The organism is Vibrio sp. MOR3, from assembly GCF_001557775.1.
Lineage (GTDB): Bacteria > Pseudomonadota > Gammaproteobacteria > Enterobacterales > Vibrionaceae > Vibrio > Vibrio jasicida.
On sequence record NZ_LNRD01000022.1, the window covers coordinates 1 to 54,991 of the forward strand.

General features: G+C 45.6%; 53 protein-coding genes, 1 tRNA gene, 1 rRNA gene, 1 pseudogene and 1 riboswitch. Of the genes and pseudogenes, 38 read left to right on the plus strand and 18 right to left on the minus strand.

The window, feature by feature from the left end:
* The first annotated feature begins 137 nt into the window (after nucleotides 1-137).
* Together rrf and ATB76_RS24810 are read left to right on the plus strand one after the other, a co-directional pair.
* Nucleotides 138-254 (plus strand): 5S ribosomal RNA (gene rrf / locus ATB76_RS24805).
* Between the two features lie 90 nt (nucleotides 255-344).
* Nucleotides 345-435: transfer RNA gene (locus ATB76_RS24810), tRNA-Ser, on the plus strand.
* Between the two features lie 718 nt (nucleotides 436-1,153).
* Here ATB76_RS24810 and ATB76_RS24815 read toward each other — a convergent pair.
* The 4 genes from ATB76_RS24815 to hemC are packed head-to-tail and all read right to left on the minus strand — an operon-like array spanning nucleotide 1,154 to nucleotide 5,233.
* Nucleotides 1,154-2,335 (minus strand): heme biosynthesis HemY N-terminal domain-containing protein, encoded by a 1,182-nt coding sequence (locus ATB76_RS24815; protein WP_045464515.1) that lies wholly within the window; start codon nucleotides 2,333-2,335, stop codon nucleotides 1,154-1,156.
* Nucleotides 2,335-3,546: a uroporphyrinogen-III C-methyltransferase gene (locus ATB76_RS24820; protein ID WP_038872495.1), complete on the minus strand. Its 1,212-nt coding sequence runs from the start codon at nucleotides 3,544-3,546 to the stop codon at nucleotides 2,335-2,337. Before ATB76_RS24820 ends, ATB76_RS24815 begins: the two co-directional genes overlap by 1 nt.
* A 17-nt stretch (nucleotides 3,547-3,563) precedes the next feature.
* Nucleotides 3,564-4,292, minus strand: a complete 729-nt coding sequence (locus ATB76_RS24825; RefSeq protein ID WP_042603116.1) for a uroporphyrinogen-III synthase — start codon at nucleotides 4,290-4,292, stop codon at nucleotides 3,564-3,566.
* A 2-nt stretch (nucleotides 4,293-4,294) separates the two neighbouring features.
* Nucleotides 4,295-5,233, minus strand: a complete 939-nt coding sequence (gene hemC, locus ATB76_RS24830) for a hydroxymethylbilane synthase (RefSeq protein WP_038872501.1) — start codon at nucleotides 5,231-5,233, stop codon at nucleotides 4,295-4,297.
* A 347-nt stretch (nucleotides 5,234-5,580) separates the two neighbouring features.
* On the opposite strand from hemC, the gene ATB76_RS24835 reads away from it, so the two are divergent.
* Complete coding sequence (locus ATB76_RS24835) at nucleotides 5,581-8,109, plus strand: class I adenylate cyclase (protein ID WP_038881543.1); 2,529 nt, start codon at nucleotides 5,581-5,583, stop codon at nucleotides 8,107-8,109.
* A 75-nt stretch (nucleotides 8,110-8,184) separates the two neighbouring features.
* Here the strand turns inward: ATB76_RS24835 and cyaY are convergent, their stop codons facing one another.
* Nucleotides 8,185-8,499, minus strand: a complete 315-nt coding sequence (gene cyaY, locus ATB76_RS24840) for an iron donor protein CyaY (RefSeq protein ID WP_038872506.1) — start codon at nucleotides 8,497-8,499, stop codon at nucleotides 8,185-8,187.
* Between cyaY and ATB76_RS27605 the strand changes: the two are divergent.
* The 7 genes and pseudogenes from ATB76_RS27605 (at nucleotide 8,479) to ATB76_RS24875 (ending at nucleotide 15,832) form a co-directional block, all read left to right on the plus strand.
* Nucleotides 8,479-8,690 (plus strand): annotated as a pseudogene (locus ATB76_RS27605) (lipoprotein). The gene cyaY and the pseudogene ATB76_RS27605 overlap by 21 nt on opposite strands.
* A 61-nt stretch (nucleotides 8,691-8,751) precedes the next feature.
* The gene (lysA, locus tag ATB76_RS24850; RefSeq protein WP_061036254.1) at nucleotides 8,752-10,005 is read left to right on the plus strand and encodes a diaminopimelate decarboxylase; all 1,254 of its coding nucleotides are present in this window, start codon (nucleotides 8,752-8,754) and stop codon (nucleotides 10,003-10,005) included.
* Nucleotides 10,006-10,015: 10 nt separating this feature from the next.
* Nucleotides 10,016-10,846: a diaminopimelate epimerase gene (dapF, locus tag ATB76_RS24855; protein ID WP_038872510.1), complete on the plus strand. Its 831-nt coding sequence runs from the start codon at nucleotides 10,016-10,018 to the stop codon at nucleotides 10,844-10,846.
* The gene (locus tag ATB76_RS24860; protein ID WP_038881540.1) at nucleotides 10,840-11,571 is read left to right on the plus strand and encodes a DUF484 family protein; all 732 of its coding nucleotides are present in this window, start codon (nucleotides 10,840-10,842) and stop codon (nucleotides 11,569-11,571) included. Before dapF ends, ATB76_RS24860 begins: the two co-directional genes overlap by 7 nt.
* Entirely contained in the window at nucleotides 11,537-12,478 is a 942-nt protein-coding gene (gene xerC, locus ATB76_RS24865) for a tyrosine recombinase XerC (RefSeq protein WP_061036255.1), read from the plus strand. Before ATB76_RS24860 ends, xerC begins: the two co-directional genes overlap by 35 nt.
* 12 nt (nucleotides 12,479-12,490) lie before the next feature.
* Nucleotides 12,491-13,207, plus strand: coding sequence for a 5-amino-6-(5-phospho-D-ribitylamino)uracil phosphatase YigB (yigB, locus tag ATB76_RS24870; RefSeq protein WP_061036256.1), 717 nt, complete (start codon nucleotides 12,491-12,493; stop codon nucleotides 13,205-13,207).
* A 138-nt stretch (nucleotides 13,208-13,345) separates the two neighbouring features.
* Nucleotides 13,346-15,832, plus strand: a complete 2,487-nt coding sequence (locus ATB76_RS24875; RefSeq protein WP_061036257.1) for an EAL domain-containing protein — start codon at nucleotides 13,346-13,348, stop codon at nucleotides 15,830-15,832.
* Nucleotides 15,833-15,942: 110 nt separating this feature from the next.
* Here ATB76_RS24875 and ATB76_RS24880 read toward each other — a convergent pair whose 3' ends face one another.
* Together ATB76_RS24880 and ATB76_RS24885 are read right to left on the minus strand one after the other, a co-directional pair.
* Nucleotides 15,943-16,539: a tRNA-uridine aminocarboxypropyltransferase gene (locus tag ATB76_RS24880; protein WP_038881532.1), complete on the minus strand. Its 597-nt coding sequence runs from the start codon at nucleotides 16,537-16,539 to the stop codon at nucleotides 15,943-15,945.
* Nucleotides 16,539-18,089, minus strand: coding sequence for a hypothetical protein (locus tag ATB76_RS24885; protein ID WP_061036258.1), 1,551 nt, complete (start codon nucleotides 18,087-18,089; stop codon nucleotides 16,539-16,541). Before ATB76_RS24885 ends, ATB76_RS24880 begins: the two co-directional genes overlap by 1 nt.
* A gap of 41 nt (nucleotides 18,090-18,130) precedes the next feature.
* Here ATB76_RS24885 and ATB76_RS24890 point away from each other — a divergent pair, with 41 nt between their 5' ends.
* Nucleotides 18,131-18,601, plus strand: a complete 471-nt coding sequence (locus ATB76_RS24890; protein WP_039977277.1) for an EVE domain-containing protein — start codon at nucleotides 18,131-18,133, stop codon at nucleotides 18,599-18,601.
* Between the two features lie 69 nt (nucleotides 18,602-18,670).
* Here ATB76_RS24890 and ATB76_RS24895 read toward each other — a convergent pair whose 3' ends face one another.
* Together ATB76_RS24895 and ATB76_RS24900 are read right to left on the minus strand one after the other, a co-directional pair.
* Complete coding sequence (locus tag ATB76_RS24895; protein ID WP_061036259.1) at nucleotides 18,671-19,495, minus strand: Cof-type HAD-IIB family hydrolase; 825 nt, start codon at nucleotides 19,493-19,495, stop codon at nucleotides 18,671-18,673.
* 171 nt (nucleotides 19,496-19,666) lie between these two features.
* Nucleotides 19,667-20,656: an alpha/beta fold hydrolase gene (locus ATB76_RS24900; RefSeq protein WP_009705166.1), complete on the minus strand. Its 990-nt coding sequence runs from the start codon at nucleotides 20,654-20,656 to the stop codon at nucleotides 19,667-19,669.
* A 65-nt stretch (nucleotides 20,657-20,721) separates the two neighbouring features.
* On the opposite strand from ATB76_RS24900, the gene rhtB reads away from it, so the two are divergent.
* From rhtB to arsJ, 6 genes are all read left to right on the plus strand, one after another.
* Entirely contained in the window at nucleotides 20,722-21,336 is a 615-nt protein-coding gene (gene rhtB, locus ATB76_RS24905) for a homoserine/homoserine lactone efflux protein (protein ID WP_005452019.1), read from the plus strand.
* Between the two features lie 28 nt (nucleotides 21,337-21,364).
* On the plus strand, nucleotides 21,365-22,588 hold the full coding sequence (locus ATB76_RS24910; RefSeq protein WP_038872529.1) for an EAL and HDOD domain-containing protein: 1,224 nt from the start codon (nucleotides 21,365-21,367) through the stop codon (nucleotides 22,586-22,588).
* A 102-nt stretch (nucleotides 22,589-22,690) separates the two neighbouring features.
* Nucleotides 22,691-23,026 (plus strand): metalloregulator ArsR/SmtB family transcription factor, encoded by a 336-nt coding sequence (locus ATB76_RS24915; RefSeq protein WP_061036260.1) that lies wholly within the window; start codon nucleotides 22,691-22,693, stop codon nucleotides 23,024-23,026.
* A gap of 27 nt (nucleotides 23,027-23,053) precedes the next feature.
* Nucleotides 23,054-24,055, plus strand: a complete 1,002-nt coding sequence (locus tag ATB76_RS24920) for an ArsJ-associated glyceraldehyde-3-phosphate dehydrogenase (RefSeq protein WP_039977274.1) — start codon at nucleotides 23,054-23,056, stop codon at nucleotides 24,053-24,055.
* Nucleotides 24,056-24,066: 11 nt separating this feature from the next.
* Nucleotides 24,067-24,561, plus strand: a complete 495-nt coding sequence (locus ATB76_RS24925; RefSeq protein WP_061036261.1) for a cyclin-dependent kinase inhibitor 3 family protein — start codon at nucleotides 24,067-24,069, stop codon at nucleotides 24,559-24,561.
* Between the two features lie 258 nt (nucleotides 24,562-24,819).
* Complete coding sequence (gene arsJ, locus ATB76_RS24930) at nucleotides 24,820-26,037, plus strand: organoarsenical effux MFS transporter ArsJ (RefSeq protein ID WP_061036262.1); 1,218 nt, start codon at nucleotides 24,820-24,822, stop codon at nucleotides 26,035-26,037.
* 90 nt (nucleotides 26,038-26,127) lie between these two features.
* On the opposite strand, the gene ATB76_RS24935 is transcribed toward arsJ, so the two are convergent.
* Nucleotides 26,128-26,508, minus strand: a complete 381-nt coding sequence (locus ATB76_RS24935) for a cystatin domain-containing protein (protein ID WP_009705158.1) — start codon at nucleotides 26,506-26,508, stop codon at nucleotides 26,128-26,130.
* Between the two features lie 250 nt (nucleotides 26,509-26,758).
* Here ATB76_RS24935 and ATB76_RS24940 point away from each other — a divergent pair, with 250 nt between their 5' ends.
* A complete protein-coding gene (locus tag ATB76_RS24940; protein ID WP_061036263.1) occupies nucleotides 26,759-27,772 on the plus strand; it encodes an acyltransferase in 1,014 nt (337 codons plus the stop codon).
* 1 nt (nucleotide 27,773) lies between these two features.
* On the opposite strand, the gene ATB76_RS24945 is transcribed toward ATB76_RS24940, so the two are convergent.
* Nucleotides 27,774-28,103: a DUF2500 domain-containing protein gene (locus ATB76_RS24945; RefSeq protein ID WP_038872539.1), complete on the minus strand. Its 330-nt coding sequence runs from the start codon at nucleotides 28,101-28,103 to the stop codon at nucleotides 27,774-27,776.
* A 241-nt stretch (nucleotides 28,104-28,344) separates the two neighbouring features.
* Between ATB76_RS24945 and ATB76_RS24950 the strand changes: the two genes are divergently transcribed.
* The 4 genes from ATB76_RS24950 to ATB76_RS24965 all read left to right on the plus strand — a co-directional run bounded on the left by ATB76_RS24950 (nucleotide 28,345) and on the right by ATB76_RS24965 (nucleotide 31,338).
* Nucleotides 28,345-28,710 carry a hypothetical protein gene (locus ATB76_RS24950; protein ID WP_005430355.1) on the plus strand — a complete coding sequence of 122 codons (366 nt, stop codon included), beginning with the start codon at nucleotides 28,345-28,347 and terminating at the stop codon, nucleotides 28,708-28,710.
* A 1,020-nt stretch (nucleotides 28,711-29,730) separates the two neighbouring features.
* Nucleotides 29,731-30,351, plus strand: coding sequence for a lysoplasmalogenase (locus ATB76_RS24955; RefSeq protein WP_038872542.1), 621 nt, complete (start codon nucleotides 29,731-29,733; stop codon nucleotides 30,349-30,351).
* A gap of 69 nt (nucleotides 30,352-30,420) precedes the next feature.
* A complete protein-coding gene (locus ATB76_RS24960) occupies nucleotides 30,421-30,642 on the plus strand; it encodes a YecH family metal-binding protein (protein WP_038872544.1) in 222 nt (73 codons plus the stop codon).
* 111 nt (nucleotides 30,643-30,753) lie between these two features.
* Entirely contained in the window at nucleotides 30,754-31,338 is a 585-nt protein-coding gene (locus ATB76_RS24965) for a YhgN family NAAT transporter (protein ID WP_061036264.1), read from the plus strand.
* 66 nt (nucleotides 31,339-31,404) lie between these two features.
* On the opposite strand, the gene ATB76_RS24970 is transcribed toward ATB76_RS24965, so the two are convergent.
* Nucleotides 31,405-31,671: a DUF1145 domain-containing protein gene (locus ATB76_RS24970; protein ID WP_038872549.1), complete on the minus strand. Its 267-nt coding sequence runs from the start codon at nucleotides 31,669-31,671 to the stop codon at nucleotides 31,405-31,407.
* A gap of 25 nt (nucleotides 31,672-31,696) precedes the next feature.
* Nucleotides 31,697-32,296: a 16S rRNA (guanine(966)-N(2))-methyltransferase RsmD gene (gene rsmD, locus ATB76_RS24975; protein ID WP_038874573.1), complete on the minus strand. Its 600-nt coding sequence runs from the start codon at nucleotides 32,294-32,296 to the stop codon at nucleotides 31,697-31,699.
* A gap of 223 nt (nucleotides 32,297-32,519) precedes the next feature.
* On the opposite strand from rsmD, the gene ftsY reads away from it, so the two are divergent.
* From ftsY to glpG, 6 genes are all read left to right on the plus strand, one after another.
* Nucleotides 32,520-33,830, plus strand: a complete 1,311-nt coding sequence (gene ftsY / locus ATB76_RS24980) for a signal recognition particle-docking protein FtsY (RefSeq protein WP_061036265.1) — start codon at nucleotides 32,520-32,522, stop codon at nucleotides 33,828-33,830.
* Nucleotides 33,831-33,852: 22 nt separating this feature from the next.
* Entirely contained in the window at nucleotides 33,853-34,527 is a 675-nt protein-coding gene (ftsE, locus tag ATB76_RS24985; RefSeq protein ID WP_005535654.1) for a cell division ATP-binding protein FtsE, read from the plus strand.
* Complete coding sequence (gene ftsX, locus ATB76_RS24990) at nucleotides 34,517-35,485, plus strand: permease-like cell division protein FtsX (RefSeq protein WP_038872556.1); 969 nt, start codon at nucleotides 34,517-34,519, stop codon at nucleotides 35,483-35,485. The genes ftsE and ftsX overlap by 11 nt, the downstream gene beginning before the upstream one ends.
* Before the next feature lie 175 nt (nucleotides 35,486-35,660).
* Nucleotides 35,661-36,518 carry an RNA polymerase sigma factor RpoH gene (gene rpoH, locus ATB76_RS24995; protein ID WP_038872559.1) on the plus strand — a complete coding sequence of 286 codons (858 nt, stop codon included), beginning with the start codon at nucleotides 35,661-35,663 and terminating at the stop codon, nucleotides 36,516-36,518.
* 466 nt (nucleotides 36,519-36,984) lie between these two features.
* On the plus strand, nucleotides 36,985-37,305 hold the full coding sequence (glpE, locus tag ATB76_RS25000) for a thiosulfate sulfurtransferase GlpE (RefSeq protein WP_038872561.1): 321 nt from the start codon (nucleotides 36,985-36,987) through the stop codon (nucleotides 37,303-37,305).
* On the plus strand, nucleotides 37,305-38,144 hold the full coding sequence (gene glpG / locus ATB76_RS25005) for a rhomboid family intramembrane serine protease GlpG (protein WP_038872563.1): 840 nt from the start codon (nucleotides 37,305-37,307) through the stop codon (nucleotides 38,142-38,144). Before glpE ends, glpG begins: the two co-directional genes overlap by 1 nt.
* Before the next feature lie 97 nt (nucleotides 38,145-38,241).
* Here the strand turns inward: glpG and ATB76_RS25010 are convergent, their stop codons facing one another.
* Nucleotides 38,242-38,652, minus strand: coding sequence for a flagellar basal body-associated protein FliL (locus ATB76_RS25010; RefSeq protein WP_038872565.1), 411 nt, complete (start codon nucleotides 38,650-38,652; stop codon nucleotides 38,242-38,244).
* Between the two features lie 153 nt (nucleotides 38,653-38,805).
* On the opposite strand from ATB76_RS25010, the gene ATB76_RS25015 reads away from it, so the two are divergent.
* Nucleotides 38,806-39,345 carry a chorismate lyase gene (locus ATB76_RS25015; RefSeq protein ID WP_038872568.1) on the plus strand — a complete coding sequence of 180 codons (540 nt, stop codon included), beginning with the start codon at nucleotides 38,806-38,808 and terminating at the stop codon, nucleotides 39,343-39,345.
* Nucleotides 39,346-40,200 (plus strand): 4-hydroxybenzoate octaprenyltransferase, encoded by an 855-nt coding sequence (gene ubiA / locus ATB76_RS25020; RefSeq protein ID WP_061036266.1) that lies wholly within the window; start codon nucleotides 39,346-39,348, stop codon nucleotides 40,198-40,200.
* Between the two features lie 87 nt (nucleotides 40,201-40,287).
* Here the strand turns inward: ubiA and plsB are convergent, their stop codons facing one another.
* Entirely contained in the window at nucleotides 40,288-42,714 is a 2,427-nt protein-coding gene (gene plsB, locus ATB76_RS25025; protein ID WP_038874565.1) for a glycerol-3-phosphate 1-O-acyltransferase PlsB, read from the minus strand.
* A gap of 368 nt (nucleotides 42,715-43,082) precedes the next feature.
* Between plsB and lexA the strand changes: the two genes are divergently transcribed.
* The 3 genes from lexA (at nucleotide 43,083) to dinF (ending at nucleotide 46,130) form a co-directional block, all read left to right on the plus strand.
* On the plus strand, nucleotides 43,083-43,703 hold the full coding sequence (gene lexA / locus ATB76_RS25030) for a transcriptional repressor LexA (protein ID WP_038872575.1): 621 nt from the start codon (nucleotides 43,083-43,085) through the stop codon (nucleotides 43,701-43,703).
* A gap of 233 nt (nucleotides 43,704-43,936) precedes the next feature.
* Nucleotides 43,937-44,731 (plus strand): class I SAM-dependent methyltransferase, encoded by a 795-nt coding sequence (locus tag ATB76_RS25035; RefSeq protein WP_061036267.1) that lies wholly within the window; start codon nucleotides 43,937-43,939, stop codon nucleotides 44,729-44,731.
* 55 nt (nucleotides 44,732-44,786) lie between these two features.
* A complete protein-coding gene (gene dinF / locus ATB76_RS25040) occupies nucleotides 44,787-46,130 on the plus strand; it encodes an MATE family efflux transporter DinF (protein WP_061036268.1) in 1,344 nt (447 codons plus the stop codon).
* Nucleotides 46,131-46,198: 68 nt separating this feature from the next.
* On the opposite strand, the gene sthA is transcribed toward dinF, so the two are convergent.
* Entirely contained in the window at nucleotides 46,199-47,629 is a 1,431-nt protein-coding gene (sthA, locus tag ATB76_RS25045) for a Si-specific NAD(P)(+) transhydrogenase (RefSeq protein WP_080869724.1), read from the minus strand.
* Nucleotides 47,630-47,890: 261 nt separating this feature from the next.
* On the opposite strand from sthA, the gene fabR reads away from it, so the two are divergent.
* Together fabR and ATB76_RS25055 are read left to right on the plus strand one after the other, a co-directional pair.
* Nucleotides 47,891-48,532 carry an HTH-type transcriptional repressor FabR gene (gene fabR, locus ATB76_RS25050; RefSeq protein WP_010444457.1) on the plus strand — a complete coding sequence of 214 codons (642 nt, stop codon included), beginning with the start codon at nucleotides 47,891-47,893 and terminating at the stop codon, nucleotides 48,530-48,532.
* Complete coding sequence (locus tag ATB76_RS25055) at nucleotides 48,532-48,897, plus strand: YijD family membrane protein (RefSeq protein WP_038872582.1); 366 nt, start codon at nucleotides 48,532-48,534, stop codon at nucleotides 48,895-48,897. The genes fabR and ATB76_RS25055 overlap by 1 nt, the downstream gene beginning before the upstream one ends.
* 64 nt (nucleotides 48,898-48,961) lie before the next feature.
* Here the strand turns inward: ATB76_RS25055 and trmA are convergent, their stop codons facing one another.
* Complete coding sequence (gene trmA / locus ATB76_RS25060) at nucleotides 48,962-50,071, minus strand: tRNA (uridine(54)-C5)-methyltransferase TrmA (protein WP_038872585.1); 1,110 nt, start codon at nucleotides 50,069-50,071, stop codon at nucleotides 48,962-48,964.
* A 184-nt stretch (nucleotides 50,072-50,255) separates the two neighbouring features.
* Nucleotides 50,256-50,457, plus strand: a riboswitch (cobalamin riboswitch).
* A 57-nt stretch (nucleotides 50,458-50,514) separates the two neighbouring features.
* Between trmA and ATB76_RS25065 the strand changes: the two genes are divergently transcribed.
* From ATB76_RS25065 to murI, 3 genes are all read left to right on the plus strand, one after another.
* Nucleotides 50,515-52,389, plus strand: coding sequence for a TonB-dependent receptor (locus ATB76_RS25065; RefSeq protein ID WP_061036269.1), 1,875 nt, complete (start codon nucleotides 50,515-50,517; stop codon nucleotides 52,387-52,389).
* Nucleotides 52,390-52,472: 83 nt separating this feature from the next.
* On the plus strand, nucleotides 52,473-53,156 hold the full coding sequence (locus ATB76_RS25070) for an ATPase (protein WP_061036270.1): 684 nt from the start codon (nucleotides 52,473-52,475) through the stop codon (nucleotides 53,154-53,156).
* A 40-nt stretch (nucleotides 53,157-53,196) separates the two neighbouring features.
* Nucleotides 53,197-54,003 carry a glutamate racemase gene (gene murI / locus ATB76_RS25075; RefSeq protein ID WP_045420696.1) on the plus strand — a complete coding sequence of 269 codons (807 nt, stop codon included), beginning with the start codon at nucleotides 53,197-53,199 and terminating at the stop codon, nucleotides 54,001-54,003.
* On the opposite strand, the gene ATB76_RS25080 is transcribed toward murI, so the two are convergent.
* Complete coding sequence (locus tag ATB76_RS25080) at nucleotides 53,966-54,421, minus strand: RNA-binding protein (RefSeq protein ID WP_038873069.1); 456 nt, start codon at nucleotides 54,419-54,421, stop codon at nucleotides 53,966-53,968. The genes murI and ATB76_RS25080 overlap by 38 nt on opposite strands.
* Between the last annotated feature and the right edge of the window lie 570 nt (nucleotides 54,422-54,991).

The window sequence follows — 54,991 nt, forward strand, 5'->3', positions numbered from 1 at the left end:
TGAGGCGTTGAGCTAACCTGTACTAATTGCCCGTGAGGCTTAACCATACAACACCCAAGGGGTTTTGATGGACTCAATGCAAGAACGATTGAATGTGTAGTAGAACTTAAAATCAGTTTTCCAGATTAAAGAATTTGCTTGGCGACCATAGCGATTTGGACCCACCTGACTTCCATTCCGAACTCAGAAGTGAAACGAATTAGCGCCGATGGTAGTGTGGGGTTTCCCCATGTGAGAGTAGGACATCGCCAGGCTTGCTTACTGTTTTTAGATTTTAAAAAATCTAAAGGCAAAACTGAGATTTAGCATTATTTAAGTAAGACTAAGTTTTAGTAACAATTTGTGGAGAGATGGCTGAGTGGTTGAAAGCACCGGTCTTGAAAACCGGCGTACGTTAATAGCGTACCTAGGGTTCAAATCCCTATCTCTCCGCCACTATTAAGAAGCCTCGCTAGAAATAGCGAGGCTTTTTTCATTTCTGATGCTTGGAAATAACTTAAAGTATTTGAATTAACCTCTTAGCCAAACATTAGCACCGATAACAACGATAACAGTTAATCACTCTTTTATTATTCAATTGCGAATAAACCCTTCTAGAACATCTAACCACTCTCTGAATATCTATAAAAGTTTGTTAAGCCTGCTTGTCGTACCCCTATTGATACAGGGCTTTTGTTAACAGAAGTACGTTTCTATTCGCTACTGTCTTCAATGTGAGTCAGCGCTTTTAAGCGGCCTCTGACTTACTGCTGATTAATATGACTACTTTGCTTTAGCTTTTACAATAAACGTTATTTAAGCGTTGTATGGAACTTTCCTCCATCGAGCTGAGTACATAACGTCAGATAGCTCATGTACTCGTATATTTTCTATATCTATCCAATATAGTTATGTTCTGCGAGTGTCGAACTGTCTTCCTAGATATTAAGGTTCAACAAATCTGCTTTGCAGAAAATGATTGAAGTAGCTTCACTTGGTTATCAATGAGATAAGGAAGTCTCGTGGGTATGAGTGACAAAAGCCATCGGTGATGGAGTCTCGTTGCTTTTAGGTGGTAGAGGAACGTTCGCGCTGAAACTATGAAGGGTTTTGATAAATTGCAGGTAATAGAAAAGCCGACAGTAAACTGTCGGCTTTCTACTTTCTGAGCCGCTTAGTTGTTTTGAACTAGCGTTAGAGCTTTACGAGAGACTTCGTGAGCCGCTTTAGTTAGGTTTTGCTTCTCTAGTGTGTCTGCTAGGTAAGCATAGTCAGAAACGTCTGAGCGAAGCTTTAGCGCAACTTCGAAATGTTCTTGTGCTTCTTGCCATTTCTCTTGGCGGAAGAAGAAGTGTGCCAATGCACTTTGTGCTGCTGCATTTTCTGGTTCACGTTTCAAGACACCTTCAAGGAAAACAATCACTGGGTGGCTATCTGGTAGGTTTAGCTCTGGCAGTAATTGGTATAGTTCAGGTGTTGGGCTCTTCTTCAGTGCTTCTTTGATCACAGTGAAGGCTTCGGCATCTGCTTTGCGTGAGATGAGCTCGTGAGCAAAACAACCGATCAGGTGAGCGTCTTGTTTTACCTTACGTGGCAGACTGTTCCAGTGTGAGATAAGACCTTCGCTACCTTGTTGCTGAGCCACTTCGTGTAGCAAACCACATTGAGCTTTCTGAATTAGCTCTGCTTGCTCTTCTTCTGTGATCAGTTTGGCTTTACTTAGTTGAGGCATTAGATCGATTAGTGGTTGCCATAGCTTAAGCTGCATGTAAGTAGTTTTTTGCAGGTTAAGAACAATCGAGTTATTCGCGTACTGGCCTTTTAGTGCTTGTAACGTATCGAATGCAGACTCGAACTCGTTATCACGAATGAACTGTTTCGCGCGAGTCAACTCTACTGCTAAGTGCGCATTTTCTTGTTGGCTTGCTAGCTCTAGGTACTGGTCACGCTTTGTTTTGTCACCTTGACCCTGCGCAGCTTCTGACGCTACTAGGTAGCAAAGCAACGGCATGTCGTGATGGTTTGCCCAGCGTGTCACTTTCTTCTCGGCACCTTTCCAGTCCCCTTCAAGTAGCTTGATGATGCCCTCGTTGGTGTAACGACGAGAACGACGCATTTTACGGACGCTAAAGTAGTTCCAAGTGCTTGAGCTTGCGTAAACCAGTTTCTTGACGACATATTCCAATAGGAACAATGCAGCCAGTGCGGCAATCACAAAAATCACTAGGGTAGTGACACTCATCTCAATGGTTTTATTGGCAATTGAGATCAGGACATAGCCTTGTTGGCCTGAGAATTGAGTGCCAACGAATAGACCGGCACCAAGAACAACAAATAGGAAAATAAGACGAACCATTACTTATCCTCCGTACCTGTCATTGTAGTTACTTCACGACGTAAGCGCTCGCGAATGACATCTGATAGCTGGTTTTGACTTTCTAGTTTCGCTGGGTATTCAACTTCGATGTCTTGTTTACTCAACTGGCTCAATGATTTGTTGAACTCTTTAACGGAATTATCATCTTGGTTGAAGAATGCCATTGCCCATTTGTCCGCGGTTTCCAAAGAGGTGGTGTATATTTCCCCTTGTTCTTGGTAAACCGATTTAATCGCTGTTTCGATCTTGGCTTTGATGTTCTCTTTCAAGTAGAAGTGTTGTTGTGGTGAGAGCAACGGAATCACATTGCCATCACGTGTACGGAAGGTAATGAAGTTCTCTGAGAAGTCTTTTAGTGAGGTCATCAGGTTATCTTGCCAGTTTGCAATATCTTCTGATACTTGTTGCTTCTCAACCGCTGCAGCTTCAGGTAGTAATGCATTTGCGAGAGGCAGTTTGTCTACTTGCTGTTGTAGTGCCGTTAAACGCAATACTAGGCCATCACGGTCAACTAGTGGCACAACACGTAGTTTAGTGATGTCGTTTGCCATTGCTTTACGCAAACCTACAAGGCTGGGATCGTTTAGCGCTGCGATACGCTGGTCTGCGCTTTCCATCAATTGAGTAGCACTTTCTACATCATGCTCTAAAAACAGCTTACGACCAGCCAGTTTTACTAGATAGTCAGCTTCTGCTAACAGCCAATCGTTTGGGCGACGGCCTTTCACATCGGCCACTGCCAATTGTAGGCTTTCAATACTTTTTCGTTGCTGACCAAGAACCACTTCAGCTTTGTGCGTTGCTGTCGTCGCTTTTTCAATAGTTTCTTCTTTTACTTGGTTTAGCTCTTGTTTCATTGCTGATTGAGCCTGCTCTAGTTGGCTCTGAAGCTGAGCGATCTGAGTTTGGTATTCTGATTGCTGTTCGAGCATTTTGTATGTCAAACCACCACCAAAAATAAGTGATAAGACGATAGCCACAGTACCCAGCTTCACGCCGCGTTTGCCTTGCTTCTCTTCAAATTCAACTTTGTTTGGTTCTGCTGGTTTGGTTGGTTCAGCAGGCTTTGAGTCTACCTTTTTAGGCTCAGATTCTTGTTGCGGTGTGTCTTTTTCAGCTAGCGGTGCCGATGCAGTTTGTTCGGAAAGGTTTTTATCGTTATTTTTTTGGTCGTTATTTTTACTTGTCATGCCTATATCCTGTGTAGCTAGGGCTGGAGAGCAGCCAGTAATTCTTGGTTGGATGCACTTCCTGTACATCTGACCTGAGAGAAGCCCCTTTGAATTGCGATGTCAGCGATGCGCTGACTGGGGATATACAACTCTTGTTGATTAAGCCAAACCAATTGTTCTGACGTCAATTGGTTGCACAAATAATCCAGTTGTTCACCACTGGTGACGATTATCTGGTCGATTTGTTGGTTTTTCCATAATGAGACACAGCTTACTGGATCGAATGGGATAAATTCTCTCTTATAAGTCTCACTATAGTTAACTTTTGCTCCGCGTCTCACCAATGCATCTTTAATCAGTTCCCTTCCTCCGTTGCCACGAAGGATTAGAACTGTTTGTTTTTCTACATTGTTTAGTTCGGGAAGCTGCAACAAGTGCTCACTATCACTGACTTGTGGATAGTGTACTTTCTGTTGAGTGCATTTGCTCAAATAGTGTGCTGTTTTTTGACCAACGGCAAGGTATATAGCCTGCTTGGGCCATGATTTAGCGTTGTTCTCTAAGATTTTCTCTGCGCATCGCACCGCATGTTGGCTGACTGCAATAATAATTTGCGCATTTTCGATGTATTTGGAGAGGTGCGTATCGCTGAGATCGGCAACGATGTCGATCAATGGATGATGGATTGCAGTAATGCCGTGCCTTTCGAGCAGAGAGCAAAGCGTGATGCCTTGCTCTCCCGGCCGAGTGACCAACACTGCCATGATTATTCGTGGTCTGCGTACAGCTTGGTTAGTATGTCGCGTGCTCCGCCTTCAAGTAGCTCGTTAGCCAATTGAACGCCTAGTGCTTCGGCATCATTGCGGTGACCACGAATTTCACCACGTACAATTAAGCTACCATCAGGCTCGCCAACCAGTGCGCGTAGCCAAATGTTGTCACCGTCAAGCAGTGAGTAACTGCCGATTGGCACCTGACAACCGCCTTCAAGGGTCAGGTTCATCGCACGCTCACAACGTACGCGATCTGCCGTATCTTGGTGGTTTAGTGGCTCAAGTAGTTTAAGTAGACGTTCGTCATCCACACGACACTCAATACCTACAGCACCTTGGCCTACCGCCGGCAGCGATTGCTCTGGCTCGATAAAGCTACGAATGCGCTCTTCTAGCTCAAGGCGCTTCAGACCTGCTGCGGCAAGAATGATGGCGTCGTATTCCCCTGCATCTAGCTTACCTAGGCGAGTGCCTACGTTGCCACGTAATTCTTTGATAACTAGGTCTGGGCGGTATTCTTTTAGCTGACACTGACGACGCAGGCTACAAGTACCTACAACTGCGCCTTGTGGCAGCTCATCAATGTTATTGTAAGTGTTAGAAACGAATGCATCACGTGGGTCTTCACGTTCACAAATCGTCACCAAACCAAGACCTTCAGGGAAGTCTACTGGTACATCTTTCATTGAGTGCACCGCAAGGTCCGCACGACCTTCAAGCATCGCCACTTCTAACTCTTTAACGAACAAGCCTTTACCACCAACTTTTGCTAGCGGCGTATCCAAAATGATGTCGCCTTTGGTCACCATAGTGACGAGTTCTACCTCAAGACCTGGATGAGCGGCTTGAAGTGCGTCTTTTACAAAGTGTGCTTGCCATAGAGCAAGAGGGCTTTTTCGAGTTGCAATGCGAATTGGCGTGGATTGTGTCATGGTCTTCTCAATGCTGTTTAAGTTTTGCTTAATCGTAACACTCAACGCCTGAAAATCTTAATGTTAGTTAGGCTTCTCTTGGTGTCATGAATGGAATTACATTGCATTATGGAAATAGTGTGACTGGATTCTCATTTAGACTAAGGACTATTATTAGTTAGAGGCGAATACGAGCGACACTACTGCGCTATCAATTTTGCGACTAGTGTGGGGTTTTGAAACCGCAACTATTTGCGGGTGGAAATCTTTACCAACTCTGATGAAAGTGTTAAATTGATCACGTTTTTAGACCTTTTTGGTTTAAAACATCAGCAGATTTTCGTGATTGTTCAACCAAGGAACTTCCCTTGCAGGCTTACACCCAAAAACTTATTCAGCGACTAGATAACCTGAACCAGCAACGGATCGACCGTGCGCTGGCGCTTATGGATTCGCAAAGCCAGCAAGTCTTCCACTTGATTCCTGCCTTGTTGAACTACAACCATCCTGTTATTCCTGGCTACTACGATGCTGACGTACCTTATGGTGTGTTTGGTCTAGAGCTGAACGAACTCCAACAACGATTCCTTGATGATACTCAACTGACGATTGGGCAAGCGCTCAAGACAGCAGAGCTACCTGCGATCTTAGGTTTGTACACTATGGGCAGTACCTCTTCTATTGGTCAAAGTACTTCAAGTGATTTGGATATTTGGGTGTGTATCTCACCGGAGATGGATAACGACCAACGCGAGCTGCTGACCAACAAATGCTTGCTGATCACCGACTGGGCTCAAAGCCAAGGTGTGGAAGCGAACTTCTTCTTAATGGATGAAGAGCGTTTTCGTAGCAACCATTCTGAAGAGATGACTGGCGATAACTGTGGTTCTTCTCAGCATTTATTATTGCTGGATGAATTCTACCGTTCTGCAGTACGTCTGGCTGGACAGCGTTTGTTGTGGCAAATCGTGCCACCAGAAATGGAAGAGTGTTACGACGAGTACGTTGCACAGCTTTGTAAAGATGGCTATATCAATTGTGATGAGTGGATCAACTTTGGTCAGCTTAACCGCATTCCTGCTGAAGAGTACTTTGGCTCGAACTTGTGGCAGCTGTATAAGAGTATCGATTCTCCTTACAAATCCGTGTTGAAAGCGATCTTGCTTGAAGCTTACTCGTGGGAATACCCGCACACACAGCTTCTTAGCATCGACACTAAACGTCGCTTCTTTGCCCATGAGCCTGACTTGTACGGCATGGATGCATATTACTTGATGCTAGAGAAAGTAACGCGTTACCTAGAGCGAATCCAAGACGACACACGTTTGGATTTAGTTCGCCGCTGTTTCTACCTTAAAACCCATGAAAAGCTGTCCCGTGAACCTGATGTAGGTTCTGTAGCGTGGCGCCGTGAAGCCTTAAGCGACATGATTGCGAAATGGCATTGGGATGAATCGGTACTGGCAGAACTCGACGATCGCCGTAACTGGAAAGTTGAACAAGTGAAAGTAGTGCACCATTCGCTACTGGATGCTTTGATGCAAAGCTACCGTAACTTGATTCAGTTTGCGCGTCGAAACGATATTACCTCTGCGATCAGCCCGCAAGATATCAGCATTCTTGCGCGTAAGCTGTACGCGGCATTTGAAGTCCTGCCGGGCAAAGTTACCTTACTTAACCCGCAGATCTCTCCAGATCTTCATGAGCCAGATTTGAGTTTCATCGAAGTAAAAGAAGGTGGAGTGAACAAGTCAGGTTGGTACTTATACAAGCAGCCTTTGATTGCACACCGTATTCTTGGTCAGCCTTGCCTTGAGCACCATGAGTATTTGAGTAAGTTGGTTTCTTGGGCGTTCTTCAACGGTTTGATTACCGAGTCAACGCGTTTGCACGCGGTGGTGCGTGAGGCGCAGTTAGACATCGATAAGTTCTACCAAATGGTGAGTGACCTACGTAACACCTTCTCGTTACGCAAGCGTCGCCCAACCATGCAAGCGTTGGGTAGTCCGTGTGAAATTAGTCAGATGGCGATGTTCATCAACTTTGAAAATGACCCAACGGCAGAGCTGTCTGGCCGCTCACTCAAAGTGGATGTGAAGAACACCGATATCTTCAGCTTTGGTCCTGAACAAATTAACTTGGTCGGCAGTGTTGATTTAGTTTATCGCAACTCATGGCACGAAGTGCGTACACTGCACTTCAAAGGTGAAACCGCGATGTTGGATGCATTGAAGACCATTCTTGGCAAAATGCACCAAGACGCGATTCCGCCAGAGTCGGTGGATGTATTCTGTTACGCGAAGAACATGCGTGGCGTGATGCGTAATATGGTTTACCAACTATTAGCTGAGTGTATCGACTTACGTTTGAAGCCTGTTGAGCAAGAGAAACGCCGTCGCTTTAAAGCCATACGTCTTGCCAACCAAACTTATGGTTTGTTCTTTGAGCGTCGTGGCGTATCGGTTCAGAAACTCGAGAACTCAGTTGATTTCTACCGCAGCATTTCAACCAACAAGCTGAAAGGTTCGCCGCTGTTGATGCTGGATCGTGAGCAAGAGTACCAGCTACCAGAAGTCGTAGATGGCTTTGCGAGTGAAGGTTTAGTGCAGTTCTTCTTTGAAGACACTGACGATGGTTTCAACATCTACGTATTAGATGAGTCAAACCAAGTTGAGGTTTACCACCAATTCAGTGGTTCGAAAGATGAAATGATTGCGTCAGTGAACAGCTTCTACACCTCGGTGAAAGATGACAGTCGTGTATCGTCAAAGTTCATTAACTTTAATTTGCCGCAGTACTACCAAATCATTCATCCGGAAGAAGGGAATACCTACATTATCCCTTACCGTAATGATGGCTGTACGCCAACTCGTCCAACTAAAGCGGTAAATGCGTAAAACGAATAATAAAAAAGAGCACCTCGGTGCTCTTTTTTCGTTTAGGTGACTGGTCGTCACAAATACTCATTTTGCTTATGGCCAATCAATGGTTTCGCCAGCGTGCTTTTCACACTCTTCTTTCACCATTTCAAACAGTTCCATGCCTGTTTTTGAGCAAGTCCATTTGTTCTCGAGTAGCTTGAAATGGAAGCCACCAGATTTCGACGCTAACCAAATCTCATGCATTGGCTCTTGGCGGTTAATGATGATTTGGCTGCGGTCTTCAAATTCTAATGTCATTACGTTGCCAGTGACTTCGTAATCAATGTCTGCGCCTGATTCATCGATGGATTCTTCGATGATTTGCATCTGTGCGTCCACTAGTTGATGAAATTCAGTATCGTTCATCCGTCTATCCTATTGCTTTTCCTGAGTGTGGTGCGATTATAGGGGGCATTGGTTTAATAATCACGATATGCAAAATGAAAAAATTACTTACTGTGTTGTTTGTGATGGTTGCAGCGACACTGGCCGGTTGCGGCCAATCAGGCTCACTTTACATCCCAGATGACGCTCAACAAAACGAGCAGTCACAATAATCAGCCACACCTTAGGGTGAAAACAGGGTTTAGCAGTCGAATTAATTAAGGGAAGCGAATTTTGGATTACTTCAACTATCAGGATGATGGCCAGCTTTGGGCCGAAGACGTCTCACTCCACGATCTTGCCGAGCAGCATGGCACTCCTCTTTATGTTTACTCACGTGCAACGCTAGAGCGTCACTGGAATGCGTTTGATAGCGCTGTGGGTCAGCATCCTCATCTTGTTTGTTATGCAGTAAAAGCAAACTCCAACCTTGGCGTATTGAATGCACTGGCTCGTTTAGGCTCAGGCTTTGATATTGTATCGGGTGGTGAGCTTGAGCGTGTTATCGCGGCTGGCGGTGATGCGAAGAAGGTTGTGTTCTCAGGCGTTGGTAAAACGCCGGCAGAAATGAAACGCGCACTGGAGTTGGGTATTAAATGCTTCAACGTGGAATCAGAACCTGAGCTAGAGCGCTTGAACAAAGTCGCGGGCGAGCTAGGTGTGGTTGCACCGATTTCTCTACGAATTAACCCTGACGTAGATGCAAAAACGCACCCTTATATTTCGACTGGTCTGCGTGACAACAAGTTTGGCATCGCTTTTGACCGTGCTCCGGCAGTATATAAATTTGCTCAGAGCTTACCAAATCTCAATGTGCAAGGTATCGACTGCCACATTGGTTCTCAGCTGACTGAGATTGAACCTTTCATTGACGCTACAGATCGTCTATTAGCGTTGATTGATGATCTGAAAGCACAAGGCATCAACATCCGTCATCTGGACGTTGGTGGTGGTCTAGGCGTGGTATATCGTGATGAATTGCCACCACAGCCTTCGGATTACGCGAAAGCGTTGCTAAGCCGATTAGAGAACCACCAAGAGCTAGAGCTGATCTTCGAACCAGGTCGTGCGATTGCAGCGAATGCGGGTATTTTGTTAACGCGCGTGGAATTCCTAAAACACACTGAGCACAAAAACTTTGCCATTATTGATGCGGCAATGAACGACTTGATGCGTCCAGCACTTTACCAAGCATGGCAAGATATCGTGCCAGTCTCACCACGAGCAGGTGAAGCACAAACTTACGATTTGGTGGGGCCTATCTGTGAAACTGGCGATTTCTTGGGCAAAGATCGAGCGCTAGCACTGCAAGAAGGTGATCTACTCGCGGTTCGCTCTGCAGGCGCCTATGGTTTTGTGATGTCTTCGAACTACAATACGCGTACCCGAGCGGCGGAAGTAATGGTGGATGGTAACCAAAGCCATCTTGTTCGCCAGCGTGAGGAGCTGACCAGTTTGTGGCAGCTGGAACAGATTCTACCGGAGTAACACACAACAAATGCATTTCCACTTTTCCAAAATGCACGGTTTGGGCAACGACTTTATGGTCGTCGACTGCATTACCCAAAACGTGTTTTTCTCCCAAGACTTGATCCGTCGTTTGGCGGATCGTCACACGGGCGTTGGCTTTGACCAACTGCTCGTGGTTGAAGCGCCGTATGATCCAGAAACCGACTTCCACTACCGCATTTTTAATGCCGATGGTAGTGAAGTTGAGCAGTGTGGTAATGGCGCTCGTTGTTTTGCGCGTTTTGTGCGTTTGAAAGGACTGACCAATCGATACAGCATTAGTGTTAGTACCAAGAAAGGTAAGATGATTCTTGATGTTGAAGACGATGGTGATGTAACGGTAAATATGGGCGTGCCTGAATTTGAACCAAGCAAGATCCCTTTCAAAGCGAAGCAAAAAGAGAAAACCTACATCATGCGAGCAGGTGAAAAAACCTTGTTCTGCGGTGCCGTAAGCATGGGCAACCCTCATGTTGTGACGGTGGTTGATGATGTTGATACGGCTGAGGTGGAAGCGCTTGGTCCATTGCTTGAGTCACATGAACGCTTCCCTGAGCGTGTGAATGCAGGCTTTATGCAGGTAGTGGATCGCAACAACATCCGTTTGCGTGTGTATGAACGTGGTGCGGGTGAAACCCAAGCTTGTGGTAGTGGGGCTTGTGGTGCCGTTGCGGTTGGCATTTTGCAAGGTCTTCTGGACGAGAACGTGAAAGTTTCCCTTCCGGGCGGTGACCTACGCATCTCTTGGCAAGGCCCAGGCAAACCATTATTTATGACCGGTCCTGCAACGCACGTATTTGATGGTCAATTGTCGTGCTAGTTGAAGAGCAAGAGAGTCAAGTCTCAGAAGTTGAAGCGGATGCTCTGACGGCGGAAGTCGTTGCGCAGTACTTAAAAGACCATCCAGATTTCTTTGTTCAGCGTCCTGAACTGATCGACCGTTTATCGATGCCGCATGTTGATTTGGGCACAGTTTCTTTGGTTCATATTCAAATGAACCGCCAGCGTCAGCGTATTGAAGAACTGGAAGAAGAGATCACGACACTGATGTCGTTGGCGGCAAATAACGATCGCACCTTCTACGAATTCATGGATTTGCAAGGGCAAATCCTCAAGTGCGGTGACTTCAAGCAGGTCATCAACGCCATTGAACTCAAAGCCAAAGATCTTGGTTTGAAGGCGTATGTGTGCCTATTGAGCCAGTGTGATGCTGCGACTCAATTGAGTAAGGAAAGCTACCAACGTTTTGCTACCAATCACTTAAACGGAAAAGACGCTTACTTAGGCCGTTTACGTAAAGTGGATCGCGAGGCGTTGTTTGGGAATATGGATGTTCCAGAAATGGGTTCCTATGTGGTGTTGCCACTCGTGAAAAAGCAGACGCTTGGTGTACTGGCATTTTCTAGCGAGGATGGCGGTCACTTCCAACCAGATATGGACACCTTGTTTTTGCGTCACCTATCCTTAGTAGTGGCACATCTCGCTCAAACATTGGTATGGCAAAGTCACCATGACGACAACTCCCAACACTCCTCTGCCAAATAGTCTTCAAAAGCCTCTTGAACGCTTCTACGAATTCTTGCGAAGCGAAAAGGGGCTTAGCCTGCACACCCAACGCAACTACAAACAACAATTGGAAACCATGGCTCACCACTTGGCTGAGATGGGGTTGAAAGATTGGTCGCAAGTCGATGCGGGTTGGGTGCGTCAATTGGCAGGTAAAGGCATGCGTGAAGGTATGAAAGCCAGCAGCTTAGCGACGCGCTTATCTTCTCTACGCAGCTTTTTCGATTTCCTGATCCTGCGTGGAGAAATGTCAGCGAACCCAGCCAAAGGGGTTTCGGCGCCACGTAAGAAACGTCCACTACCAAAGAACCTCGATGTAGATGAAGTAAACCAATTGCTTGAAGTTAACGAGGACGATCCGTTAGCGGTGCGCGATCGCGCCATGATGGAGCTAATGTACGGCGCTGGTCTGCGTTTGGCCGAGTTGGTCAGCATTGATGTTCGTCATGTTCAATTGCGCAGTGGAGAGTTGCGTGTGATTGGTAAAGGCGACAAAGAACGTAAAGTCCCGTTCTCTGGTATGGCAACAGAATGGGTCGGTAAGTGGTTGCGTGTGCGTGGTGATTTAGCTGCGCCGAGTGAGCCAGCGTTGTTTGTGTCTAAGCTGGGTACGCGAATCTCACATCGCAGCGTGCAAAAGCGCATGGCGGAGTGGGGGCAGAAGCAATCTGTCGCGAGCCACATCAGCCCGCACAAGCTGCGTCACTCGTTTGCGACCCACATGTTGGAATCGAGCAATAACTTACGTGCGGTGCAAGAGTTATTGGGGCACGAAAACATCTCCACCACCCAAATCTATACCCACTTGGATTTCCAACATTTAGCGCAAGCTTATGATCAGGCGCATCCAAGAGCGCGTAAGAGAAGCGACGACAAGTCGGATTAACCAAGGAATCCCATGAAATTCTACCGCCGTATTACGCCTGTAAAGGCGATGACGTTTGACCTTGATGACACTCTCTATGACAACTACCCAGTGATAGTTCGTATGGAGCGTGAGTTATTATCTTGGCTACAACACTATCATCCGGCGGTCGCTCATATGGATAAAGCCGATTGGTTTGCACTCAAGCAACGTGTCGTGCAGCTACAACCTGGGCTGAAGAGTGACGTCACTTTGTGGCGTTTAATGCAGCTCAAGCAAGCCTTCTCCCAAGTGGGTTACGATAACGAAGCGTCCCATGCCGCAGCGCAAGCCGCAGTAGAGGTTGCTTTAGATTGGCGTAACCGTTTTGAAGTACCACAGCAAAGCCTCGATGTACTTGCTGAACTGGGGCAAGAAATCCCGCTGGTAGCAATCACCAACGGCAATGTGGATTTAGATCGAATTGGTCTAACGCCTTATTTCCAACAAGTACTGAAAGCAGGGCCGGATGGTCGTGCGAAGCCGGCGCCGGATATGTTCAGTAAAGCACAGCAGTTTCTGGATTTGCCAAGTGAACATATTCTTCATGTCGGTGACCACTTAGTAACAGATGTTCAAGGCGCGAAACTCGCGGGTTTTGCCGCATGCTGGTTTAATGATATGAATAAAAATGTCATTACTCAGGCAAAAACGCGAACGTTACCTGACATTGAAATCAATAACTTGCAGTCGTTACTCGCGCTTTTGTAATCGCTTTCGCATTAATCCATTCAATCTTAATTCTGACCCTAGAAAAGCCGCCTAAAGCCACGTAAATTACTCTCATCAAAGTAAAATAATAAAACTACTTTCATGTGGTGTGGCTTGATGACGGCAGTGGTAGGGTAAATGCGAGCATTCTCTCAACTGGTTCAAAATGTGGATCAGCTTAATGACTTTTTAGTCACTTCTCAGTGTTGTGCAGATAAACGTTATCTGGTGCAACTCTTATCCACCCAATCACGCGACTCCGCCGTCTCGCTCGCACGGGCAATACTCGAAAGATTACCCAACACGCACATCATAGGTCACAGCACTCGTCACGTTATCTTGGAAGGTGAAATCATTAACCATGGCTGCTTAGTGTGTGTGATGGAGTTTGAGCAAACCACGCTCACGTCTGCGGTTCAGCATTATTCCTTCTCGCCAGATATCGATGGCTACGATCTCAAGCAAGCTTTACAGCTACAAGATAACTCCAAAGCCATTATTAGCTTTTCTGTCCAAATCGAACGCCGTGATTATCCGATGTATCGCGTATTTGATGCCGACGGTCCGAAGGTTTCTGGCGGCTTGGCTCAAACCATCGATGACGGCTGTTGGGTTCTGCATCAAGACCAAGTTTATGACGAAGCGGTTGTCGCGGTTGCCTTGCACAGCGATACCTTGAAAACATGGACGAGCGCGTATTCTGAGTGGAACCCGATTGGCATGCCGCACAAGGTTACTCACGCCAAAGGGACGCGTTTGTATCGTTTGGGGGAGCGTAAAGCGCTGGAAGTGTACAAACATTACCTTGCTGATGGGCACGACCTGACGCTTAATCAACTGCTGAATTTCCCACTTTATCGAGAATCCATTGGGCGCAAAGAGGTGTGTGCCGTGACGGAAATCCATCCCGACGGCAGCATGAGCTTTGATCGCCCTTGGTGTTTGGGTGATGAAGTGCAGTTTTGTTACAACCATCCTTCGTTAACGCTTGAGCAAGTTCGCCATGGGGTGGTGGAGCTTTCCATGCATCAGCCTGAAGCAGTGATGATTTATAACTGCGCATCGCGACTTGATTTTATTGATAGCAGCGATGAAGTTCGCGCCTTCACGGACATTTCCCACACGTCGGGCAGTTACTGCATGGGCGAGTTGTACGGCGAGAATCACCAACAAGAAATTCTGCACCATAGCCTGACTTACTTGGCGATGCGTGAAGGGGATGAAGTTACCGCGCTTAACATGCCACAGCAAGAAGTGAGCACTTCTATTTCTCCCTTGTTTAGTCTGATTCGCAATGCGATTGGCGATCTAAACAACATGAATGCTCACATGGGCTATCAACTCGATCGTCAAGCGAAAAAGCTAGAACAGAGCTTTCGCCGAGATAGCCGCACAGGATTACAAAATCGCGTTGCGTTGCAAGAGCGTTTGATCAGCATTGATACCGATGAGCATTTACTGACACTTAAACTGCTTAACTTTAGCCATATCAACGAAAAGTACGGTTATCGCGTTGGCGACCAACTGTTGAAAGACTTGTCGATGCACTTCAGCAATCGCCTACGTAAACGCCTTGGTAAACCGGCTGCGCTACAACTTTATAGCATTGGTGTTGGTGAGTGGGCGTTCTTATTTAAAGCTGACACCAGTAGTGAAGCGATCAAGCAACACTTTACTCGCTTTGCTGACGCGGTCGAGCAAACCAACTTTGAACCAAGTGGCTTACGAGACATTGATTACCTTTCGATTTCATTGTGCGGTGGCTTGGTTAGCCGTCGTGATTTCCCAACGGCATCGCAGGATGAATTGCTCCTCAAAGGCATTGAAGCACGAAGAGCAGGGGTGCGCAGTAATACTCACATCTGTAATGCCAAAGATATTGAGGTCAATGAAGATGTGCGAAAAGAGCAGTTGGGTTGGCTAAGCTGTGTGAGCCGCGCCATCCTCAAGCAGAACATCATCACCTACAGTCAGCCAATTGTGCACGCTTATAACCATCGTCCTGCGAGCCAAGAGTGTTTGGTACGCATCATGGAAGAGGATGGCAGCATCATTGCGCCGGGGCGTTTCTTACCCATCATTTCTGATACGCATTTGTACACGCGTTTGAGCCGTCACATGATTCGTTCAACTCTCAACTACATGCAAGACCAGCATGGTGACTTCTCAATTAACTTGTCGCCTCAGGATCTACTCAGCGATAAAACCTTGATGTTGCTTGAACATGCTATTACCCAACTTAACGACCCAAGACGGATTGGTTTAGAAGTGTTGGAATCAGAGCAAATCAAAGATTATGGACGAATGATTGAGGTGTGCAGCCACTTTAGAAGCCTAGGCGCACGCATCATTGTTGACGACTTTGGTTCGGGGTATTCCAATATTGATGAGATCCTCAAATTAGAGCCAGAAGTAATTAAGCTCGATGGCAGTTTGATTCGCTACATCGACAAAGACCAAAAGCAGCGCAAGATTGCCTCGCAGTTGGTGCGTTTGTGTCAGGTGTTTAACGCTAAGACTGTCGCTGAGTTCGTGCACAACAAAGAGGTGTGCGACATTGCGCAGGACATGGGGGTGGACTATCTGCAAGGTTATTATTTGGGTGAACCGACACGTTTGTTTTAATGTAGCTTTGCTCTAATTGAGCTTAAGAGCTCTAAAGTTTTGTTTCACGTGAAACAGCATCCAATAAAAAACGCAGCGTTAGAGCTGCGTTTTTTTGATTCTTAAGAATGTTAGGCTTTGAACTCGTGACCACTTTTCTCGGCTTGGAAACGAGGAAGGTATTGCTCGAAGAAGTTCAGCATCTGTTTCTGGTTTTGCTCTTCACCGAGTTGCCCGAGCAATTGGGCAGCCACTTCAAAGGTACATAGATTACCTTCTTGCTGGTTGCGACGCAGTTGATATTGGGAATCGGCTTGAGTGGCTAAGCCCATCATAGCGACGCCCTCTAGCCAACGGCTTTTATTGATCATCTTGCGCGCCTCTTGCCAAGTCGCATCAAGAATGATGTACAGCGGTCGTCTGCTTTGCTCGTTAGTTTGTTGCTGCACTTGTTCAAGTGTCAGGCTCTCTTCACTTGGGAATAGCAGTACTGGCAGTAGGCTTGGATTCGCTAGCGTTTCTAATAACTCCGCTGGTGGTGTTTTTCGGTCCCAAACGACTTGAGTGACATTCAGTTGGCACTGGGCGAGCAGTTTGCCAGTGTTGGTATCGCGCGTCAGTTCATTAGGGTGCATTAACAGCATCAGCGAGTGTTCACTGCTTAACTTAGGCAGCAGTGAACAGATGCAGTTGAACTGGAAGCCACAATGTGGACAAGGCTGCGCCATTACAAGCGCACTCCATCACGAACAGGGCTGATGCCATCTGAGAACAGACGCACTCCGCTGACTTGTTCTTTGCTCGCTTTTGGCGCCAAGCTTGGGTTGATTGGGTAGCTTACGCCTGTGTATTGCATCACGTATTGCCCCGGTGTTGCACCGCCTCCGCTGACATTGAAAATCAGGTCACGCCAGCCGTGCGAGGTTTGTTGACCAAGCATAATTGGGCTTTGCACTAGCGTCATACGGCTGTTGAAGCGCCACTCTTTCTCGTAGTTTTCGAAGACGAGTAGAGTACAACCGCCAGAGCCACACCAATCAAGTTGCACCAGTAATTCTTCATCACCATCGCCATTCAGATCGTAGGTCAGCCAACGGTATTGGTTATTGCTTGGGTTGGTTTGATTAATGAAAAAGTAGTTACGTACCGCCGCATCCACTTTTGAATTAAATTCGGCACTGGATGGCACGTCAGCTGCACCAATTGGATCGTTGTTGCGCTCGGCTGCTGGTTGTTCTGTGCCTGAGTGACGCACTGTTGCTGGATATAGCACTAAACCGCCATCGGCAATGGGGTAAACCAAATTGCCCACTTTCTCTTTGACTGCTTTCAGCTGGTTGCCTTCGCGAGTAAATAGGCGCTCGGTCATTAAGCGTTGTTGCTGGTGGTGAGTCATCAATACTTGGACTTGCGATGGGCTCAGTTGTTGCCAGTAGCCGCGTTCAATCAATGGGGGTTGCCCGTCTGAATAGTTGTATTTGGTTGTCGCACTGTGGTCGCTGTTAAGTGTCATTTGTACTTCAAACCCTTGCGACTGGGTTGACGTTGCTACGTAAGTGTTTACCCACTCGAGTGTTGAATCTACGTTGGCCGCCATACCGCAGCCTTGGTAGGTTTTATCGTCATGCGCTAGTGTCGCTTTCCAGCCGTAGAGAGAGTTGTTCATGGTGTCTGAACACAAGTTCTCGGTCATGCGTAGTTCGCCGTCATCCAGTTGGTAAGTACGCTGACGAGGTTGCAATTTACTGCTGTCGATTTTTAGCGTTTGTGTCGACTTGCCCATTTGCTGGAACTTGAGTGTGTTGCCTTCAAAGCTGGCAGCCCAAGACGGTTCATTACCAAATACGCGAGTAGGTTTGCTGGTCTGTTTGCAGCGATGCGGATTTTCTGTGGTGAGGAAGTTCACCTGCTCAACCACAAAGTTAGCATCGAAATCTGCAGAAAAACCGTCGACGCCTGGTGGATTGAGGTGACCAATCACTTCACCATACATGGTTTGATAAGGTTCGTTGGTGATGGCCACTGCACGTTGGATTTGTTGTGGTGACAGTTGCAGCCAGTATTGTTTGTCGCTGCCACAAGGTGTGATGTACTGGCTTTCATGCCCAATCACGACTTCACCACGCAGCATAAAGGTTTGAGGTAAGATGGTTTCTGGCTTATCTAAGGACGCAGGCGGAGTGGTTGGTGTGTCTGCATCGGACTGCTGTGGTTGCATGCTACATGCTTGCAGGACCAGCAGTGTGGCTAATGCCACTGGGTTTTTCAAAGCCTTCATGTTATATCTTCCTCATTACTCAATCTGCATCGGATGGCATTATGGCATATTGGTTATTTAAAACAGAACCAGATACCTTTTCTATTGACACGCTTCGAACCCAAAAGGTTTCATGTTGGGAGGGAGTTCGTAATTATCAGGCGCGTAATATGATGCGTGACCAAGTTAAATTGGACGACTTGGTGCTGATTTACCATTCCTCTTGTAAGAACGTGGGTGTGGCAGGTATTGCCAAAGTGACTCGTGAAGCGTATCCCGATCATTTCCAGTTTGACCTTGAGAGCGATTATTACGATCCAAAATCCGACCCAGAAAATCCGCGTTGGATAATGGTGGATATTGAGTTTGTGCGTAAGACTGAACGCTTGATTCCGTTGTCGGTCATGAAGGCGATGCCAGAGCTAGAAAACATGCCATTAGTGAAACGCGGCAATCGCTTATCGATCATGCCGGTGAGCGAAGAAGAGTGGCAAGCAATCCTCGGTAAAGAGAAGTTGCCGAGTCAGCGATAAAAGAAAAGGGCTGCATAGTGCAGCCCTTTGTGATTTTGCCGATAACCTGCTGTTGGTAGCCAATACAGGTTATAGCAGATGATCTTGCAGGTAGTGTGCAACCGCATCGTCGGCGTTGCTGCCGATCACTTCATTGTTTGGTAGTGCTTTCATCACTTTCTCGTGAGAGGTGCCCATCACCAAACCTTTACCCGCCATCGATAGCATTTCTACGTCGTTCATGCCGTCACCAAACGCAATGGTGTTTTCTAGTGTCAAACCAATTGATTCTGCCACTGCTTTTAGAGCGTCACCTTTAGAAACACCCGCACTCATTACTTCCAGACACCAAGGTGTTGAGAATGCGATGTTTAGTCGATCGCCAAACTGTTCACGCAGCTTCGTTTCGAAGGTAACAAGGTGTTCATGGTCTTGCGCTGGGTGGGTGAAGAACACTTTTGCAATGCCGTCTGTTGGCGCATTGTCTTGGTCGTACAACTTGTAAGTGAACTCTTCGTGGAAATCACGCAGTTGTTCGTCGTCTTTGTTCAGCAACCAGTCGTCATTTTGATACATGTGGATAAGTATTTCAGGATCCGTTTTGATCGTGTCGATCACCGACTGCACCAAATCTTCTGGTACGTTCTGGCTGTACATCTCTTGATCATTCTGGTCGTGCACACGAGCGCCGTTTGAAGTGATCATATAAGCCGGAATACCTACCGTGCGACGAATGCTTGCGACGTCTACGTGGTGGCGACCCGTTGCAAAGACAAATGTGTAGCCTTGTTCATGCAGCGCTTTGAGCGTCTCTTTCGAGTAAGCGCTTAGCTGGTGGTTTGGTGCGAGTAAAGTGCCATCCAGATCTGAGGCAACGATTTTAGTGATCTCTTTGCAAGGTAGCGATGTGCTCATGAAGCCCTCGTAAACGGTTCGGATAGAGTAGAACAGGTTGATTGCACACGGAGCGCAGTAGATTGACTAGGTCGTACTGCTCCGAGTGCGGGGAACATGATGAAGTTTACGCCAAAATAAGGAGGAAAAAGAGGGTAAATCGCGGACCTCGTATTTCCTCTTTAATTCATTTTATGCGCTTTGAGCACGCATAAAGGAAAAGACAGCGTCCAGAGCTTGGTTACGATACTGGTCTTTTTCGAACAAAATTTCGTGCTCTGCACCAGCAATCGAAACTAGGCTGGCATTGGGGTTGGTCTTACTTAGTTTGTCGATAAAGCGTTGCTGCGCTGCGTTACTCACGATGCGATCGTTACCTGACTGAACCAATAAAACCGGAACTTTAATTTGGCGTGTCAGCAAAATACATTGCTTAGCAGCCATTAACCCTTGCCATACCCAACGTGTGCTTGGCCCCCCGACTTGCAGTTCGGGCTTGTCGTTGTATAAACCACGGAACCAATGATAGCGATCGTAGCTTTGGCTAAGGGGGTTATCTTCAAACGGTTTTGTGTAATACGCTTTATGTCCCGGAGCATAGCTAGGCTTTGTCGAAACTGCCGCTAAGATTTGGCTGACCGGAATCGCGATAGGGCTGAGATACCAAGGTAGGTTGATACCAAACATTGGGGAACTCAGAATCAAACCATCAAAGTTGTGTTCTGGATGCGTTTGCAGATAGCGCGTGGCGATCGCACCGCCCATTGAGTGGGCAATGATAAAACGCTGTTGGTATCCGCTTAAATCAAGCTGCTGCAGCACCAATTCCATATCTTCAATGTAATCATTAAAGTCATAGACGTGACCCATGTCTGAGTCTGGAATTAAGCGATCTGATAAACCTTGTCCTCGGTGGTCAAACGAATACACGTCATAACCCTGTCGGTACAGGTCGTAGAACAGTTCTTGGTATTTCCAGGAAGCTTCAATGCGACCGTTAACGATCAGCACGGCTTTTGTGTGCTCAGGATTGGTGAGTTTGCACCAGTAGATTTTCTTTTTCTCTGTCCCTTTTACAAAGCCTTCTTGGCGTTCTTGCCAAAGTGCTGCGATTGGACCACCTATTGCTTGCTCAAATAAAGTCTCTTGAGTATAAGTCAAAGGTGAATGGTTAATAGCCATTAGTCGATTACCTAAAGATACGTTGTTACCGCGACGTATCATCGAAGAATTATTGAGGAAATGCAATGGATACCCATGTTTGGTTAGCCTATGTGGTAACAGCAATTGTTTTTAGTCTGGCTCCGGGATCTGGTACCGTCAACTCGATCAGTAATGGTCTGAGTTACGGCACGCGTAAGTCATTGGGTGCTATCGTTGGTTTACAAATCGGTTTGGCGATTCATATTGCTCTGGTTGGTGCTGGTATCGGTGCGTTGGTCGCTCAATCGGCAACGGCATTTACCGTGATCAAGTGGGTGGGAGCGGCTTACCTTGTGTGGCTTGGCATTCAAAAGTGGCGTGATACATCCGGCTTGGTTGCGACCGAAAGTCACCAAACCATGTCAGGTACTTCTCTGTTGTACAAAGCCATTCTTATCAACCTGACTAACCCGAAATCGATCGTATTCTTGGTGGCACTGTTTCCACAATTTATTGACCCAGCGAAAGACCAACTGACTCAGCTGTTGGTTTTGGGTGTGACCACAGTGACCATTGATGCTTTTGTGATGCTGGGTTACACCAGTTTAGCCGCACAAATGGGGCGTTTTATTCGCTCAGATAAGATCATGGGCAAAATTAATAAAGTATTCGGTTCAATGTTCATGGGATGTGGTGCATTATTAGCGGCAGCTAAGTAATAAGTTATAAAAAGCACAATAATTTCGAATGAAAAATGCGTATGTCGCCCGCCAGCCTATCTTTAATCGAAAAAGACAGACGCTGGGATATGAGTTGTTGTTCCGTGATGGTGAAAGTAATGCCTATCCTGCACACATCGATTCAAACAGGGCGACATACCGATTGATAGTAGAGAACTTTCTCTCTGTCGGAACCAATCCTCTGATTGCATCTTCACGATGCTTCATCAATTTTCCTCACCAAAGTTTGCTGCGTCGGTTGCCTAGAAGCTTGCCGAAAAACAAAATCGTGGTTGAGGTACTCGAAACCTGCCAACCAACCGATGAACTGCTTGAAGCCATTCGTGAACTTTATCGTGAAGGCTATTTGATTGCGCTTGATGACTTCACGTTGACTGACGAATGGCGTCGTTTCTTACCGTATGTCCATATCGTGAAACTCGATATCATGGCGATGGGGCTAAAAAAGGCATGCGACTTAGTTAAGAAGCACACTAAAAAGCGCACCAAATACCATTTCTTAGCTGAGCGAGTAGAAACCGAAGCTGAGTTTGAAGCGACCAAAGAGGCAGGCTTTAAATTCTTCCAAGGCTACTTCTTCAGTAAGCCAGAAGTGATGCAGACTAAATACGTGAGCCCCGAGCAAGTTCTGGCGCTTAAGTTATTTAGAGAAGTGTGTGTTCCCGATCCTGACTTCGACCGGATTGAAAACATCATTACCCAAGATGTCACGCTGTCGTACAAGCTACTGCGTTTTGTGAATACGCAATCGACCACGTTAGAAGTGACCATCACTTCATTCCGTCAAGCGTTGATTTATTTGGGGCAAGAGAAACTCAAAATGTTTGTCTCGTTAGTGGTAGCGTCTTATATCTCCAGCACGAAACCGCGCGAGTTATATAACTTGTCTCTACAAAGAGCACAATTCTGCGAGGCCATGTCACGTTATCGACCTCTTTCGCATCTCAACGAGCAGGGCTTTATGGTTGGCTTGTTGTCGATTCTCGATGCCATGCTCGATTTGTCTGTCGAATCTTTAGTTGGGCAGTTGCCGTTAAGTCCTTCCGTGCAGCAAGCTTTGTTGCATCGCCAAGGTGAATACGGCGCGTTACTGGCAATTGAAGAGTGCTACGAGCGTGCAGACTGGGCTGGCGTGGAGCAATTCTCCCAGCAACTTGGTCTTTCTGTTGATGATGTGAAGTCTGAACTTGGCGAAGCTGTGCGCTGGAGTCAGACCTTTTCTGGCGCCTAATCTGATCAAATATTAAACTTTTATTACAGTCGAGCACGATCGCTTGACGGCATCCTCTTTTTAAATAACTATATACGCATATCCATATATAGGTATGTAAGTATGCTTCCACATCAGTTCTTCAAACTTCTTTCCGACGAGACTCGTGTGCGTTGCTTAATGCTGGTGGTTCGTGAAGGGGAAACTTGTGTTGGTGATTTAGCTCATGCGCTACAACAAAGCCAACCAAAGATTTCTCGCCATCTGGCTCAGCTAAGATCAAATGGTATTTTAGTTGATAAACGCCAGGGGCAATGGGTGTACTACGAGCTGTCAGATCAATTACCGGGATGGATGCAAAAATTGATTGATGACTTGGTAGCCTCGAATTGCTTGAAGCAAGAGTACCAAGAAGATATTTCACGTTTGCAAGACAAAGCTCGTGCAGCGTGCTGTTAACCAGCGAAAGCTTAAAGGTAGAAGATTATGACGATTAAAGTAGGTATTAACGGTTTCGGTCGAATTGGTCGTTTGGCATTACGCGCAGCGTTTGATTGGCCAGAGCTAGAGTTCGTGCACATCAACGATGTAGCGGGTGATGCAGCAACTCTTGGTCACTTACTTGAGTTCGATTCAGTTCAAGGTCGTTGGAATCATGCAGTGCAAGTTGAAGGCACAGACATGGTGATTAATGGTAAGCGCATCACGACTTCACAAGAGCGTGATATCGATGCTGTGAACTGGGGTCAATGTGATGTTGTGATTGAAGCAACGGGCGTTCATCGCAAAACCTCATTCCTAAACAAATACCTAGAACAAGGCGTAAAACGTGTTGTTGTTAGCGCACCAGTAAAAGAAGACGGTGTAGCTAACATCGTAGTGGGTGTGAACGACCACATCTTCGATCCTGCGCAGCACCGCATTGTAACCGCAGCGTCTTGTACAACTAACTGTATTGCACCAGTCGTGAAAGTGATTCACGAGAAACTGGGCATTGAGCAATCGTCATTCACAACGATTCACGATTTAACTAACACACAAACGATTCTGGATGCGCCGCACAAAGACCTACGTCGTGCACGTGCATGTGGCATGAGTCTGATCCCAACCACTACGGGCAGTGCAAAAGCGATTGTTGAAATCTTCCCAGAGTTGAAAGACAAGATTAACGGTCACGCGGTTCGTGTTCCTCTAGCAAACGCCTCACTTACTGACATCATTTTTGATGTGAAACGTGATACCACGGCAGAAGAGGTTAATGCACTGCTGAAAGAAGCTTCTGAAGGCGAGCTAAAAGGCATCCTTGGTTTTGAAGAGCGCCCATTGGTCTCTATCGATTACAAAGGCGACCAACGTTCAACGGTCGTTGATGCGCAATCAACCATGGTTGTGGGTTCTCGTATGGTGAAGATTTACGCTTGGTACGATAACGAAATGGGTTATGCGACGCGTACTGCAGAATTGGTTCGTAACGTTGGTATGGCATAAGGAGTTTTAAGATGTCTCATCCTACATGGCAATTAGATTTAGAAACGGGCGCTTTGGTACTGACTCCATGTCCTGGTACCAAAGGTGTAGAACTGCAAGCTTCGCTAGAGCAGCTAAAAGCGCAAGGCGTAGAAGTGATTGTTACTGCCCTTGATAATGCTGAATTAGCAGCAAAAGACGTGTCTGCGTTGGGCGAATTAACCCAACAGTTGGGCATGAAATGGTTCCAAATTGAGATTGAAGATGATTGTGCTCCGGACGAAGAGTTCGCTGCAAAATGGTCACAAGCGAGTCCTGAGCTGCACGCGATTCTTGCTCAAGGTGGCAAGGTTGCCATGCATTGTATGGGTGGCTCTGGTCGCACAGGTTTGTTCGCTGCGCACCTACTGCTAGAGAAAAATTGGGTGCTAGAAGACATCGTGCGTGAAGTGCAAGCGCTGCGTCCTGGTGCTTTCACAAAGCCAGTACAAGTTGAGTACATCGAGCGTGTGGTTCAAAACGCTTGATCAGCTTATATAGCTTTTGGAACATCATGTTCTAAAAGCTCTCTTTATGCCGTAATGGCTTACCAATTTATGTGATTCTTGTTTACTGATTCTGTGTTTAAGTCATTGTTTATTAATAAATAAAATTTAGATTTCTCATCAGTTATTGTTTCACAATTTAGCGCCAGCATTGAGATGACTCAATGCTGGTGTTCAGGTCATAGAGCATTTGGTACATCATGATCTAAATGCTCTAAACACTGTACATCTGAGGTCGTTATGATTTCAAAACTAAGCAAAAGTATCCGTCAGTATATGCTGGTGACGTTCAACTATTGGAACTTCACCGTGACGGATGGTGCACTCCGTATGTTGGTGGTGCTTTACTTCCATGACTTAGGCTACTCAAGCTTAGCCATTGCTTCGCTGTTCCTTTTCTATGAATTTTTTGGCGTAGTGACCAACTTGGTTGGTGGCTGGCTAGGTGCTCGACTTGGTTTGAACAAAACCATGAACGTCGGCTTAGGGATGCAGATTTTTGCCTTGCTGATGTTGGCTGTGCCCAATGCTTGGTTGACCATTCCTTGGGTAATGGCGGCGCAGGCAATTTCAGGTATTGCCAAAGATTTAAACAAGATGAGTGCCAAGAGCGCGATCAAAACTTTGGTGCCAGACGAGCAGCAAGGTGCACTTTATAAGTGGGTTGCGATCTTAACGGGCTCAAAGAATGCGCTGAAAGGTGCGGGTTTCTTTGTTGGTGGTTTGTTGTTGTCGGCGTTTGGTTTCCAAACTTCGATGGTCATCATGGCAAGTGTGCTGGCTGTTGTGTTTGTATGCAGCTTGATCTGGCTAGAATCGGATATGGGTAAGGCGAAGAGCAAACCTAAGTTCCGTCAAATTTTCTCTAAGTCAGAATCGGTGAACATTCTTTCCGCTGCACGTATGTTCCTATTTGGTGCTCGTGATGTGTGGTTTGTTGTTGCACTCCCGATTTATCTTGGCAGCGTGTTTGGTTGGGAGCACCTGATGGTAGGCGGCTTCCTTGCGGCTTGGGTGATTGCTTACGGATTCGTTCAAGGTTTTGCGCCTCGTATTACTGGCAAAGCGCAAGGTCGAGTGCCAGATGGCAGCGCGGCTCTGATTTGGGCAGGAATCCTTGCCGTCATCACTGGTGCGATTGCTTATGGCGTGCAAATCGGTTGGCAACCAGAGCTTGTTATTGTGGTGGGCTTGATGATTTTCGGTGCTGTGTTTGCGGTGAACTCATCTCTGCACTCTTACCTGATCGTTAGTTATGCGAAAGGCGATGGTGTTTCATTGGATGTCGGCTTCTACTATATGGCGAATGCGATGGGACGTTTGATTGGTACGGTTCTATCCGGTTGGATTTACCAAGAAGCGGGTCTAGCGGCATGTTTGTGGGTGTCATTTGCTTTCTTAGCGCTAACAACTCTAATTTCTATCAAGCTACCAAAGGCCAAAGTGGTTACGGCTTAAATCGGCTTACGACTTAGAAATAAAAAATGGCTCCATATTGGGAGCCATTTTTGTTTTTACGATTCAGTATCGCAAATCAGCAAGTTATGTTTATGGGCAAAGACGACCTTGTTGTGCAGGTTGCGTCATTTCCATATCACCTTTCAGTGAGCGGTAAACGATGGTGTTCCATACCTCACCATTGTCCATTTCGAATTCAATGGCGTAGTTAAGACCATTCACCACTTGAGTTCGTACGCTTAAGATCTCTTTTAGCTTAGCTGCGGTGTTCATCTGACCAAGTACAAAGTCGAGTGCTTGCTGAGCTTCAGGTGTTACTTCACCTTGTGACCAGCCGCCAGCAAGGTTTTCAGCGCTGCAGATAGGGTTCGCTTCCGATTGCGATTGTGTTGGTGCCACGGTCTCTTCCTTTTGATTACATCCAGCTAAAGCCACTACACAAACCAGTGATGCTAATAATGTTTTCTTCATAAAGACCTCTCTTAATAATCTGTTCAGCATCCTAATGGAATAAATCGGTTAAATCTGTTTCATATCCGAGAAAGCTTAGGGCTGCTGATCTCATTTGTACAATGAGATTTGTGACTACCTATTTTGCAAATCAATGATATTGGCGCGTCATCGCTGAGTTAAAAATAAGCAAAAACAGATTGTTAACTATTTAACTGGATGAAAATTACCCTATGCTATAAACGTGAAGTCACTCAAAGTAGGTAAGGGTATGAGAGAAAGGGTTCTATTTTTCGACTTATTACGTTGTGTCGCTGCCATCGCAGTGATCGCGATTCATGTGCTAGCGCCATATCGTAATGAGTTGGGAGTGATTCCGTTTGACCAATGGTTGACGGCTGTCGGGGTAAACAGCGTGACTCGCTGGGCAGTACCTGTATTCATTTTGATTACTGGTGCTCTAATGCTCAGTGATACACGACCTTTTGATGCCAAGTACTACGTTAAACGGCGTTTAGGCAAAGTATTAGTACCTTTTCTTATTTGGTCGATGTTTTATGCCTACTTGTCGGGTTGGACAGCACAAGGCTTCGATTTTGAAACGGTTAAAGAAGTGGTGAGTAACAGTCCACATCACGCGACTTACTATCACCTCGGATTCTTCTATTACTTTATTCCGCTCTATTTTGTTATTCCGTTATTCCAATGGGTGGTGCGTAACTGCGATGATAACGTTCTCTATGCATATCTTGCTGTTTGGCTGCTGACCAGCACTTTGTTCTTATTTAAGATTGATGGCCTTTGGAGCAATCAATACTGGCTTTACATGGGATATTTGCCGCTCGGCTATGTGCTGTTTCAGAAAGTGCCTCTTAATCGCACCACTGTCAGCATTTTTACTGGGCTTGGGCTCGTGGCGTTGGCGGTGACGTTTACCATGGTGGTGGCCAACAGTTTAGAAGCTGATAAATATACCGTAGGTCGTTGGTTTTCATACAAAACACTGAATGTGATTCTCGCAGCGTCTATGATCTTTATGCTGTGCCGCTACTTTGGTGAAGGTCTAACACCTAAAGTGCAAAAAGTGGTGAGCTTTATTAGTCAGCACAGCTTAGGAATTTATTTGTTGCACCCAATCTTCTTGTGGCCAATGAAAGCGTTTGGTTGGTATCAGGGACACCCAGCCTGGGTAATACCAGTTTGGATCGTTTTGAGTGGAGCTGGGGCCTTGGCGATGAGTTACTTGTTCTCTAAATCAGCCAAGACCCGTTGGCTATTACCTTAGATTAGCGTTTTAAGGCGAAGTGAAGGAATTTATCGCCACAGTAAGTCAGTGTGCCTTTATCACCAGGGTTTAAGGCGTGGTAATAGTGCACACCGATTTGAAACTCGCGTTTCGGGCCAATCGAGCCGCGCTGAACGTAAATCCAATATTCCTGATCGTCTTGTCCAGGTTCTGCTTCTGGTACTTCTATCGCTTGTTTATCGAGTATGGTGACTTGAGCGCTTTGTTCAGGCGCGTCTTCGCCAAAGTAGTGCTTGCTGTAGAAGCGAAAGAATACCCAAGCTCCGAGAGCAATCAGGGTGAATAGAGCCAAAATAAGTGAGATTGGCATGATAACCTCCAATGTTTCATTGGCATCTATTTTACAGAACTCCCTGATTAAACTATGAGTTGAGATAAATTATTCGTGATCTAGTAAAAGGGATGTAGGTTTTATTCGGCACACTTCACATTTTATATGCGTGCAAGAGCACAATTTAAAAGGAAATTTGCACTTAACGACTCGAAAAAACTCTGAATTTGTAGAAGAATGAAATGACAGACACAGGAAGGGTCAAGTAAGGAGGGTTACGATGTCAGATATTGAGAAAGTAGTCATGCGTACCCGAACGATCGAAAAACTTCTGCGTACTCAATACCACGCGGAAGGGAAAGGGTTGCATCAACTGATTACCAGTTGTGAAGAACGCTTACCGCATGATGTCGTTGCAAAACTGCGCTTTATTGCGACGGTCCGTAACAAAGTTGTCCACGAAGAGGATTATAAACTGGATGACAGAAAGGGTTTTCTTGCTGCATGCGATGCGTGTGAAAAGGAACTCACACCGAGAAGTTCACGCTTTATTTGGCGAGCTGCGATTTTGTTAATGGCCTTGATTACGCTTGCTGCACTCGGTTTTTACTACATGCATTGGGACATACTAGTTAAGCATCTGTAGACGGCAAAATTTGAATAATAAAAAAGGGACGCGAAAGCGTCCCTTTTTTATTGGAAACAGTAACTTAGTACATCATTGGCAGTGTCATTAAACCAACAACCACTGCAATCATTACCAGCCCTTGTTTTTGAGAAGAAGAAATCATAACACTACCCCTAAAATCATTGATGAACTCGATGTAAATAATATAGCACTGTTTTTGAGCTTTGATCAACTTAAAAGCGGAAAAGTTTTCAAAAATCGCACTTAACTAGGGTGTTTTTACCCTAAATTGACTAATAAAACTGTGTTTTTTGTGCTGCTCTTTAAATGTTCGACTTGTTGTTTTTGTCTTCTTTTTGTCTTTAAGTTGCTGATTTTATTGTGTTAAATATGAGTAATGTTATGATGAAATAGTGTTTCTTGTATCAGTGTGGATGTTGGTTGGCTATTTTTGCTGAATTTCTCAAAAGTTGAGAAAATTATGTTTTGTGTTAACGAGAGTCACTCTTGTAGACGTCTATTGTGCTCAACTTTTCCTATCTGATGAGAAAATCTCAATGCGATAAGGGGGTAGCTATAATCCATGCTAGTTAAGGTTGGGTTTTGATGGTTTTTCTTATCTATGCTTATTTATATCAGTTACTTATGTGTTTTTGATTGAACTTTTATACTCTCAGATTATTGGGCTAATCACGGTTTGTATTGTTGGGAGGAGGCATTTTTGCCTTTCTGAGTGGTCAGAGGTGGTGGATCTGACTTTTGTGTTGGTTATTTGCCCGTAACGGTTGTATAGCGAACAAATTGATGGTTTGTTTTTCAATTTCTGAAGGTTAGAGTTCTGATGAAATTATCGATAACAAACAGATTCAGATAGCTCAGTTCAATGATTGTGAGAAAAACGATAATCAGTAATTGAGCCAGTTACGTTTACAAAATGTTGTGATTCGCTAGCGAGATCCAACTTTCGCTGATAATGCCTTTACATCAAGATTGGTCTACCTAGACTAGCGGCGAGATTACGTGAAAGGTGTATACGGCATGTGGAGTTGGTTAGCGATAGGGCTATCAGGGTTATATTCCGTGTTGGGGGCGAGACAAGCCAATCCAACGCAGTCTCTGGCATTTAAAATCTTTACTCTGTTGTTGCTTTTGATCTTAGCGTTGACTGAAGGCGCATCTGCAGTACCTACCTACTGGATCGCTGGTGGACTGTTGGTCTCTGTATTTGCCGATACACTGCATTCCTTTAAATCTCGCAAGCCACTCTACTTTGCGGGCTACTTACTCGCTCAAATCCTTTATAGCAAATCATTTTGGGTTCAGCTCAATGGGGAAATTGTTTGGTGGTTACTCGCATTGCTGCTTGCTGCTAGTGTTGTGGCGTTCTTCTTATTGCTACCACAGCTCGATTCCATGGTTTTTCCTGTTGTGATCATGGGCATCATGTTGGTTCAGCTTGCTTGGGCGGCGGGGGAAGTTTGGTTGCAAGTACCAAGTTTTGCTAATGCGCTTGGGTTTAGTGGCACCTTAGTTATGATCTATTCAGCCTTGGCGTATGCGATACATGGTTATCGTAAACCGATGAAACATGCCTATGTTTGGGTGAGTGGCAGTTATTTCTTGGCTCATGCACTAATCGTTGCATCTATCATTTACTAATTTAGGTCAAAGTAAGCGGTCAGGTTTTGCGTAAACTAGACGGATTCAACTTAATAACTGGAGTCGATGATGACCGAGATTCATGCTCACAACTTACTTAACCTACTTCGAGAAACGCCAATGGATCGTGATGAGCTGGCAGCTCACTTTGGTACAGATGTGCGTTTCCATACCTGTAAGCTGAATGATCTAGACTTAGATGCATTGCTAGAATTCTTGCTAAAGCGCGAAAAAGTACGCGAACTGGAAGGTAAGTTTGTCGTGAATATGGCACGCGTTTGTAACCACTAAGCTGCGGCTAAAAATTGTTGATGGAGGCGAAGCATTCATTTCGTCTTCTATCATATCTTCACTGAATCACTTTGTTATACTGGCCGCCAAATTTTCAGTCGAGGCCAGAACATGGATATTCTTTCAGCAGCGACCATGCTGTTTCTTATTATGGACCCACTCGGAAATCTTCCGATTGTGTTATCCATTCTCAAACACCTTGATGCAAAACGCCGCCGTAAGGTGCTGATCCGTGAATTACTGTTTGCCTTGATGATTCTGATGCTGTTCCTTTTTGCGGGACAAAGCATTTTGAGTTTCCTCCATGTTCAACCGGAAACGCTGAGTATTTCTGGCGGGATCATTCTTTTCATCATCGCGATTAAGATGATTTTTCCAAGCGCAGGTAGCATTACTGGCCTTGCTGCAGGTGAAGAGCCGTTTATTGTGCCGATGGCGATTCCTATGATTGCTGGCCCTTCAGTGATCGCAGCGTTGCTTTTATTGTCTTCTAAGCATCCAGACAAAATCATGGAGCTGTCTGCTGCTGTGTTGATCGCTTGGGGTGCAACTTTCTTCATTTTGATGTTCTACAGTTTCTTCCATCGTATTCTTGGTGAGCGCGGTCTGAAAGCTATTGAGCGTTTGATGGGTTTACTGTTGGTGATGATCTCAACCCAGATGTTCCTCGATGGCGTGAAGAGCTACATGGGCTAAACCTCCGTCAATTTGATGAATACAAAAAAAGCCGCTCATGTGAGCGGCTTTCGTTTATTTGTCTTTTTACATCATGTGCTTCCGACGAATATCGAGAAGAGCAAAGATGCCGAATATCAAAATGGAGTACTTTTCCCAACTGCTCATCTTAATCTTGTCGCCAAATGCGCCAATGAAGATTGCCATTTGCAATCCATGCATGATGAACAGAAAAGCCGTCATGATGTACAACGCAATGGCCGCTTTGCCAGGGAAGGGCATAAAGAAGTTGAGGATCAATATGAACCAGACGAAGGCGATGGCTGCTTTAGCCAGTATCAATAATGCTTTCATTTAACTATCCTTTTAAATTGGGGCTTTAAGCTGATGTGCGTTCATACAGACGGTAACTGACCTGGCCTGCGGTTTTCTCTCGGTGCAGTCGCCAGTTGTCAGGAAGCCCAGCAATACTTAGCTCTTTTTCAGTTTCAATATAAATCATCGCATCTTCTGCAAGCCAGCCGTTTTGCTCTAGCAAGGTCACGGTTTCATCTAATAAGCCTTTGCGAAACGGCGGATCAATGAATACTACGTGATGCGGTGTACCTGGTTGCTTTAAAAAGCTCAGTGCGTCGGTGTTGACGACTTTAATGTTGTTAGTATTCAACGAGGCAACATTTTTCTGCAATTGCTGAAACGCTTGTGGGTTCAGTTCCACCATCGTCACTTGGTTTGCTTGGCGAGAAGCTGACTCAAAGCCTAAACCACCAGAACCTGCGAATAGGTCGAGACATTTCGCTTGCGGCACATCTTGAGCTAACCAGTTAAATAGGGTTTCTTTCACACGATCCGTGGTTGGGCGTAATCCTTCTGCATCATGAACAGGGAGTTTTCGACCTCTCCATAAACCACTAATAATGCGAACAAAGCCCGTTGTTGGCTTTTTTTGTGATGAGTTTTGCTGGCGACGTCTTACCATAGATTTTTTGACCGCTAATAAAGTGATACTATATCCAATCGCCCAAGCTTTGAGCTTGGATATAGCCCAGAATATTCAAGATGACAGAGTGTAACACTAATAAGATTAGATTCACCTAATTGGAAAGTTTTCACAACTTTGTCATTAGCCTTTTCTGTAAAGATAATAATCTTGTCAGAAAAGAGTCATTAATAGATAAGAGCACAATCTAGGATAGCCCCAGATGACGGAAAAAAAGAAGCGCGGATTACTTTCGTGGCTAGGTTTTGGTGATGAAGAACAGACCCAAAAACCGACAACAGATGAATCAGTAAAAGAAGAAGCAGAAGCAGTAGAAGCGCCAGCTGGTGAGCAACTGCCGGTGGAAGAGGCTGCCGAACAAGCAGAAGAGAAAACCACACTTGAAGAAGAGCCGGAGAAGGGTGAACCTGTCCTAGCAGAAGCAGAAGCAGAAGCAGAAGCAGAAGCAGAAGCAGAAGCAGAAGCAGAAGCAGAAGCAGAAGCAGAAGCAGAAGCAGAAGCAGAAGCAGAAGCAGAAGCAGAAGCAGAAGCAGAAGCAGAAGAGCCACAAGTACCGGTTGCGCCTCGTGTCCAAGAACAAGAAAAGCCAACCGAAAGCTTCTTTGCTCGCCTTAAGCGCAGCCTAAGTCGCACGAAGGCAAACATTGGTGCGGGTTTCTTCGGTTTGTTCAGCGGTAAAAAAATCGATGAAGACCTTTTCGAAGAATTAGAAGAACAGCTGCTTATCGCTGACGTGGGTATGAACACCACGACGAAAATTATCAATAACTTGACCGAAAAAGCGTCACGCGGTGATTTGAAGGACGGCGAAGCACTCTACGGCCTGTTAAAAGAAGAGATGGCAGAAATTCTAGCGAAAGTAGAACAGCCACTTGAAATTGATAGCAGCAAAACCCCTTACGTTATCTTGATGGTTGGCGTTAACGGCGTCGGTAAAACAACCACAATCGGTAAGCTGGCGAAGCAGTTCCAAAGCCAAGGTAAGAAAGTCATGCTGGCGGCGGGTGACACCTTCCGTGCTGCAGCGGTTGAACAGCTACAAGTATGGGGCGAGCGTAACAACGTTCCTGTGATTGCTCAGCACACTGGCGCAGACAGTGCTTCGGTTATCTATGATGCGATTGAAGCGGCAAAAGCGCGTGGCGTCGATGTGGTGATTGCCGATACCGCAGGTCGTCTACAAAATAAAGCTAACCTGATGGAAGAGCTGCGTAAGATTGTTCGTGTCATGAAGAAGATTGATGACTCTGCACCACATGAGATCATGCTGACGCTAGACGCAGGCACTGGGCAAAATGCCATTAGCCAAGCGAAACTTTTCAGTGATGTTGCCCCTCTAACCGGGATTACATTGACTAAGCTGGATGGAACAGCGAAAGGTGGCGTTATCTTCGCTCTTGCTGATCAGTTCGAAATTCCAATTCGCTACATTGGTGTTGGTGAAGGTATCGAAGACTTGCGTCCATTTGAAACTCAAGAGTTCATTGACGCTCTGTTTAGTCGTGAAGAGTAATTAGAGTTAGAGGAAATCAACGGTGATCAAATTTCAGCAGGTAAGTAAAGCTTACCGAGGTGGGCGACAGGCATTACAAAAAGTCGACTTTCACCTTCGACGCGGAGAAATGGCTTTTTTAGGCGGGCATTCCGGTGCAGGTAAAAGTACCTTGCTGAAACTGATATGTGCGATAGAACGTCCTACTGATGGCAAAATCCATTTTAATGGTCATGACATCACACGTATTTCTAACAAAGACATTCCGTTTTTGCGCCGCAATATCGGGATTGTTTTCCAAGATCATCGCTTATTGATGGATCGCAGCGTGTTCGATAATGTCGCGCTGCCGATGCGGATTGAATCGATTTCTGAAAATGAAATCAAACGTCGTGTTTCTGCGGCGCTAGATAAAACGGGCTTGCTCGATAAAGCCCGTTGCTTGCCAAGTCAACTATCAGGTGGTGAGCAACAACGTGTAGGTATTGCACGCGCTGTCGTTAATCGACCAACGCTGCTAGTGGCGGATGAACCAACCGGTAACCTTGATCCAGAACTGTCCAACCGTGTGTTGCGATTGTTCGAAGAATTTAATCGTGCTGGCGTGACAATTCTCCTAGCGACGCACGATATCGGGTTAGTAAACACTCGCCCACAATATCGTCATTTCGAATTGAACCAAGGCTTCCTAAGTGAGGTAGAAGACTATGGTAGGTAACAAGCGCACCCAAAAGAAAGGGAAAGGTCGCAGTGCCAAGCGTGCTAATACCGATGGTTTTTTCTCTGTTCATATCAAACAAGCTAAATCTTCTTTCGGCGCATTATGGCGTCGTCCTTTAGGTAACATTCTGACCTTGGCTGTTATCTCCATGGCGTTAGCAATGCCAGCTTGCTTGTATTTGTTAGGTAAGAATGTGGCTGGTGCAGCACAAGATGTTGCATCACCATCGCAAGTGAGTGCCTACTTAGTCGAAGGGATGCCTGACGCGCGCGTTATGGTGCTCAAAGATCAGATTGAAACATGGCCTTCTGTAAAAGAGGTGGAATATATTTCTCCGCAACAAGGTCTATCTGATTTAAGCCAGTACGCAGGGTTTGACCAAGCGCTAAGCCTATTAAGTGGTTATGCCTTGCCTGGCGTGTTGGTGATTACGCCTGATTCCGAACAAAAAAGCGCAATTCAGTCGCTTGCTAAACAAGTTCGTGAGCAACAAGACGTGACAGATGTTCGACTAGATGAAGATTGGTTGGCACGGCTTGATGCGATAAAAACCCTTGCTGGCATTATTGTCATTACCCTGACAGTGCTGATGTTGGGTGCTGTATTTTTAATCGTCGGCAATACATTGCGCTTTAATGTGTTGGCAAACAAAGAAGAGATTCAGACAATGAAGCTGATTGGTGCGACCGACAGTTTCATTCTTCGTCCTTACTTATACACTGGCATGTGGTTTGGTGTGCTTGGGGCGACCATTGCATGGTTAGTGACGGCATTGATTACGGTTGTCATGAATAACGCAGTTGAGCAATTGGCATCGTTATATGATAGCCAATTTCGTTTGATTGGCTTGAATTGGGATGAATCTCTACTGTTGATCATCACTGGTAGCTTGCTAGGTTGTATCGCCGCGCGCTTTTCAGCGCAGCGTCACTTGAAAGAAATTGAACCAGTTTAGGTGATAAGGGTCTTATACTTGGAATTTATTAGCACAAGCTAATTTTTACCCCTTGTATAGACCATTTGTTTATGGATAATTACTCGCCCTTCTTGAAACTTGTTCATTTTGAGTTCAAGATGGCCAAGCTAAATTGCAATGTAATGCTCCAGATCAGAGATTGATGAGGAATTGAATGACAAAAGAAGCGTATCCGATGGCTCTAGTCACGCAAGATAGCCTTGATAGCTATATTCGTTCTGTAAACAGCTACCCAATGCTGACACCAGACGAAGAGCGTGGGCTGGCAGAACGATTACACTACAACGGTGAGATAGATGCGGCGAAAGGCCTGATTTTGTCACACCTACGATTCGTTGTTCACGTTGCTCGTGGCTACTCAGGCTACGGCTTGCCAATGGCAGACCTAGTTCAAGAGGGCAACATCGGTCTTATGAAAGCGGTCAAGCGTTTCAACCCAGAAGTGGGTGTGCGTTTGGTGTCTTTCGCTGTTCACTGGATTAAAGCAGAAATCCATGAATACGTGCTACGTAACTGGCGTATCGTGAAGATTGCGACAACCAAAGCGCAGCGTAAACTGTTCTTCAACCTACGTAAGTCTAAGAAGCGCTTAGGCTGGTTTAACAACGGTGAAGTAGAAACAGTAGCACGTGAGCTAGGTGTTGAGCCTTCAGAAGTACGAGAAATGGAATCCCGTCTAGCGGCAGTGGACTCAACGTTCGATATGCCAATGGATGATGACGACAGTTCAAATTCGTACACAGCACCAATGGTGTACCTAGAAGACAAATCATCTGATGTTGCCGATAACATTGAAGCAGCAAACTGGGAAACACACACCAATAACCGTCTAGGCCATGCGCTTGCAAGTCTGGATGAGCGCAGTCAACGTATTGTTCGTTCTCGTTGGTTAGACGATGAGAAAGCAACACTGCAAGACCTTGCTGATGAGTTTGGTGTTTCTGCTGAGCGTATTCGCCAGCTAGAAAAGAACGCAATGAAGAAACTGAAACTTGCTGTTGGTGAGTTCTAACTTCTGCTTCTAATATAAAGTAAGATTTTCATAGAAAGCCGAGATCATGTGATCTCGGCTTTTTTATTTCCGATCCAAAATCGATAGCGTTTGCGATCTATTTTATCTGTGCTACCTGTGCATAACTCTGTGAAGTAATTATTCATCAACTGTTCGAAAGCCGGACAAAATAAGGCTTTGTCGTGGTTTTACTGCTGGGGATAGTTCTAAATATACACACAGTTAGATCAAGATCATCACTACATCTTGTGGATCAAAAGTTCAGAATATACTTTATCAACGCAATTCACAGCTTTATCCACAAATGGTTGGAATGTGAACAGTTTAGAATGACCGGACTATCTCTGTGTCTAAGTTTGGCTTTGGATAGGTTACAATGGCGTCACTATACGCAAGTGACTTTAAGCGCCTAAATTTCAGTGCCATGAGGTTGCTTGGGTATATTAATAAGACAATGAGAAAGCAAATGGACCAGTTTCAACATATCGATGTACAAGGCGCGCAAACATTACTTGAGCAAAGTGAAGCTCGGCTTGTTGATATCCGCGATCCTCAATCCTTCGCAGTCGCTCATGCAGAATCGGCATTTCACCTTACTAACGATTCGATCGTGTCGTTTATGGACGAAGTCGAGTTTGAACAGCCTATTCTAGTAATGTGCTATCACGGCATTAGTAGCCAAGGTGCAGCACAATATTTGGTTAACCAAGGCTTCGAACAGGTGTACAGTGTTGATGGTGGCTTTGAAGCCTGGCAACGAGCAGAACTACCGATAGTGAGAAGTTAATGAAAAGATTGGTAACGTTAAATAACCCACGTATGGCGCAAGCCTTCATCGATTACATGGCATCACGCCAGGTTGATATCCAAATCATGCCGGAAGGTGAAGGGCAGTTTGCGCTTTGGTTGACGGATGCGCAGCACGAAGTTGAAGTTGAAGCAGAACTCAAACAGTTCTTAGCCAACCCTTCTGATCCTAAGTACAGTGCCGCTTCGTGGAACGTTGCCGATACGCGAAAAAGTAAGTTTCATTATGCTAGTCCAAGCATCATGGGCATGATCAAAGCGAAAGCAGGTCCGGTTACGCTCGCGATAATGATCACTTGTGCTGCTATTTATTTGCTTCAACTACTCGGTTTTGGACGAGGTGTATTTGATTGGCTGCACTTTCCTGCATTCGAAGGACAGCAATGGCAATTGTGGCGTTGGATAAGTCATGCACTGTTGCACTTTTCGATAACACACATTGTTTTTAACCTGCTTTGGTGGTGGCAATTTGGTGGGGATATTGAACGTCGCTTAGGTTCCGGTAAGCTCTTACAGCTCTTTGTTATCTCAGCTGCACTATCTGGCGCAGGCCAGTTTTATGTCGAAGGTGCAAACTTTGGTGGCTTATCTGGCGTGGTGTACGCTTTGTTGGGGTACTTATGGATTCTTGGTTACCGCTTACCTCACCTTGGATTAACGTTACCAAAACCGATTATTGGTTTTATGTTGGTATGGCTGGTATTAGGTTTTGTACAACCATTTATGGCCATTGCCAATACGGCACATTTAGTGGGGTTAATTTCTGGAATGGCCATCGCGGTATTCGATTCCGGTAAGCAGAAATACCAACAAGCTTAGGTATGTAAAAGCATTCTAAGGTTACTGACATAGAGATGCTTTGCTGACAATAAAAAAGACCGCCGATTGGCGGTCTTTTGCATTTTGAAAAGCGGACTTATTGGTAAAGGTATTTGGTAAACAGTAAGTCAGCAATGATGGTTTTGCCTGTTTCTGGTAGCAAGGTCTCGTTGAGTTCTTGGACCAACGTTTTTCGTAGGTCCTCACGACCAGACAACGACTTAATTGTATCTTCGGTTTGCTTACCGAGCAGTTCAATTACTGCATCGCGGATTAATGGCTGATGATGCTCTACCACAGCAAGGTCTTGCTGGCTCATGACCATAATATCGATACGTACCTGCACGTAGCCCAGTTTATTCCCTTTTGTGTAAAAGTTGGTGGTTAAGTCTGGTTCTAAGGTGAAGTACGCGAGCTGTGGTCCAGTTTCTTCTTTTTCGGCCCATGTAGGGGATGAAATAAGCAAGCTTAGTGCGACAATAATTTGGGCTACATAACGTTTGTACATATTTATAACTTTTCTTTCTCTGGATCGCGATATTCGAATCGCTTCAGTCTTGGTACAATAGACCGTCTAAAACAAATAACGGAACTTACAGTTTCAATAAGACGGTAAGTTGTTGCTTTATTGTACGCATAAAGCCACCAATTGAATACTAGTATGAATCAGCCGATATCACTCTATCTTACTTCTTTATTGGAAGTAGAGTGGCAAAACCCCGAAGAATTTGAATTCCCTAACGAATTCGCCAAGCATTGGCTTGAAGAACAGGGCTCTTTGTCACGTCGTTTAGGTCAGCACTGCCAACGTTTAACGGTGGAATTGCTGCATAATCAGATCGTCACTGCTAAGACGTTAAAACAGGATGAGAGCCAGCTATTGTCTGAGCAAGATTGCCTATTGAGAGAGGTGATTTTATGTGGAGACAATACGGATTGGGTCATTGGACGCACGCTTATCCCACGTACAACTTTGGTCGATCAGCAATATGACTTGGCTCAGCAAGGTGATATCCCGCTGGGCTTAACAGTATTTAGCGCTGACAATGTCGAGCGTGACGCATTACAAATGGGCTGGGTAAATCTACCTCATGGCCGTTTTTTGGCGCGTCGCTCACGATTGTGGATGAATCACAAGCCGATGTTGGTTGCCGAGGTTTTCTTACCTAATTCACCAGTTTACGCTAAGGAGAAGGTGTAAATGTCCGCAGAAAAAGCCAAAGCATATTGGCAACTGATGCGAATGGATCGTCCAATTGGCTCACTATTGCTCTTGTGGCCAACAGTCTGGGCGCTTGTCATCGCCGCTCAAGGCATGCCTAGTTGGAACGTTCTGATTGTTTTTGTGTTGGGCGTATTTCTGATGCGCAGTGCAGGATGCGTGATTAATGATTTTGCTGACCGTAAGGTTGACGGTCATGTAAAGCGCACCAAGCAACGCCCATTACCCTCAGGTAAGGTGACATCAAAAGAGGCCATTGGCCTGTTTTTAGTATTAGGTGTGAGTTCTTTCTTACTCGTCCTCACCATGAACCCACTAACGATTCAACTTTCGTTTGCGGGCATCTTCTTAGCCTTCATCTACCCATTCATGAAGCGTTATACCCACTTACCACAACTATTTTTAGGCTTAGCATTTAGCTGGGCAATCCCGATGGCATGGGCAGCACAAACTGGTGAACTGCCTTGGATTGTATGGTTTGTCTTTGCGATTAACGCACTGTGGACTATTGCTTATGATACCCAATATGCGATGGTTGACCGCGATGACGATTTGAAGATTGGCATCAAATCAACGGCGATTTTGTTTGGTCGTCACGATAAGTTGGTGGTTGGGATCTTACAGCTCATTACGCTGGCAATGTTGGTGTTGTTAGGCCAACACTATGAACTTGGTCAAAGTTACTATTGGATGATTTTGGTGGCCGCTTCGTTGTTTGTTTACCAACAGCATTTGATTCGTCATCGCGATCGCGATTTATGCTTTAAAGCTTTCCTCAACAATAACTATGTTGGGATGGTGGTTGCTCTTGGGTTGTTTATGGCATTTTGGTAAGCGCTCAGAAAACGCTCTGTGATCAGTCCTGGTATGAAAAAGGCATCCAATTGGATGCCTTTTCTGTTTGTATCGAGGTTCTGCTATTTATGCATGAAGTTGGTGGATGCTCTCTTCGATGGTGAGCTTCACTTCCGGATAAAGTAGAACAAACAACAGTTTGGCAAATTGCTGCGTCTTTTCTAGGTCACAGTTACCATCACAATCTAAGTATTGCTGTTCTTTCAATGTATTGAACATTGCAGTGAAAACACCTTTGTCGAAGAACTCTGGCGCGTTAATACCGTGTAAACGACCCAAACGCTGTGCAATGTCTTGGCTCTTCTGTTCAAGGTCAGATTTACCAAGTTCTTGGTCTGCAACGAGCAGGTTCATTGCAATTGAGTAGCGTTGCAGTGTTTCAGTGATAGTACGGCCCAACAATACCAAGGATTGGTTGTTTGACTGGTTGATTTCCAGCTTATCGCCGTCTTGGCAAACCATTTTCTGCTCAATGAACTCGTTCAACGTCTTAACCACAAGCTCATTCAAATCCTCTTCTTTATAGCTTAAGAACAGCTCTTTCTTCAGGAACGGGTAGATTTGAGCAACGTTCTCTTGAATCTTTTCTACGGTCACGTTGCGCTGACGAATGATCATCTGAGCAATCAATGAAGGTAGAGCGAACAAGTGAATGATGTTGTTACGGTAGTAAGTCATCAGAATCGACTGGCTACGATCCAGCGAAATGATGTCACCCATGGTGTCGGTTTCAATCACAAACTTATCAAGTGAGATAGCGTGATCCACCAACTCTTCAGCCGTTTCTGTTGGAATTGTTGAAGTGTTTGAATATGGGTTGTTCTTAAGTAACTTCAGGTAGCATTCAATCTGGTTGATCAGAGAGTCACGAGATAATGCACGCTGACGAGAAGCCAACAGCGCGGTCGCACATAGAGTTAGAGCGTTAGTCGCAGCCGCATCGTTAATGTGCGTCATCATCTTGTTTGCCAGACCGTTCACCACTGGGTTCATCCATTGTGGTTTACTGCCGCCCATGCGATCGATGTCTTTCGTCCACTCAGGAGCGTGTTCATTCAGGTATTGGTTTAGCTGAATCGGCTCACCGAAGTTCACGTAACCAAGACCAAAGTTGCGCAGCTTACGCAGAGTACGCAACACAAGACCTGCGTTCTCTTTCTCTTTACGCGAACCACGCAGTTCTTTGGCGTAAGTACCCACTTCCATTACGTGTTCGTAACCGATGTACACAGGCACTAACGTTACTGGACGGTTTAGACCGCGTAGCATGGCTTGAATCGTCATTGCCAACATACCGGTTTTTGCTTGCAGCAAACGACCAGTACGTGAACGACCACCTTCACTGAAGTACTCAACCGAGTAACCTTTAGCAAACAGCTCTGATAGGTACTCACGGAAAATCGTTGAGTACAGCTTGTTGCCTTTAAAGCTACGACGAATAAAGAACGCACCACCACGACGGAAGATTGGACCCGCTGGGAAGAAGTTCAGATTAATACCAGCAGCAATGTGCGGCGGCACCATACCTTCATGGTACAAAACGTAAGAAAGCAGCAGGTAGTCCATGTGACTGCGGTGACATGGTACATACACGATCTCATGGCCATCTTGCGCTAGGCGACGAACGGTCGAAGCGTTGTTGATGTGCAGACCTTGGTACAGCTTCGTCCACAACCAGCCAAGAATACGATCGCCGTTTTTCACCAAACCGTACGAGAAGTCCGCTGCAATTTCATCCATGATGCTGTGCGCTTCTTTGCGCGCTTTTTCAATCGAGATGTCTTTGCTTTGTGCTTCGTCTTCAATCGCTTTTTCAATCGCAGGGGATTTCATTAGACGTGCGAACAACACTTGGCGTTGTGGCAAGTTCGGCCCCGAGGCGGCAAGCTTTTGACGAGAGAAGTGAATACGAGCCACGCGCGCCAGCTTATGCGCAATGGCGCTGTCTGTACCGTGAGAGTCCGCCATGTAGCGCAGTGATACTACGGGGCTAAAACGCACCAAACAGTCACGACCAGCACCCATTACCGCTTTCGCTTTTTGTGGCCCATTCATTGGTTGAAGGTACGGTTTGTGGTTTTCTTCTTTACCAGGCTTACGACCCCAAAGTACGGTGGCAGGGATCATTTGTACGTCTAATTCACTATCGAGCTGGTGCAGCTCAAGTAGTTCAGTAAATAGAGAGACTGATTCGCTCGGTACATCATTATCATTGCTCATCACTGTTGGACGTGAAGCAATAAATACGTAGCGAGTAAGGGTTTTGCCATTAATTTCTAGCGGACTGAGTGGGTCAGGTAGACCAAGACTCATCGCTTGTTTTTGTAATGTCAGCAAATCCACGTTCGAACGAAATGGTAAGGCATAAACAATTGGCTTCGTTAGATCGATGTTGAGATCATCAATCGGGTTCGATGGAATTGTGGTGCCCTTTACCATTACCGATAAAGGTAGTTTTAGTAATGAACGTGAAAATGATTGTCCAGAAGACATAAAGTTCACAGCCTCAATAGGTATTCAAACAAGCCTAACCTTATTTCAGTGTCCGCTTCCTTTTCATCAACAGGAAAAGAAATAGGTACGGCTATAGAAATAAGCCTAGGCGATAAATTTTAAGCGCTGCAAGGATAACAGAAACTGGTCAAACCTTTTAATTTTATTGAGTGGAAATTAGTCGAACCCATAGGTTGTTGCTTTCTTTAGACTAAGGAAATCTTTGCTGTTTAAAACGCTAGTTAACTTGAGGTTTGTGGTGGCGTTCATAAAGCGTCGGAAATAAATTAAAAAACAACCAATTGGGTTTTCATTTGTTCATTTACTGGATATACTCACAGTTAACTGTATAAAAAGACAGGTGACATATGAAGCCGTTAACGCCACGCCAACAACAAGTCTTCGATTTGATTAAAAGCAAAATCGAAGACACCGGAATGCCACCAACTCGTGCAGAGATTGCGCGTGAGCTTGGCTTCCGTTCTGCGAATGCCGCGGAAGAACACCTAAAAGCGCTTGCTCGTAAACAAGCGATTGAAATTATCCCAGGCGCATCTCGCGGGATCCGAATCCTACTTGAAGATGCTGCAAACGACGATCAAGGTCTGCCTTTGATTGGTCAAGTTGCTGCTGGTGAGCCGATTTTGGCTCAAGAGCATGTGGAGTCTCACTACCAAGTGGATCCTGCTATGTTCAAACCAAAAGCAGACTTCTTACTTCGCGTAAACGGCGAAAGTATGAGAGACATCGGTATCATGGACGGCGATTTGCTGGCTGTGCATAAAACTCAAGACGTACGCGACGGTCAAGTTGTGGTTGCGCGTGTTGATGATGATGTGACAGTGAAGCGTCTAGAGCGTAAAGGCTCTACAGTACTTCTGCACGCAGAGAACGAAGAGTTTTCACCAATCCAAGTTGATCTAACATCGCAACACTTGACGATCGAAGGTCTAGCAGTGGGTATCATCCGTAACACTGACTGGATGTAGGTTTCTTACCTCAAGCATTCTAATAAAGCCCAGCTCTCTGCTGGGCTTTATGTTTTCTGCGCTTTCTTTCCCATTTTGATTTTCTTCAAAGCATATTTCTTTTCTTCCAAGCATAGTTACGCTCGCACTGATTCAGAGCGTTTGGCTGTTGCGTTAAAACTTGCAAGTGATATTGAGATTTATTATCATCTAGTTCCATTTAACCATTTTCTTTTCGGCGCAAGGAAATGCCCATGTCCAAGCCTCAACATCACGTACCTAATCATCTGTTGAAACCGTTATTTTTGCGTAGCCGCGAAAGCTTGGTCGATAACGGCTTGGTGTACGATCCGATCGCTGCAAAAGCGTGCTTGAGCTGCAAAATGGCACCAGATTGCATCAGTGGCGACGTCGATCAGAAGCAGCTGCTGCACGTGACTTTAACTCAGTTGTGCGATCAGCAGGTCAGTCACTTTCTTCAACAACACTCAGACGCTTGGATCATCAACGTAGGTGCGGGCTTAGATACGCGCTTCTACCGTTTGGATAATGGTCGTTGTCATTGGATTGAACTGGATGTCACCGAGAATCTGGTTTGGCGTCAGCGATTGTTCCACAAAAACGAACGTTACGAGCATCGTTGCGGCAGCGTAGAAGACATGAGCTGGTTAGACGAGGTGCGCATTCCTGAAAAAGCACCAGTACTGATCCTGTGTGAGATGGCTTTACTCGATTGCGATGAATCGCGCGTTGCGACCTTTATTCAGACATTGGGTCGTCATTTCGTTTCGGCAGAAGTGTGTATGGTGCTAGCGGGTGACCTAACCGAAAGTAAATGGGGTCAAAAGCTCGGTTCAGATACGTATGCACATGGTTTTGAAGCACCAGCACAACAAGTACTGCATTGGCTGCCATGGGCGCAATGGGTGAAAGCCTTCTCGCCATTCGACCGATTCTGCTCACGCTGGAAGGCATGGCAACGTTGGCTGAATAAGATCCCAATGTTGAAGCATCGCCTCACGCCAGTCCTCGTTCACATCAAGTGGTAATTGAATAGGCATTGAACACTCAGGTACACTCGCTGATCTAAACAACGAGGTGCCTGTGACAAACTCTATCTTCTCTCCTTTATCGAATCCTCAAGTACATCGCCAAGTGTTAGCGCTCGCTATCCCTATGGTGCTTTCGAATATTACTGTTCCACTATTGGGCTTGGTTGACGCTGCGGTGATCGGTCACCTTGAACACGCTTGGTATCTCGGCGGTGTTGCGCTTGGTAGCACCATGATCAGCGTGACGTTTTGGTTGCTTGGTTTCTTACGTATGTCGACTACAGGGTTGGCGGCGCAGTCTTATGGCGGTGAAGACCGAAAACAACTCGCTTTGGTGCTTATGCAAGGCTCACTAATGGCATTGCTGTTTGCGTTGGTCTTTCTTATTGCTCATAACCCAATCGCGGACCTGATCTTTGGTTGGAGTGATGCCAGTGCTGAAGTGAAGCACTACGGCATGCAATATTTCTCTATCCGCGTATGGAGTGCACCTGCTGCACTGATGAACTTTGTTTTGTTGGGTTGGCTGCTTGGAACACAAAATTCCAAAGCACCAATGTGGATGGTGATCATCACCAACGTGACCAACATCGCGCTCGATTTACTGTTTGTGATTGGCTTGGGCTGGAAAGTAGAAGGCGCAGCGCTGGCGTCGGTGATTGCTGATTACTCAGGTATGGCGTTTGGCTTGATGTGTGTGTGGAAAACATGGCGTGCACGTCAGTTACCATCTCCTAAGAGCCTGCTAACCGATACTCAACATGGGCTAGGGCGTTTCGTAAAACTCAATCGCGATATCTTCTTACGTTCGCTATGTTTACAAGCTACGTTTAGCTTTATGACTTTCCAAGGTGCGAGCTTTGGTGATGATGTGGTTGCCGCTAATGCGGTATTGATGAGTTTCTTGATGATGATTTCCTATGGCATGGACGGATTTGCCTACGCCATGGAGGCCATGGTTGGCAAAGCGATTGGCGCGAAAGACCGAGCGCAACTCAGTGCTTCGTTGATTGGTACGTTCTTCTGGAGTCTGATCATCTGTTTAGGTTTGACTGCGGTATTTGGTTTGGCGGGATCGCAATTGATCGCCATGATCACTTCGATTGACGCGGTGCAGCAGCAAGCGTCGATATATTTACCATGGCTGGTGGTCATGCCATTGGCATCGATGTGGTGCTTCCTGTTTGATGGCATTTTTGTTGGTGCCACCAAAGGTAAAGACATGCGAAACAGTATGTTTGTGGCGACTTGCTGTTTCTTCGCGATATTCTTTTTGTTCTCTGGCTGGCAAAACCATGCGCTATGGTTTGCGATGACCAGTTTCATGGCAATGCGAGGGGTTGGACTCGGCGCTATCTTTTTCTATCAATGGCGCAAGGGACGCTTTGTTGTCTAGTTACACATAAAAAAACAGCAGGTCGAGACCTGCTGTTTTAGCTTTTGGATCATGGCAACCCAATTGAATTAGAATAATCGGTTCAAACCGTTCAGTGCCGCTACGCGATAGGCTTCTGCCATCGTCGGGTAGTTAAAGGTGGTATTGACGAAGTATTCAATCGTATTGGCTTCACCTTTTTGTTCCATGATGGCCTGACCGATGTGGATGATTTCTGCAGCGCGCTCACCAAAGCAGTGAATACCAAGAATCTCTTTGGTTTCGCGATGGAAGAGGATTTTCAAACTGCCGATGTCTTTACCTGCAATCTGTGCACGAGCGAGATGTTTGAATGAAGAGCGTCCCACTTCGTAAGGCACTTTCGCCGCAGTCAGCTCTTGTTCGGTTTTGCCCACAGAGCTAATTTCTGGAATGGTGTAGATACCCGTTGGGATGTCATCAATCAGATTGCCGTCAGCTTGTCCTTTAGTGATGGCTTGTGCCACGAAACGACCTTGGTCATACGCTGCACTCGCTAGGCTAGGGTAGCCAATCACATCACCGACTGCGTAGATGTGTTCCACTTCTGTACGGTAGTTACCATCTACTTTGAGTTGTCCGCGTGAATCACCTTCAAGTCCAACCGCAGGTAAGTTGAGTTTGTCTGTGTTACCCGTTCGACCGTTAGCATACAGTAGGCAATCGGCTTTCATCTTCTTACCCGATTGAAGATGTACGATAACGCCATCTTCGGTGCCTTCAATTTTCTCGAATGTTTCATCGTTACGAATTACCACACCACTGTTCCAGAAGTGGTAAGACAATGCATCTGAGACTTCGTTATCTAAGAAAGAGAGCAGACGGTCGCGAGTGTTAATCAAGTCGGTCTTCACGCCTAAACCGCGGAAAATAGATGCGTATTCACAACCAATCACACCCGCACCGTAAATGATGATGTGGCGAGGGTCGTGTTTCAGACTCAGGATGGAGTCACTGTCGTAGATGCGTTCGTGCAAGAAGTCGACGTCGTTCGGTTGGTAAGGGCGGGAGCCCGTGGCGATGACGAACTTATCTGCCGAATAGATTTCTTCTGTCCCGTCACTTTGCATCACGGCAATGGAGTAATTATCGATAAAACGCGCAGTGCCGAATAATAACGAACATGAGTTGCGATCATAAAAGCCCTGACGAAGTCGCGTTTGCTTGTCGATGACCGATTTTGCGTGGCCTAAAATGTCAGAAAATGTTGCATGAAGGCTGGTGTTATTACGACAGAATAGCGGGTTGCTATTGAATTCAATGATTCGGCTAACGGCGTGACGCAATGCTTTAGATGGTATGGTTCCCCAGTGCGTACAACCGCCACCAACACTGCTTTCCTTTTCTACGATGGCAACATTTAGGCCTGCTTTGGTTAACCCCATTGCCGCCCCTTCTCCGCCGGGACCACTACCAATTACGATCACGTCATAGTGATTAGCATGCGCCATGATGTCTTCCTTGTTATATTTGTTTAACATTGCTGTAGCGGGATTTTAACTCATTTACTCTAGGAGGAACATGTTATGCCGACTAGAGAGTGGAAGTGATCACGCAGAATCAACCAAAAGAACGAATTGGTATGTTGCATGTCTACTATTTGGATGGAGAGGATTGCAATTGGATGTATGCCAGTAGTAACGTGCTCGCCGCTTATTGGCAGACAACGTTACTTTATACGTGGGGTCGATATGCGTTATATTGAGGTTCTTGTACCCGATAGAAAAAGAGCAAGTTTAAGAATGAAATCGATGGGAATCCGCGCGCAGCAAAAAGAAAAAACACGTCGATCACTGATCGATGCGGCATTTAATCAACTCAGTGCGGACCGCAGCTTTTCTAATCTCAGCTTGCGAGAAGTCGCCCGAGAGGCTGGAATTGCGCCAACTTCTTTTTATCGTCACTTCAAAGACATGGATGAGCTTGGCTTAACCATGGTAGATGAAGGCGGTTTGTTGTTACGCCAACTAATGCGCCAAGCGCGTCAGCGTATTGTCAAAGAAGGCAGTGTGATTCGAACTTCGGTTGAAACCTTCATGGAATTCATTGAAAGTAGTCCTAACGTATTCCGCTTATTGTTGCGTGAGCGCTCTGGCACTTCTTCTGAATTTCGTACTGCCGTCGCTCGAGAAATCCAGCATTTTGCGGCAGAATTAACCGAGTATTTAATAAGCACTGGCATGACCAAAGAAGAAGCGTTTACTCAAGCAGAAGCGTCAGTCACTTTGGTATTCAGTTCTGGTGCTGAAGTTTTAGATTTAGATCGACGCGAGCGCGATGAACTCGCCGAGCGATTGATCATGCAATTGCGAATGATAGCCAAAGGGGCCTATTGGTATCGCAAAGAACGTGAACGTAACCGATTAAAAGGCGGGATAGAATAATGTCGAATGGAAATAAATCTGAAAAGAAAACGCTGATTTTGGCACTGGTTGCAGGTATGTGTGGTGATGCTTTATTGTCATGGTTGACCATGAGTGAAGTATCTTTCTCAATCTTCCCTTTGATTGCACTCGTGCTAGCAGTACAGGCGCTTTACCAAGAATACCTTAACAACCCTGTATCAGAAGATATCCCGCTAGTTGGTTTGGCGTGTTTCTTTGTTGGTGCATTTGGCCACTCTGCTTTCATCAAAGCACAATACCCAGAAGCCGGCTCTAACTTCTTCGCGATTCTGGTTTCAATGATTCTGTTGGCTTGGGTTGGTAAAAAGCTGGGCTTTATGGAGAAGAAAGCTTCTGCTGAATAAGAAAAACAAATTCAATAAAAAGCGAGCCAATGAGCTCGCTTTTTTTGTATTTGACGCTGGTGGATTACGCTTTACGTTCTAGTAAAACGCCCGCTTCCATATGGTGTGTGTAAGGGAACTGGTCAAACAGAGCAAAACGAGTCACGTTGTGCGTTTCACATAGAATGTCCAAGTTCTCTTTCAAAGTATCAGGATTACAAGAGATGTACATGATGCGCTCGTAACCTTGAACCATCTTACAAGTGTCGACATCCATACCTGAGCGTGGTGGATCGACAAAAATCGTGTTGCAGTTGTAGCTCTTTAGATCCACTCCTGCATCTTGTAGGCGGCGGAATTCACGTTTACCTTCGATTGCTTGAGTAAATTCTTCTGCTGATAGACGTAGGATTTGTACGTTATCAATCTCATTTGCTGCGATGTTGTATTGCGCAGAAACCACAGATGGCTTCGCCAATTCAGTTGCAAGAACGCGGTCGAAGTTTTGTGCCAGCGCCAGAGAGAAGTTACCGTTACCACAGTAAAGCTCTAGTAAGTCGCCAGTGCTTTCTTGGGTGCAGTCGACCGCCCATTCCAGCATCTTCTCTGCTACTTTGCCGTTTGGCTGTGTGAAGCTATTTTCAACCTGCTGGTAAATGTAGCTTTGACCGTTTACGTCCAGCTTTTCGATCACGTAGTCGCGGTCTAAGACAATCTTCATCTTACGAGCACGACCAATGATGTTTAGGTTGAAGCCTTCATCATTTAAACGTTGCTTAAGTGCTTTTGCGTTTTCAATCCACTCTTCATCAAGTTGGCGATGGTAAAGCAGTGAAACCAGAATCTCGCCACTTAAGGTCGATAGAAAATCCACTTGGAACAGCTTGCGACGCAAGGATTCATTATCTTTCATCGCATCCACTAAGAGTGGCATTAGGTCGTTGATCAGACGGCTAGCTGCTGGGAATTGGTCTACTCGATATTTCTCACGAGTTTCCTGATCGAACATGATGTAGTACAGGTCTTCACCTTCATGCCAAACACGAAACTCAGCACGCATACGGTAATGCTGCTCTGGTGATTCAAACACTTCCAGCTCTGGCACGTTGTATGGCGCGAACATATCCGTGAGACGTTCGACTTTTTCAGCCAGTTGTTCTTGGTAGCGTTGTGGATTTACATCAAGAGTAGCCATGATCTTACCTTTTATGGTGCATTCAATTTTAGAGCGCAGATTTTATTCAATCTCAACAGTATGTCCAGTTTTGTACTCTATTTGGTTTAAAGATAGTGTGTTCTGTGTCAGTTGATACGCAAATGAACCAAAACGTTACAATTGTTAGGGCTAATATTGGCTGGACAAATAATCAATAGCTTAATAGTATTTGCCCCAAGCTGGTGCTATCTAGCAATCTAGATGGCTGAAGTGGGAATCTGGTGAGAATCCAGAACTGACGCGCAGCGGTAAAAGAGAACGAACGCTCATCAAGACACTGCATTAGTTTATGTGGGAAGTCGAGCAATTAGGTGGTACTGCCATGCTCTTGAGTCCGAATACCTGCCAGCAACTGAGCCACAGCACTGGACTACTTAAAACGAGTAGGGCTCGGTAGGAATTACGCGAATTAGGACAATACAATGAGAAAAACGTTTCTTGCGATCACGTGTGCATCGCTGCTTTCACCTACCTTTTATTTACAGGCCCAAGAAGCCTCTGCAGACGAAACGGTTGTGGTTACCGCAAACCGATTCCAGCAAATTGATGGTGCGATTCTCGCACAAACCGTTACGGTAACTAAAGAAGATATTGAGCGCCTGCAAGCAAACAGTCTGTTTGATGTGTTCCGTACACTACCGAGTGTTGAAGTTGCTCAGTACGGTGGACGTGGTCAATCTGCCTCTATTTATGTGCGAGGTGGTAGCTCATCCCAAGTTCTTGTTTTAGTCGACGGTGTGCGCATGCCACGCGCGATAATGGGCGGCGTCGATTTTAATCAGTTTCCAATCAATTCTATTGAACGTATCGACTACATTCGTGGTGCGCGTGCTTCTATTTATGGCTCAGAAGCGATTTCTGGCGTAATCAACATTATTACTCGTGCAAACATTGATAGTGATGCAAGTCGTGTGTCCGCTGGTTATGGTTCGGACAATCATAAAAAAGGAACGTTTGTTGTCTCTAAGCCAGTCGGTGAAGGTAAACACTTTAAGGGCGTATTAGGCTACGAGAAAACCGATGGTTTCAATGTGAAGCCGTTGCCGGGTGTGAATGATGGCGATGAGCACGGCTTTGAAACGCTCAACCTAAAACTAGGCTACCAACAAAACTTCTCTGATAACTTATCAGGCTACGTTGGTCTGAGTGCTTACAATAATGAGTATGACTACGACAACAGTAGTTATGGAAACCCTGCATGGGGCACGGTTGATAAGCACGAGAAGAAAACTGGTGAAGTAGAGTATGTCGGCGCCGATCTGTCGTTGGAATACAACAAAGACGTGTACTCATCTGAGTTGAAATTGGCTTACGGCCAACAAGACAACTATGACCATAAATCAGGTCAAAGCAAATCAACCGGCGATCACGTTGCTATTGAGCAGTTCAATGCGATTTGGTTGAACTCGTACAGCGTAAACGAAGAGCTGAGCGTTGGTGGTGGTTTGGACTACCGCACAGAAAAGTTAACCAAAGGTTATATTGCCCCAAGTGATTGGGGACCTGCTAAAGATTACGACCCAGAAAAGAACCCAAGAACCAATTTTGGAGCTAGCGCAATTGCTCAATATGCGTATGACGTATGGACGTTAGAAGCGAGCGTACGTAACGATGAAAACAACCAATTTGGCAACAACACCACTTGGCAAACTGCTGCGGGTTGGAAGTTTTATCAAGGTTATGAATTAACGCTAAGCCACGGTACAGCTTTCCGAGCTCCGAGCTTTGTTGATTTGTATTATCCAGGCTACGAAATGCCAAATCTAAAACCTGAAGAATCAGAAAATACCGAGCTGTCACTATCGGGAGCTGTATCGATCCTTGATTGGACGGTAACGGGTTACTACAACCAAATTGAGAACATGCTAATTTGGGAAGGTGCGGGCATGCAAAATGTCGGCGAAGCAGAAATCAAAGGTGTAGAACTAGAGGTGAAATTCGATACAGATATCGTTTCTCATGAGTTTTACTTAGATTACAAAGATCCAGTCGATAAATCTGGTGCAGAAGATACTCAACTGGCATACCGCGCCAAGCGTGGTGCCAAGTGGAATGCTTACGCGACGTTTGACCAATGGACATTGGGCTCACAGTACCTTTACCAAGGTGAACGTTTTAATGGCAGTACAAGATTATCGAGTTACAGCCTATGGAACTTCACCGCTTCTTACGCGGTGAACCAAAACTGGGATGTTAATGCGAAGCTAAGTAATGCCTTCGATAAAGATTACGAGATGTACTCAGGTTACGCGACGCCGGGGCGTCAGTACTTTGTCTCGGCGGACTACCGCTTCTAATCGAATCCAACAAGACCGCCACATCGGCGGTCTTTCTTATTGTGAACAAAGAAGCTGGTGTAAATCGGTAACGAGGCAAGTAAATGACAAAGGCAAAACGTGTTGTGATTAGCTGGTCGAGTGGTAAAGACTCCACGTTAACGTTAGAGCGTCTAAACGAAAATCCGCATTATCAGGTGGTTGGCTTGTACACAACTTATGTTGATAAAGAAGTACCTTTCCAAGCAACGCCACTTGAGGTTGTGCAAATGCAGGCGGACTTACTTGGTCTTTCGCTCATTACCATCGAGCTGCCCGAAGTCTTCCCGAGTAACGACATTTATCAATCGACCATCGTTCATGCATTGGAAAATAGTGGGCTGAATGTAGAAGCTGTCGCGTTTGGTGATATGTTCTGCAATGGTATAGCTGATTATCGACGTAGCTATATTGAGCCTGCCGGTTGGGAATGTGTATTCCCATTGCTGGGGGAAGAGAGCAAGGCATTGGCATTTGAAATTGTCGAGCGTGGTATTCAAACCATGCTAATCACCACCGATGGAGAAGTATTACAGTCGGAGTGGTGTGGACGTTGGTATGACAAAGCGCTGATTGAGTCATTACCCGGTCATATTGACCCCTGCGGGGAAAATGGTGAATTCCATACATTGGTGACATCAACGCCATCATTTCAAGGACATATAGAATTGACTAAGCTTGAAGTGGAAATAGGGGAGCGATTCAGCCATCAAAGATACCAAGCCAAAGCATTGCCAAAACAAATCTAACCAGTATGATCGCCGAGTCTCTAATTTGCAGGTAAGACTCGTGCGAGCATCAAGTAAGAAAAAAGTCCTAGTGTTTGACTCCGGTGTTGGAGGGCTATCGGTCTTTCAAGAAATCCACCGACTTCTTCCACACATGGATTACTTGTATCTATTCGACAACGAAGCTTATCCATATGGCGAGCTCGATCAAGATGTACTGATCACTCGTGTCAATCAGCTAGTGGCGGCATTGGTGGAAGAGCATCAAGCCGATATCGTGGTTATTGCGTGCAATACGGCAAGTACCATTGTGCTGCCTTCCTTGCGCGCTAATCTATCCATTCCAGTGGTTGGAGTGGTCCCAGCAATAAAGCCTGCTTCTTTACTTGCCTCTCTAGGTGTCGGGCTCATTGCTACGCCAGCGACCGTCACTCGTCAGTATACTCATGAGCTGATTCGCGATTTTGCTCAAGGAAAACCTGTTGAATTGCTAGGTTCTACTCGCTTAGTGGATATGGCGGAAGAAAAGCTGCGCGGGGAAAGTATCTCTTTAGTAGAACTCGAAAGCATTCTTCTACCGCTACGCAATAAAGTGGATGTTGCAGTACTTGGCTGTACTCACTTTCCTTTGATTAAAGATGAAATCAATCAAGCGTTAGGTGGAGAAGTCACGCTAGTTGATTCTGGCGAAGCGATTGCTCGTCGAGTAAAAGCGTTACTCATGAGTGATATGAAGCAAGAGAGTAAAGAGGAAGGGAGCAAGATAATTTATGCCAGTGCACCTCCTTGGCAAGAAGATGCACTGAATATCTGTCTGGCAGAACTAGGTTTTAATCCTGTTCAAGTTTACCGCCATCCGGATGTTTAGGGTCGTTAGCAATTCGAACTTTCAGAGTTCGCTCCATATATTCCTTTTCATTGAGTTTCGCGATAGCAGGTTTGGCATCAGCCGCGGCCATCACGACAAAACCAAACCCTCTTCTTTTACCGGTGCGTTTGTCTTTCATTAAGCGCACCGCATAAACCTGCCCATACTCCGCAAACAAATCACGAACGTGACTCTCATTTGCTTTATAAGGCAAGTTGCCGACATACAGCGTTTTGGTCGAAGGATCGGAATCAGAAGGTTGAATAACAGGTGTCTTGCTAGAAAGTGAAAACAGAAAAGCAGTAGCGACAACACCAATAACAAAGCTCAAGGCTGGTGGAACCGGTAATTGAGAGAAGATAACTCCCCCGATAACCGCTAATCCAGCACACAAGGTCAGATTTTTTTTAGACGTCATTTTGATTACTACATATAGATGATAAAGAAATTGTCTGTCTATTAACAAAGTAGACACATGGATCTTACGTATATGGTTGGTGTTTTTCCAACCAATTGCTGTGATATGTCTCAAATGTGACGAAGAAATATGCAGATATAACGCATTTGATGGATAAGTGAGCGCTTGAATTGTTTTTTTAAAAAAAGGGGTTGCGCTCATTTCTGAATTCCCTATACTGCGCATCCACCGACACGGAATGAGACGAAAGTCACACAGCGAGTCGGGAAGAGAGAAAAAAGAATTTGAAAAAATGCTTGACTCTCTCACGGTGTGAAGTAAGATACGCACCCCTAACGACGAGCAACTAAGTTGCTGAAAAAGTTAGAAAAGCTCTTTAAAAATAAGAACCTATCAATCTGTGTGGGCACTCGTTGATGATAATCCAATTAGATACCTCGGTATCAAATTAGGTTTCAATGAACTGAGTGACCAATCAAGTCTTCGGACTTGGCACAGTCAATTCATTATCATTCTGTTGGAATGGTAATAGCTTTAAAATTACTTCTTACTTTCGAGTAAGGATGAGTT

Coding starts and splice junctions, on each gene's coding strand:
- ATB76_RS24815 (WP_045464515.1), bottom strand. CDS start 2,335: ATGGTTCGTCTTATTTTCCTATTTGTTGTTCTTGGTGCCGGTCTATTC.
- ATB76_RS24820 (WP_038872495.1), bottom strand. CDS start 3,546: ATGACAAGTAAAAATAACGACCAAAAAAATAACGATAAAAACCTTTCC.
- ATB76_RS24825 (WP_042603116.1), bottom strand. CDS start 4,292: ATGGCAGTGTTGGTCACTCGGCCGGGAGAGCAAGGCATCACGCTTTGC.
- hemC (WP_038872501.1), bottom strand. CDS start 5,233: ATGACACAATCCACGCCAATTCGCATTGCAACTCGAAAAAGCCCTCTT.
- cyaY (WP_038872506.1), bottom strand. CDS start 8,499: ATGAACGATACTGAATTTCATCAACTAGTGGACGCACAGATGCAAATC.
- dapF (WP_038872510.1), top strand. CDS start 10,016: ATGCATTTCCACTTTTCCAAAATGCACGGTTTGGGCAACGACTTTATG.
- xerC (WP_061036255.1), top strand. CDS start 11,537: ATGACGACAACTCCCAACACTCCTCTGCCAAATAGTCTTCAAAAGCCT.
- yigB (WP_061036256.1), top strand. CDS start 12,491: ATGAAATTCTACCGCCGTATTACGCCTGTAAAGGCGATGACGTTTGAC.
- ATB76_RS24875 (WP_061036257.1), top strand. CDS start 13,346: ATGCGAGCATTCTCTCAACTGGTTCAAAATGTGGATCAGCTTAATGAC.
- ATB76_RS24880 (WP_038881532.1), bottom strand. CDS start 16,539: ATGGCGCAGCCTTGTCCACATTGTGGCTTCCAGTTCAACTGCATCTGT.
- ATB76_RS24885 (WP_061036258.1), bottom strand. CDS start 18,089: ATGAAGGCTTTGAAAAACCCAGTGGCATTAGCCACACTGCTGGTCCTG.
- ATB76_RS24890 (WP_039977277.1), top strand. CDS start 18,131: ATGGCATATTGGTTATTTAAAACAGAACCAGATACCTTTTCTATTGAC.
- ATB76_RS24895 (WP_061036259.1), bottom strand. CDS start 19,495: ATGAGCACATCGCTACCTTGCAAAGAGATCACTAAAATCGTTGCCTCA.
- ATB76_RS24900 (WP_009705166.1), bottom strand. CDS start 20,656: ATGGCTATTAACCATTCACCTTTGACTTATACTCAAGAGACTTTATTT.
- rhtB (WP_005452019.1), top strand. CDS start 20,722: ATGGATACCCATGTTTGGTTAGCCTATGTGGTAACAGCAATTGTTTTT.
- ATB76_RS24910 (WP_038872529.1), top strand. CDS start 21,365: ATGAAAAATGCGTATGTCGCCCGCCAGCCTATCTTTAATCGAAAAAGA.
- ATB76_RS24915 (WP_061036260.1), top strand. CDS start 22,691: ATGCTTCCACATCAGTTCTTCAAACTTCTTTCCGACGAGACTCGTGTG.
- ATB76_RS24920 (WP_039977274.1), top strand. CDS start 23,054: ATGACGATTAAAGTAGGTATTAACGGTTTCGGTCGAATTGGTCGTTTG.
- ATB76_RS24925 (WP_061036261.1), top strand. CDS start 24,067: ATGTCTCATCCTACATGGCAATTAGATTTAGAAACGGGCGCTTTGGTA.
- arsJ (WP_061036262.1), top strand. CDS start 24,820: ATGATTTCAAAACTAAGCAAAAGTATCCGTCAGTATATGCTGGTGACG.
- ATB76_RS24935 (WP_009705158.1), bottom strand. CDS start 26,508: ATGAAGAAAACATTATTAGCATCACTGGTTTGTGTAGTGGCTTTAGCT.
- ATB76_RS24940 (WP_061036263.1), top strand. CDS start 26,759: ATGAGAGAAAGGGTTCTATTTTTCGACTTATTACGTTGTGTCGCTGCC.
- ATB76_RS24945 (WP_038872539.1), bottom strand. CDS start 28,103: ATGCCAATCTCACTTATTTTGGCTCTATTCACCCTGATTGCTCTCGGA.
- ATB76_RS24950 (WP_005430355.1), top strand. CDS start 28,345: ATGTCAGATATTGAGAAAGTAGTCATGCGTACCCGAACGATCGAAAAA.
- ATB76_RS24955 (WP_038872542.1), top strand. CDS start 29,731: ATGTGGAGTTGGTTAGCGATAGGGCTATCAGGGTTATATTCCGTGTTG.
- ATB76_RS24960 (WP_038872544.1), top strand. CDS start 30,421: ATGACCGAGATTCATGCTCACAACTTACTTAACCTACTTCGAGAAACG.
- ATB76_RS24965 (WP_061036264.1), top strand. CDS start 30,754: ATGGATATTCTTTCAGCAGCGACCATGCTGTTTCTTATTATGGACCCA.
- ATB76_RS24970 (WP_038872549.1), bottom strand. CDS start 31,671: ATGAAAGCATTATTGATACTGGCTAAAGCAGCCATCGCCTTCGTCTGG.
- rsmD (WP_038874573.1), bottom strand. CDS start 32,296: ATGGTAAGACGTCGCCAGCAAAACTCATCACAAAAAAAGCCAACAACG.
- ftsY (WP_061036265.1), top strand. CDS start 32,520: ATGACGGAAAAAAAGAAGCGCGGATTACTTTCGTGGCTAGGTTTTGGT.
- ftsX (WP_038872556.1), top strand. CDS start 34,517: ATGGTAGGTAACAAGCGCACCCAAAAGAAAGGGAAAGGTCGCAGTGCC.
- rpoH (WP_038872559.1), top strand. CDS start 35,661: ATGACAAAAGAAGCGTATCCGATGGCTCTAGTCACGCAAGATAGCCTT.
- glpE (WP_038872561.1), top strand. CDS start 36,985: ATGGACCAGTTTCAACATATCGATGTACAAGGCGCGCAAACATTACTT.
- glpG (WP_038872563.1), top strand. CDS start 37,305: ATGAAAAGATTGGTAACGTTAAATAACCCACGTATGGCGCAAGCCTTC.
- ATB76_RS25010 (WP_038872565.1), bottom strand. CDS start 38,652: ATGTACAAACGTTATGTAGCCCAAATTATTGTCGCACTAAGCTTGCTT.
- ATB76_RS25015 (WP_038872568.1), top strand. CDS start 38,806: ATGAATCAGCCGATATCACTCTATCTTACTTCTTTATTGGAAGTAGAG.
- ubiA (WP_061036266.1), top strand. CDS start 39,346: ATGTCCGCAGAAAAAGCCAAAGCATATTGGCAACTGATGCGAATGGAT.
- plsB (WP_038874565.1), bottom strand. CDS start 42,714: ATGTCTTCTGGACAATCATTTTCACGTTCATTACTAAAACTACCTTTA.
- lexA (WP_038872575.1), top strand. CDS start 43,083: ATGAAGCCGTTAACGCCACGCCAACAACAAGTCTTCGATTTGATTAAA.
- ATB76_RS25035 (WP_061036267.1), top strand. CDS start 43,937: ATGTCCAAGCCTCAACATCACGTACCTAATCATCTGTTGAAACCGTTA.
- sthA (WP_080869724.1), bottom strand. CDS start 47,629: ATGTTAAACAAATATAACAAGGAAGACATCATGGCGCATGCTAATCAC.
- fabR (WP_010444457.1), top strand. CDS start 47,891: ATGAAATCGATGGGAATCCGCGCGCAGCAAAAAGAAAAAACACGTCGA.
- ATB76_RS25055 (WP_038872582.1), top strand. CDS start 48,532: ATGTCGAATGGAAATAAATCTGAAAAGAAAACGCTGATTTTGGCACTG.
- trmA (WP_038872585.1), bottom strand. CDS start 50,071: ATGGCTACTCTTGATGTAAATCCACAACGCTACCAAGAACAACTGGCT.
- ATB76_RS25065 (WP_061036269.1), top strand. CDS start 50,515: ATGAGAAAAACGTTTCTTGCGATCACGTGTGCATCGCTGCTTTCACCT.
- ATB76_RS25070 (WP_061036270.1), top strand. CDS start 52,473: ATGACAAAGGCAAAACGTGTTGTGATTAGCTGGTCGAGTGGTAAAGAC.
- ATB76_RS25080 (WP_038873069.1), bottom strand. CDS start 54,421: ATGACGTCTAAAAAAAATCTGACCTTGTGTGCTGGATTAGCGGTTATC.